Here is a 57,671-nt window from a genome sequence, read left to right as displayed (position 1 = left end):
GCCCGTTCGAGGGCGTGCTGCAACTCGCGGACGTTACCCGGCCAGCGGTATTGCTGCAACTGCCGTAGCAGCGCCGGACTGATGCTGCTCACCTTCCGGTTGTACTGCTTCCGGTAAATCTTCAGAAAATGCTCGGCCAGCGGACCAATATCGTCCGGACGTTCGCGCAGGGCGGGTAGGTGCAGTTCGATGGTGTTGATGCGGTAGAGCAAATCCTGCCGGAACGAACGGTCGGCGACGTGCTGGTAGATCGGCGCGTTGGTGGCGCAGATCAGCCGGACATCGACCGCTTTGGGCTTATTGGAACCCAGCCGCGTGACCTGCCGCTGCTGCAATACCGTCAGCAGACGGGCCTGCTGCGGCAGGGTGATGTTGCCGATTTCGTCCAGAAAAATCGTTCCGCCCCCGGCTTCCTCAAAGCGCCCGGCGCGGTCGTCGCGGGCGTCGGTAAAGGCGCCTTTGACGTGACCGAAAAGCTCACTTTCAAACAGGGTTTCGCTCAGGGCGCCCAGGTCCACGCTGACGAACGGCTTGTCGCGGCGGTGCGAACGTCCGTGCAGCTCGCGGGCAATCAGGTCTTTGCCGGTGCCGTTTTCGCCCAGAATCAGAACGTTGGCGTCCGTTTCGGCCACGCGCTCGATGGTGTCGAACACCTGACGCATGGCGGGGCTGTTGCCGATGATTGAATGATTGGATGACTGAATGACTGGTTGGCTGCCGCGTTTGCCGGTGGCTCCGGCACTGCCGGTCTGGCTCTGCCGGGTCTGGAGAGCGGCCTCGATGGTGGCGAGCAGTTTGTCGTTTTCCCAGGGCTTCAGCACAAAATCGAGCGCCCCGACCTTGATGGCGCGCACGGCCATGCCCACGTCGCCGTAGGCCGTAATCAGAATAACGGCCGCCTGGGGATCAATGTCCAGAATCCGGTCGAGCCAGAGAAATCCCTCGCGTCCGCTGCTGACGTCCCGCTGGAAATTCATATCGAGCAGAATAACGTCGTACTTGCCATTGGTCACCAGAAACGGAATTCGCTCGGGGTTTTTCTCAATATCAACCTGTCCGAAGTGCCGTTTGAGCAGCAGTTTGGCCGCGCTGAGCACGTCGACATCGTCGTCAATAATTAGAATTTTGGACATAAATCGGTGAATAGTCGGCTGCAAATTAGCACATTTTCCGCCGTGTCCGTTTTCGGACGGATTTTTGTCCAGATGCGGACAGAATTTCGACAGGTTTCCGGAGTAAGTATCTGATTCATAGAGCATTGTTCGGGGTGGCACAGCAATTGGCTTAAAGTGTCCGAACGAGCGTCGGCCTTTTGCCCATTCACAAATTCGCTCATTCGCTATTATTCATGGATCGCGTATTACCCAAGAAGTTCTGGACAAGTCAGCGTATTGCGTTCGCCGTAGGAGGGCTGGTTCTGTCGTCGCTGCTGATTTACAGCTTTATTCTGGCGGACCACCGCTCGAAGCTGAACGTTGAGAAAGACAAAATCACGATTTCGACCGTCTCAAGCGGTCCTTTTGAAGAATTTATCGCCGTAACGGGCGTCGTGCAGCCGCTGAAAACGATTCGCCTCGACGCCATCGCCGGAGGGTACGTCACCGAGAAACTGGTAGAAGGCGGGGCGATGGTAAGGGAAGGGGACGTGCTGCTGCGCCTCGAAAACCAGAACCTGCGCCTGAGCTTCCTGCAGTCGGAAACGGAAGCCAACCGGCTCGTCAACGAACTCCAGAATACCCGCCAGCGTCTGCGCGTCGAACGCTACGCCCTGCGCCGGACGCTGAACGACCTCGACTTCCAGATTGCCCAGGCCAAAGATGTCTGGGAGCGTCAGGAAAAGCTTTTTCGCGAAAAAGTGATTCCGCAACAGGACTACATCAAAGCCAAACTGGACTACGAACGGTTGGTGGAACAGCGGAAAATCGAGATTGAATCCCAGAAATATCAGGAAGAAAACGCCCAGACGCAGATCAAGCAACTGGAAAAAACGCTGGCCCAGACCCAGAAGAACGTGGCGCTGTGGCAGCAGACGCTGAACAACCTGGTGGTGAAGGCCCCGGTGTCGGGTCAGCTTTCGACGATGGATGTCGAGGTCGGATCGAACATCAACCAGGGCCAGAACATCGGCCAGATCGACGACCTCGACGGCTTCAAAATGCGGGTGGGCATCGACGAACACTACATCAGCCGCATCTTTGCCGGCCTGCAAGGTTCGTTCGACTTCAACGGCGACCAGCACCGGCTGCAGATCAGCCGCGTGTATCCCGAGGTACGCAACGGCCGGTTTGAAGTGGACATGATTTTTGCCAATGGCGCCCCGAAAGGCATCAAGCGCGGACAGTCGTCGCCGATTCGGCTGGAACTGGGCAAAGCCGCCCAGGCTACCCTTTTGCCGGTCGGCGGATTCTTCTCCGACACGGGCGGCAACTGGGTGTACGTGGTGGAAGAGTCCGGCAAGCGGGCTACCAAACGCAGCATCACGCTGGGCCGTAAAAATCCGGAATTCTTTGAAGTGCTGGAAGGCGTGCGTCCGGGTGAGCAGGTCATTACGAGCAGCTACGAGAACTTTGGGGATAACGAAGTATTGGAGTTTTAAATAATAAAATCAGCATAAATCACTGGTCCATGATACGTACCGTCAATCTACAGAAGATCTTCTCGACCGAGGAAGTCGAAACCACCGCCCTGAATGGCATCAACATGGAAGTCCGGGACGGCGAGTTTGTCGCCATCATGGGCCCGTCCGGCTGCGGTAAATCGACGCTGCTCAACATCATCGGCCTGCTCGACAACCCCTCGGAAGGGCAGTACCATTTTTACGGTACCGAAGTGGCCGGCATGACCGAACGGCAGCGGGCGCAGCTCCGCAAAGGCTCCATCGGGTTTGTGTTCCAGAGCTTCAACCTGATCGACGAACTGACGGTATTTGAAAACGTCGAACTGCCGCTGCTGTACCTGAAAGTCCCCGCCGACGAGCGCAAGCAGCGCGTGGAGCAGACCCTCGAACGGATGAACATCATGCACCGGCGCAACCACTTCCCGCAGCAGCTCTCCGGCGGTCAGCAGCAGCGGACGGCCATCGCCCGCGCCGTGGTCGCCAAGCCCAAACTGATCCTGGCTGACGAACCGACGGGGAACCTCGATTCGGCCAACGGCGAAGAGGTGATGAAGCTCCTGACGCAGCTCAACGAAGAAGGCACCACGATCATCATGGTGACGCACTCGCCCTACGACGCCGGTTTTGCCCACCGGATTGTGAACCTGTTCGACGGAAAAGTGGTGACCGAAAACTTCCACGTATAACGCATGAAGCCGCTGCTCATTCTCCTCCTGTTGTGCGTCAGCCTTTCGGCTTCGGCCATCGGGCACCCGCACAACCTGTTTTCGGCGCACCGCAAGGTCAGCCGTCTGGCCAAGAAACCGCTGCTTTGCCAGCGGGAGGCACCCGTCCTTGTGGTGGCAAAACGCATACTGGGCAGCTAGGCACCTCCTCCTTTACCCAAACAACAAATGCTGACGAACTACCTGAAAATTGCTTTCCGTAACCTGTGGAAGGCCCCCGCTACGACGGCGATCCACCTGCTCGGACTGACGGTTGGGCTGACGACCTGTCTGCTCATCCTGATGGTGGTTCGGTACGAATGGGGCTTCGACCGCTTCCACGCGCAGGGGGAGCGGATTTACCGCGTGAACCTCATCCAGACGACGGGCAGCGAAGTCGAAAAATCGGCCGTCACGCCCTACCCGCTAGGGGCGGCCCTGCGCAACGACTTTCCGGAATGGCCGACCGTGGCCTCGATCCACGCGGAGGAAAATTCGTCGGTGGTCGTTTCTCCGGAGAAAATCTTCCCGGAAAAGCGGGTTCTGTTCGCCGAGCCGCAGCTGTTCGACCTGTTCAGTTTCGGCATGAAAGAAGGCGACGCCCGGGCTATTCTGAGTCGGCCCAACCAGGCCATTCTTTCCGAATCGGCGGCCCGGAAATACTTCGGCAGCCAGTCGCCCCTGGGCAAAACGCTGCGCATCGGCAGCGAAACGGTGGTGCAAGTCGGCGGCATCATGCCCGACATGCCCGCTCAGTCGCACCTGAGCGCCCCGGTGATCGTGTCGTACAAAACCCTGAAGAAGTATTTCGGCTTCCCGCTCGACCAGTGGGGAATGCGCTCGGCGGGCAGCGTCTATGTGCTGCTGCCGAAAGGCGCGTCCCCGGAAGCATACACGGCCCGGCTCGGCAGGATAGACGACAAGTACTACGACAACCGGGACAGGTCGGCGACGCGCGAGTTTCTGCTGCAACCCCTGAACGATATTCACTTCAACCCGACCTTCAACGGTGGGGGTTTTGTGCCTTCGCTGGCCCCGACCTACCTCTGGGTTTTTCTGGCGGTGGGCGGCTTCGTGCTGCTGATCGCCTGCGTCAATTTCGTCAACCTGTCTACGGCCCGGGCCACCACGCGCGCCCGGGAGGTGGGCGTCCGCAAGTGCATCGGGGCCACGGGCAGCCAGCTGGTCGCCCAGTTTCTGAGCGAGGCGCTTTGGCTGACGGCCTTTTCGTCCGTGCTGGCGCTGGCGCTTACGTATAGTCTCCTGCCGGCAGTAAACAGCTTTTTGCAAAAAGAAATCCCTTTCCGCTGGGACGAAGCCCTGGCTTTTCTGACCCTGCTGAGCGTGCTGACCACGCTGGCGGCGGGACTGTATCCGGCCCTGTTCATGGCGCGGCTCCGGCCCATCATGGCGCTGAAAGCGGCCCGCGGTCCGCAGGGACAGGGCATGCTCCGGCAATCGCTGGTCGTCTTTCAGTTTGGCGTATCGCTGGTGCTGGCCGTGGGCGTGATGGTCATTTATCAGCAGATGAAGCTGTTCCGGGAAAAAGACCTCGGTTTCCGCCGCGACGCCATTCTGACCATCAACACGCCGTCGGCCGGACAGAAAGCGGACGTGCTGCGGCAGGCGCTGGGCCGGATTGCGGGCGTGGAGGACGTTTCCTTTGCGCTCGGCGCTCCGACGGCCGCAAACAATTTTACGACGGGCATGATCGCGGACCCGGCGAACCGCGACCGGCGGGTGACCGTAAACGTGAAACTGGCCGACGCTCATTACCTCAGCACGTACGGGCTTAAACTGGTGGCCGGGCGCTTCTTCACCGATGCCGATACCCTCGCTATTTCGGGCCGTCTGCCGCGGGAACAGCGGCGGTACGTCTACGTGGTCAGCGAAAAAACGACCCGCGCGCTGGGCTGCACCCGCCCCGAACAGGCGCTGGGCCGCACGATTGAAATTGGGCTGAACGACATCCGGGCGGAAATCGTCGGGGTCGTTCGCGACTTTCACACCAGTTCCCTGCATGAGGAACTGATGCCGATGGTCATGATGAACTATTCGGGCCTGTACCAGTCTGTTGGGCTGAAGCTCCGGACCGGCAATTACCCGGCGACGCTGGCGGCCATCGAGGAGGTCTGGAAGCGGCACAACCCGAACACCCTGTACGAAGCCGAGTTTCTGGACAAGGCCCTGCAAAAGCTCTACGACGAAGAAATCCGGCAGTTTACGCTGCTGCGCGTATTTGCCGGGCTGGCGCTGGTCATCTGCTGTCTGGGATTGTGGGGTCTGGCGACCTTCACCATCGAGCAGCGGACGAAGGAAATCGGCGTGCGCAAAGTGCTGGGCGCGTCGGTGGCCAGCATCGTGGCCCTGCTTTGCAAGGATTTTCTGAAGCTGGTTCTGGTAGCCCTGGTGCTGGCCTCGCCGCTGGCGTACTACCTGATGGACCGCTGGCTGGCCGAATTTGCCTACAAAATCGACGTTCCCTGGTGGGCTTTCGGACTGGCAGGAGCGCTGGCAGTCACGGTGGCTTTCCTGACGGTGAGCTTCCAGAGCGTGAAAGCGGCTCTGATGAACCCGGTTAAAAGTTTAAGAACGGAGTAAAGGGAAGAAGGGGAGGAGAGAAGGAAAGGGAAGATGCTCCCAACCTCCTCCTCCCTTTTCTCCCCTTCCTCCTTATTTCTTATAACGATGCTAACGAACTACCTCAAAATCGCCTTCCGCAGCCTCTGGCGGCAGAAAGCTTACTCCTCGATCAACATTGTGGGGCTGGCCGTGGGGATTGCGTCCTGCCTGCTGCTGTTTCTGTACCTGTCGCACGAACTCAGCTACGACAATTTCCACGCGAAAGGCGACCGCATCGTCCGAGCGACAATGGAATACAGCATGGACGGACAGGTGGGCAAAGTAGCTCAAACGGGGACTAAACTGCTGCCGGATTTTGTGCGGAATTTCCCGGAAATCGAAACCGGCGTGCGGCTGTTTCGCGGCAGCCATGTGGTCCGTTACGGCGACCGGCAGTTTACCGAAAACCGCTTCGTGTATGCCGATTCGACCTTCTTCTCGATTTTCTCGTTCCGGCTGCTGAAAGGCAATCCGGCGCAGGCGCTGACGGGCGTCAATCAGATCGTGCTGTCGGAATCTACGGCCAGAAAATACTTCGGGGCGGAATCGCCGGTTGGCAAGGTGCTGAACGTCAATACCGGAGGCGGCGTTGAGAATTATACCGTGACGGGCGTCGTGGAAGATGCCCCGTCGAACTCGCAGATCAAGTACGATCTGCTGGCCTCGTTTTCCTCCTTCGGTCCGGCCCGTACGATTCAGTGGTGGTCGGCCAATTATGCCACTTATTTTCTGTTGAAAAATGCCGCTTCGCTGCCGGGGTTACAGGCGAAGATTCCGGCCCACATGCGCAACCAGTCCGCCGAGACGGAAATGACGGGGAAGAATTACCTGACGTTCAACCTCGAACCGCTGCGGCGCGTGCACCTGCATTCGGATGTAGAAGGCATTTTTGAACCCAACGGCGACCTGACGTACATCTACATCTTCGGTTCGATTGCTGTCCTGATTCTGCTGATTGCCTGCGTCAATTACGTCAATCTGGCGACGGCCCGGGCGGTCGAGCGGGCGCAGGAGGTGGGTGTCCGGAAGGTGATGGGCGCGTTGCCGGTTCAGTTGTTCGGCCAGTTTATCGGCGAATCGCTGCTGGTGACGGCCACCGCGCTCCTCATCGGCCTCGGGCTGGGCTACGTTCTTCTGCCGCTTTTCAACGAATTGTCGGACCGCACTTTCAGCTTTGCCGCCTGGTTGAAACCGCAGAATATGCTGGTGCTGCTGGGACTCGGCCTCTTTGTCGCCCTGACGGCGGGCAGCTATCCGGCGCTGGTCCTGACGCGCTTCCAGCCCGTCCGGGTGCTGAAAGGCCATGTGGGGACAAGCGGAGCGGGTTATTTCCGCCGGACGCTGATTGTGGTCCAGTTTTCCATTACGGCCTTTCTGCTCATCAGCACGCTGGTGGTGCAGACGCAATTGTCGTACATCCAGAGCAAGAAACTGGGCTACGACAAAGACCAGATTCTGGTGCTGGAAGCCGACGGCGCGCTCGCCCGGAAGATGAAGGCGGTGAAAAACGAACTGCGCCGCGACGCCGGGATTCAGGCCGTATCGCTGGCCAACGAAACGCCCGCTTTTGTGCAGGGTGGTTTCTCGATGCACCGCGCCGACCAGCCCGACGAACAGTATAAAATGGTCGCCGGACTGCCCATTGATGAGGATTTTGTCAAAACGACCGGCCTGAAAATCATCGCCGGCCGCGACCTGAACGAAAACGACCTGCAACTCGCCACGAAGGATACGCTCCGGTACCTGCATTTCATCCTGAACGAATCGGCGGTGAAAGAAATGGGCTGGCGGAGTCCGCAGGAGGCCATCGGGCAGAAGATGGACATGGGCAAGCAGCGCCCCGGCGAAGTGGTGGCGGTGGTCGAAGACTTTCATTTTGCTTCCCTGCGGCAGACCATCAAACCGCTCGTGCTGCTTCCGGAGGTCGATTTCAACCGGACGGTTCTGGTTCGGCTGGCAGGCGGCGATGTCGCGGCTACGCTCCAATCCATTGAAGCCACGTGGCGGACACTCGCGCCCAACCTGCCTTTCGAATACCAGTTTCTGGACGAACAATTCAACCGGCTCTACCACGCCGAAGCCCGTACGGGCCGGATTTTCACGGTTTTTGCCAGTCTGTCGATTCTTTTGGCCTGTCTTGGTCTCTTTGGTCTGTCGGCCTACACGACCGCCCGCCGTACCCGGGAAATCGGCATCCGAAAGGTCATGGGTGCCTCGGTGGCGAGTCTGGTGGGACTATTGGCAAAGGACTTCCTGCTGCTGGTGCTGGTCGGGCTGCTCATTGCCTCGCCGCTGGCGTGGTGGGCAATGAAAACGTGGCTCCAGGATTTCGCCTACCGCGTGGACATGCCCTGGTGGACCTTCGGGCTGGCAGGCGTGCTGGCCGTGGCTTTCCTGACGGTGAGCTTCCAGAGCGTGAAAGCGGCCTTGATGAATCCCGTGAAATCGCTGCGGACGGAATAATCAGAACCGCGCGGCGGACCGTCGGGATTACACGGATTTATGGATTGACTATGATGAAAAGAGATCAGCAGAGCATCCGGGTAAATCCCTGAATCTGCGTAATCCAGACGGTCCGCCGCGCGGTTCAAGACACAAACAACGATGCTAACGAACTACCTCAAAATCGCCTGGCGGAATCTGGTTCGCAACAAGGCATTCTCGGCGATCAACATCGCCGGACTGTCCCTGGGCATGGCGACCTGCCTGCTCATTCTGCTGTTTGTGCAGCAGGAGCTGAGCTACGACCGCTTTCACCAGAAGGCCGACCGCATCGTGCGGGTGGTTTTCAAAGCGTCCATGAACGGAGGCAAAATCCGGGAGGCGAGCGTCATGCCGCCCGTCGCGCAGACGCTCAAAGCCGATTATCCGGAAGTGCTGGGAGCCACGCGGCTTCGGGAGGCGGGCCTGCCTATCGTGACGTATAAGGACAAATCGTTCAAGGAGACGGGCGTCGCTTTTGCGGATTCCAACGTGTTCGACGTGTTTACGCTGCCCCTGCTGGCGGGCAATGCCCGGACCGCCCTGAGTCAGCCCAACACGGTGGTGATTTCGCGGAAAACGGCAGAAAAATATTTTGGAAAAGAAGACCCGCTGGGCAAAGTGCTGACCCTCCGCGACTGGAAGGCGCCGTTTACGGTGACGGGCGTCATGGAGAACCTGCCCGCCCAGTCGCACTTTCATTTCGACCTCCTGCTGTCGATGGCCGGTGAACGGGATGCGCAGTCCGGCTCGTGGATGACGTCCGGGTACTACACCTATCTGCTACTGCCCGAAGGCTACGATTACCGACAGCTGGAGGTCAAACTGCCGCAGGTGGCCGGGAAATACATCAGTCCGCAGCTGAAGCAGGCGATGGGCATGAGCCTCGCCGAGTTTCGCCAGAAAGGCAATGACCTCGGCCTCTTCCTGCAACCGCTGACGGCCATTCACCTGCACTCCGATGTCCTGTATGATTTTGAACCGGGCGGCGACATCCGTTACCTCTACCTGTTCGGTGCCATCGCGGTCTTTATGCTGCTGATTGCCTGCATCAATTTCATGAACCTGTCCACGGCGGGCGCGTCCAAACGCGGCCGGGAAGTGGGCATCCGGAAAGTGATGGGCTCGCTCAAACAAAGTCTGGTTACCCAGTTTCTGCTCGAATCCCTGCTCCTGAGCGGGCTGGCGCTGGTGCTGTCTCTGGGGCTGGTCTGGCTGATGCTGCCGTATTTCAACCAGCTGGCCGGAAAAGAACTGACAGTGAATGTGATGCAGAACCCCTGGCTGCTGCCGGGCCTGCTTCTGTTTACGGTGCTGGTGAGCGTGCTGGCGGGCAGTTATCCGGCCTTTTTCCTGTCGTCCTTCAAACCCGTATCGGTGCTCAAAGGACCGGGGCCGCTGGCGGGCCGGGCGGGGCGAAAAGGCTTCAGCCTGCGCAGCGGACTGGTGGTGTTCCAGTTTTTCATCTCGTTCACGCTCATTGTCGGCACGGTCGTGGTGTACCGGCAGCTGCAATACATCCAGAACAAAAAACTGGGCTACGACAAGGAGCAGGTGCTGGTGGTGCGCGAAACGTGGCGGCTGGGCCAGCGGGAAACCGGGTTCCGCGAGCGGCTGCTGGAAGATTCCCGCGTGACGAACGCCACCGTGTCGGGTTATCTGCCCGCCGGACCGTCCAACGGCAATAATTTCATGGCGTATGCCGACAACAACGCCTCGCAGCTGGTCAAGACGCTGCGTTACGAAGTGGACCCGTACTACATTCCCACGCTGGGCATGCGGATGAAGCTCGGGCGGAATTTTTCGGCCGCGTTTCCCACCGATTCGAGCGCGGTCATCATCAACGAATCGGCGGCCCGGGCGTTCGGCTGGGGTTCCAGGGCGCTCGGCCACACGCTGAGCCGGTCGGATAACGAAGGCCGCACGGCAACCTACCGCGTGATCGGCATCGTCGAGGATTTTCATTTCAAATCGCTGCACGAGCGCATTGCGCCGCTGGTGATGACGCTGGGCGGCAATTCCGGCTCCGTCATTGTGAAGGTCAAAACCCCGGAGATGGCGGGTTTACTGGCTGATCTGCAGAAGCAATGGGCCGCTTTCGGAATCGACGCGCCGCTGGAATACGCCTTTCTGGACGAAAGCTTCCAGGCTACCTACGTGGCCGAGCAGCAGACCGGAACGATTCTGGGCGTTTTCGCCGGACTGACGATTCTGGTCGCCTGTCTGGGCCTGTTCGGACTGGCAACCTTCACCGCCGAACAGCGGCGGAAAGAGATCGGCGTGCGCAAAGTGCTGGGCGCGTCGGTCACCGGCGTGGTCGCCCTGCTCTCGCGCGACTTCCTGAAACTGGTGCTGGTCGCCATCGTCATCGCCTCGCCGGTGGCCTGGTACGCCATGAACTGGTGGCTGCAGGATTTTGCCTACAAAATCAACATCGAATGGTGGGTCTTCGTCGTCGCCGGATTACTGGCTGTCGCCATCGCCCTGCTGACCGTGAGCTTTCAAAGCATAAAAGCGGCCTTGATGAATCCCGTGAAATCGCTGCGGACGGAATAATCCGAACCGCGCGGCGGACCGTCTGGATTACGCAGATTTAGGGATTGACTATGATGCTTCGCGAGTCTCAATCCATCATAGTCAATCCCTAAATCTGCGTAATCCAGACGGTCCGCCGCGCGGTTCAAGACACAAACAACGATGCTAACGAACTACCTCAAAATCGCCTGGCGGAATTTGCTCCGCAACAAGACCTTTTCGGCCATCAACATCCTTGGGCTGTCGGTGGGGATGACCTGCTGCATGCTGCTGTGGCTGTACATCCGGAGCGAACTGTCGTTCGACAAACACCAGGAGGCCGCTTCCGAACTGTTCATTCTGGGCCAGAAGGTCAGCAATGGCGGGCGCAGCAGCAACAGCGGCGAGGAGGAGAGCAGCCATATTTCGGCCCCCTACGCCTTCGCCCTCAAATCGGAGTTTCCGGAAATCGAGCAGGCCGGGCGGCTGTGGGTGAATCTCATCGACGAGAAAGCCCTGCTGCAGGTCCGGGAGCCGGGCAAACGGGTGCAGTCGTTCTACGAAAATAAAGGCTACCTGGTCGATTCGACGTTTTTTGACCTGTTTACCTACCAGTTTACGGAAGGCAGTCCGCGGTCGGCGCTGACCGATCCGAACTCGGTGGTGCTGTCCGAACAGGTGGCCCGGAAGCTGTTCGGCAGCAAACCCGCCCTCGACCAGATCATCCGCATCGGCGGCACAACGGGCTCGGGGGAAGAGTTTAAAGTGACCGGCGTTTTCCGGGACGAAAGCGCCCGTTCGCACATCGACGCCCGCTTTTTCGTGCCCATTTCGTCGGGCTGGGTGGGCCGGTTCCTGCGCAGCGGTCCGCTTGATTTTGCCAACAACAACATGTTCCACACGTACCTGAAGCTCCGGCCCGGTACGGACCCCCGCCAGCTGGAAAAGAAACTGCCGGCGTTCGTGGAAAAATACGCCCGCAACGACCTCAAGACGTTTGGGGTGGACAAGAAACTGTTTCTGGTCGGCGTACCGGACATTCACCTTTACAACCGTTTTCAGACGGTCATCACGCCGACCAACAGCACGACCTACCTCTACATTCTGGGCTCCATTGCGCTGTTCACGCTGCTGATTGCCTGCGTCAACTTCATGAACCTGTCCACGGCGCAGTCGGCAAAACGGGCGGCGGAAGTGGGCGTTCGGAAGGTAATGGGGGCCGAGCAGAATTCGCTGGTGTGGCAGTTTCTGGGCGAATCCATGCTGCTGACGTTCCTCGCTCTGGCGATTGCCGTGGGGCTGGTCCTTATTTTCCTGCCCATTTTCAACCAGCTGACCAGCCGGTCGCTCTCCGGACTGGCGCTGCTGGAGCCGCAGATTGTCCTGGCGTTTCTGGCGCTGGCGGCGCTGACGGGGCTGGTGGCGGGCAGCTACCCGGCTTTTTACCTTTCCTGGTTCAACCCGGCGCGGGTGCTGAAAGGCAAGATCAGCAATTCGCTCTCGGCCATCGCCCTGCGGCGCGGACTGGTCGTGTTTCAGTTTGTGGTGTCGGTCGGACTGGTGCTGGCGACGTTTGTCATTGAAGAACAGATGGACTACATGCGGAACAAATCGCTGGGCTTCACGCAGGACCAGCAGGTGATTGTTCCGTTCCGCAGTTCGGAGGCACGCGGCACGTACACCGCCTTCCGGAACGAAATCCTGCGCAACAGCCAGGTGGTGTCGGCGGCCGGAACGCAGTATTACCCCGGCATCGCCAACGCCAGCGACTTCATGCTGCACCTGCCGGAACAGACCGTTGAGCAGGGCCAGAGCGTGAAAACCAACTGGGTGGATTTTGAATACCTGCAAACGATGGGCTTTCAGCTGAAGCAGGGACGCGGCTTCTCGCGGCAGTTCCCGGGCGATACCAATAACCGGATGGTGGTCAACGAGGCGACCCTGCGGAAGTTCCAGATTCCGGCCAGCAAGGCGCTCGGGCAAAAGCTGACGTTCGAATGGCAGGGCACGGCCCACCAGTTCGAAATCGTGGGCGTAGTGCGGGATTTTCATTACGAGGACCTGCACAAAACCATCGAGCCGTATGCCTTTATGCTCAACAGTCGCCCGGATTTCAACTACATGGTCGTCCACGTCAACGCCGCCAACATGACCGGCGTGCTGAACTTCCTCGAAGGCAAGTGGAAGGCGCTCAGCCCGGACGAGCCGTTTGAATACACCTTCCTGAACGAGGATTTCCGGAAGAATTTTCAGGCCGAAGCCCGTACCTCGCGCATCGTGACCTATTTCACGATCATTTCCATTCTCATTTCGTGTCTGGGTCTGTTCGGCCTGGCCGCCTTTGCCGCCCAGCAGCGGACGAAGGAAATCGGCGTCCGGAAGGTGCTCGGTGCCTCGGTGGGCGACATCGTCGTGCTGCTGTCGAAGGATTTTCTGAAGCTGGTGGTCATCGCTCTCGTCATCGCCTCGCCGGTGGCCTGGTGGGCCATGAACCGCTGGCTGCAAAGTTTCGCCTACAAGATTGCCATCGAATGGTGGATGTTTGCCGGAGCCGGTCTTCTGGCGGTCGGTATTGCCCTGCTGACGGTCAGCTCGCAAAGTCTGAAAGCGGCGCTGATGAACCCGGTCAAATCCTTACGAACAGAATAATGCGTCATTTACCTTAATCTACAAACCAACATGAAAACACTATTCACGCTGTTGCTGGCGGTATTGAGCTTCGGGGCCGTTGCCCAGCGGGCCTACGTGAGCAAGGAAATTGAAGACAACGGCAAACGCCTGCGCATCCGCGTCGATGCCGAAAAGGAAGGCCGCAAGGTGCACTTCAAACGGGATTTCGACGCCACCGGCCTGAGCCAGGAAGAGAAGGACCAACTGGTGAGCCGCCTCATGGACTCGCTGGGCGTGGCCGAAACGCCCGCTCCGAAACGGGTTGCCGCCGCCAGACCGAAAAGCCGGACTGCCTCCGCGGTAGCTGCCTCGTCGGACTGTGAGCAGGAAGCCCGCGTGGCCGCCCGGACCGAGGCGCGAACGGCCCAGCCGGGCTACGCTTCGTCCAGAGAAGGCATGGAGCAGGTGGCCGGACGGGTGCCTTACCAGAAACTGATCCGCGAAGACCGCGAAAACGGCCGCCTCTGGATGCATTTTGAATACCGGCTCGACGGCGAAGAACACGTCTTCGAACGCACCATCAACACCGAAGGCAAAACCGACCGGGAAAAGAAACGCCTCATCGAAGAAACCGAACGCAGCCTCGGGCTGGGAGTAAATCAATGATTGAATGATTGAATGTTGAATGATTGGCTCCGCTATTCTTAGCACGGCGGAGCCAATCATTCAACATTCAGCATTCAAAATTCAACATTCGTATGTTCCGCAACTACCTCACCGTGGCCCTGCGCAATTTTGCCCGCCACAAGATATATTCAATCATTAACCTCGGGGGGCTGACCATCGCCGTGGCCTGCTGTCTGCTGCTGGGTCTGTTCGTGCGGCACGAGCTGAGCTTCGACCGGTTCAACACCAAAGCGGACCGGCTGTACCGGGCCTGGACGGAGGAAGAATACAAAGGCGACCGGTTTCGGAACGTGACCACGCCGTTCGTGCTCGGCCCGACGCTGAAAGAAACCTTTCCGGAAGTGGAGGCCATGGCCCGCGTGCGGGTGTCGGAACTTAAAGTACGCAAAGGGGCGGAGGTGTTCAACGAAAATGTGCACATGGTCGAGCCGGACCTGTTCCGCATGTTCGACTTCCCGCTGCTGAACAGCGTGGCGGACAATCCGCTGCGGGAACTGTACTCGGTTGTCCTGACCGAAGAGGTGGCCCGAAAGTATTTCGGCGCACAAAATCCGGTGGGAAAGACGCTGACGATGCAACTGGACAGCGTCATGCAGGATTTTACGGTGACCGCCGTGGCCCGCAACCTCCCGACCGCTTCGAGCGTGCGGTTCGGCATGGCCGTTTCGATGGAGCACATCAAAGACCTGCGTTCGGACCGGACGCTGAAAAGCTGGTTTATGGTGGAGCCCGAAACCTACGTCCTGCTGCGCGAAGGAAGTGCCCCGGACCCGCTGGCGGCTAAATTCCCGGCCATGCTCAAAACGGCCCTGGGCGATAAATACAAGGGCGACAATTACGCTGTTCATCTGCAACCGCTGACGGACATTCACCTGAATCCCGAACTGGCGGGCGGCTTCGAGCCGGTCAGCAACCCGATGTATGTCTACATTCTGTCGGCCTTGTCGGTGTTTCTGCTGCTGATCGCCTGCATCAATTTCATGACGCTTTCGCTGGGTCGGTCGGTGAGCCGGGCGCAGGAGGTGGGCGTCCGCAAGGCGATGGGCGCGCTGCGTTCGCAACTGATGAACCAGTTCTGGAGCGAAGCCCTGCTGATGACGGCCGCCGCCGTGCTGCTTGGTCTGGGACTGGCGGTCGTGCTGCTGCCCTGGTTCGGGACGCTGGCCAATCAGCAACTGACGTTTCAGCTGGACGGAACGACCATCGGCCTGCTGGCGGGTCTGGTGCTGGTCATCGGGCTGGTGGCGGGCAGCTACCCGGCGCTGGTACTGTCGGGCTTCCGGCCGGTGGAGGTGCTGAAAGGCCGGATTTCGGTCAAAGGGGACGGAAGCCTGTTCCGGCGGGGGCTGGTGGTGGTGCAGTTCTGCCTGTCGGTGATGCTCATCGGTAGCACCATCGTTCTGAACCAGCAACTGAACTACCTCCAGAGCAAGTCGCTGGGTTATCAGAAAGAACAGACGATTGTGGTGCCGGTGGGACAATCGGGCGAAGAGGGGCGGCAGCTGGTCGAGCGGTTCCGCAACGAAGCGGCCGGGCACAAAGAGATTCTGAGCGTGGCGGCCTCGGCCTTCCCGTTTGCTTCGGGCGAATGGGGCGAAGTCGGGTTTACGGACGACAACAAGGTGTACCGCAACGCCCGCTTCAACATTGTGGACCCGTATTTTCTGCCCGCCTACGGCATCAAGCTGAAGGCCGGACGCAATTTTGACCCGAAAAACACGGCGGACCACTTCGGCGGCATCATCGTCAACGAAGCCTTCCTGAAAACCTTCGGGCTGAAAGACCCGCTCAACCAGCGCGTGTCGCAGCGCTGGCATAACCACCGCATTATCGGCGTGACGGAGGATTTTCATTACGCCTCCCTGCACAGCAAAGTCGAGCCGCTGCTGCTGATGGTTCGCCCCGATTCGGTGTACGAGCACATCGAAAACCTGATGTTCATGTCGTCGCCCAGCCCGGACTTGTCCATCAGGGTAGCCGCCGGGTCGCTGGCCGACCGGACCGCCCTGCTCGGCCGCCTCTGGAAGCGGGTAGCCCCCAACGAGCCGTTCAGCTACACCTTTCTGGACGAAGACCTGCAGCGGCAGTACCGGGCCGAACAGCGCCTGGGCCGTATTGTCACGATTGCTTCGGGCCTGTCCATCCTGATTGCCTGCCTGGGCCTGTTTGGACTGGCGACGCTGGCCGTGGCGCGGCGGACCAAAGAGATTGGGGTCCGGAAAGTGCTCGGCGCCTCCGTACCCAGCCTCGTGCTGCTGCTGGCGAAAGACTTCCTGAAGCTGGTCGGCGTGGCCATCGTGATTGCTTCGCCGCTGGCCTGGTACGCCATGAACCGCTGGCTCCAGGATTTCGAATACCGCGTTGCCATCCAATGGTGGGTTTTTGCCCTCGCCGGCGTTGTGGCCGTGCTGGTAGCCTTCCTGACGGTGTCTTTCCAGAGCGTAAAAGCGGCCTTCATGAATCCGGTGACCTCGCTGCGGGCGGAATAATCCGAACCGCGCGGCGGACCGTCGGGCGTACGCAGATTCAGGGATTGACCCGGATGCTGCGCCGGTCTCGATTCATCCTGGGAAATCTATAAATCTGCGGAATCCAAGTTCAGGACCAACTATGCTAACCAACTACGTCAAAATCGCTCTTCGTAATCTCCGGAAACATACCGGATTTACGTTTATCAACGTCTTCGGGCTGGCGGTGGGCATTGCCTGCTGCCTGCTGATTGCGCTTTACGTGGTGGACGAACGGAGCTTCGACCGCTTCCACGAGAAGGCCGACCGGATTTACCGCATCAATTCGGACATCAAGTTCGGCGGCAACGACATGCACATGGCCGTTTCGCCCGCCCCGATGGGCCCGACGCTGCTGAAAGATTATCCGCAGGTCGAAAACTTCGTTCGGCTGCACCACCGGGGCACCTGGCTCGTGAAGGCCGCCGGGAAGGCCGAAACGACCCGGGAGCCGGACATCATGTTTGCGGATTCCACCCTTTTCGACGTCTTTACGCTACCTCTGCTGAGCGGTGACCCCAAAACGGCCCTGAAAGAGCCGGGCAGCGTTGTCATTAGCGAAGCGGCGGCCCTGCGGCATTTCGGCACCACCGACGCCCTCGGCAAAACGCTGCTGCTGAGCCGCGACAACCTGCCCTTCCGGGTGACGGGCGTGATGCGGAACATTCCGAAAAACTCGCATTTCCGGACGGACATCTTCGTCAGCATGGTGAACGACGAGTACAACTGGGGCGACTGGCTCAGCAACAACCACCATACGTACCTGCTGCTGCGGGAAGGCAGCCGACCGGAGGATTTTCCAAAAGTCTTCGACACGGTGATCGAAAAATACGTGGGTCCGCAGGCGCTGCTGGCCGTCGGGGCAACACTCGACCAGCTGCGGAAGGCGGGCAACCGCATCAGCTATTCCCTTTTTCCGCTGACCGACATTCACCTCCGCTCCAGGCAGACAATTGAGCTGACGCCCAACAGCGACATCCAGTACGTGTACACCTTCTCGGCCGTTGCCCTGTTTATTCTGCTGATTGCCTGCATCAATTTCATGAACCTGGCGACGGCCCGTTCGGCCAACCGGGCGCGGGAGGTGGGCGTCCGGAAGGTACTCGGCTCCCTGAAAGCGCAGCTGGTGGCGCAGTTCATTGCCGAGTCGGTGCTGATGGCGGCGCTGGCCATGATCCTGGCGCTGCTTCTGGTGGTGGTCTGCCTGCCGTTTTTCAACGACATTTCGTCCAAACAACTGACCGCAAACCGGCTGCTGATGCCGGATTTTCTGCCGTTTCTGGTGGCGCTGCCGCTGGGAGTCGGGCTGCTGGCGGGGAGCTACCCGGCCTTTTTCCTGTCGTCTTTCCGCCCGGTCAACGTCCTGAAAGGCCGGATGAGCCTCGGGCTGAAAAGCACCGGGTTGCGGAGCGGGCTGGTGGTGTTTCAGTTCATGATGTCGGTGGTGCTGATTGCGGGCACTTTGGTCGTGTACCGGCAGCTCAATTTCATCCAGACGACCCGGCTCGGTTTCAACCGCGAGCAGGTGCTGGTGGTGGACGGGGCCTACGCGCTGGGCAATCAGGTGCAGACGTTCCGGGACGAGGTGCTGCGCCTGCCGGGGGTGAGCAGCGGGGCCATTTCCGGCTTTCTGCCCGTGCCTTCCAGCCGCAGCGACAGTCCGCTGTTTCCGGAAGGCGAAATCAACCAGAACCGGGCGGTTTCTTCCCAGAACTGGGGCGTTGATTACGACTACCTGAAGACGATGGGCATGGAGCTGGTGCAGGGCCGGAATTTCTCCCGCGAGTTCGGGGCCGATTCTTCGGCCATGATTCTGAACGAAGCGGCCGTCAAGGTTTTCGGCTTCAAAGACCCCATCGGCAAACGGGTATCCCGGATGCTGGATAACGAAGGCAAGCGGTTTAAGACGTTTACGGTCATCGGGGTGGTGAAAAACTTCCATTACGAATCCCTGCGGCGCTCGATCGGGTCGGTGGCCCTGACGCTGGAGCCGGATGCCGGAGCCGTTTCGTTCCGGACCGCCAGCGGAAACGTGACGGCGCTGGCGGCTCAGATTGAGGCCAAATGGAAACAACTGGCACCCGGTCAGCCCTTCGAATACTTCTTTCTGGAAGACAGCTTCAATGCCATGTACCGGGCCGAACAGCGGGTCAGCCAGATCGTGCTCATTTTCTCCGGCCTGTCCATCCTGATCGCCTGCCTGGGTCTGTTTGGCCTGGCGGCGTTCATGGCCGAGCAGCGGACAAAGGAAATCGGCATCCGCAAAGTGATGGGCGCCAGCGTGCCGAGCATCGTAGGGCTGTTGTCCAAAGACTTTCTGAAACTGGTGGGCATCTCGATTGTGATCGCCACGCCGCTGGCCTGGTACGCCATGAGCCGCTGGCTGCAGGATTTTGCCTACAAAAGCGACCTGCCCTGGTGGGTTTTCGCCCTCGCCGGAGTGGTGGCCGTGGCCATCGCCTTCCTCACCGTCTCCTACCAAAGCCTCAAAGCCGCGCTGACCAACCCGGTGACTTCGCTGCGGGCGGAATAGGAGAGTTATGAGTTAAGAATGAATAATGAATCCTTAACGGTAGTGTGCTATGCTGAGGAGACAACTAAGACTAAATCGGGTTGAGTGCGATCCATCGCCGTAGGTCCTTGTGGTCCGCCACCGCGGTTCATCATTCATTATTCATTTGAACGTATGCTTTCCAATCACCTCAAAATCGCCTTCCGGCAGCTCTGGCGCAATCCGTTGTTCAGCCTGATCAACATCGGGGGGCTGGCGATTGGACTGGCGTGCTTTCTGCTCATTGCGCAGTACGTCTGGTTTGAGCGGAGTTTCGACCGGCAAAGTCCGCACGCGCCCTACATCTGGCGGGTGTATACCGAAAACTACGTCAACGGGGCGCTGGAAACCCGCGATGCCAACTCGCACAGCGCCATCGGCCCCACGCTGAAGGCCGAACTGCCCGAAGTGGTCGATTACACCCGCATCTACAGCGCCCGCGACCTGACGGCCTTCCGCGGCCGGAAGCCCCAGCTCCAGCAGCGGGCCTATGCCGTGGACGAAAGTTTTCTGCGGCTGTTCCCGCACCGCGTCCGGCACGGGCAGACCCGCCAGGCGCTCAGCCAGCCGAATACGGTGGTCCTGACGGCCTCGACCGCCCGGCGCTATTTTGGCGACCGAAACCCCGTCGGGCAGACGCTGCGGCTGGTGGGAGGCTGGTTTACGGGGCTGCATACGGTCACGGCCGTGGTGGACGATGTGCCGCCGAACACGCATTTCCGGTTTGAGATGCTGCTGTCCTACCAAACGCTCTACAGCCGGGGGCATGAGGATAACTGGGAGAATTACTGGGATTACAACTACATCCAGCTTCGCCCGGATGCGGACCCTGCACGGGTGTCCGCCCGACTGTCGGACCTCAGCCGCCGCTTTCTCAGCAAAAGCAACCTGCAACTGCGGATGCAGCCGCTGACGGATATTCACCTGAAGTCGGACCTGACCTACGAACACGAACCGAACGGCAGCGCCCGGATCGTCCAGTTTCTGCTGCTGGTCGGGCTGCTGATTCTGGCTATTGCGTGGGTGAACTACAGCAACCTCACCACGGTCCGGTCCCTGACCCGCGCCAAAGAGGTGGGGCTGCGGAAAACCATCGGCGCTGGTCGCCGGCAGCTGGTCGCCCAGTTTCTGGGAGAGGCCATACTGATGAATCTGCTGGCACTGGGGCTGGCGCTGCTGCTGGTCCAGCTGGCGGCTCCGCTGTTCGACACGCTGACGGCCCGCCCGCTCAGCAGCAGCGGTTTCAATCAAAGCACCGCCTTTTACGGAACGCTTTTCGCCCTGTTTCTGACCAGCGTGCTGGGCTCCGGACTGTATCCGGCCCTGGTGCTCTCGGGCTACAAGCCCGCCTGGATGCTGCGCGGCACGTTTGGCCGTTCGCAGAAAGGGCTGGCGCTCCGGAAAACGCTGGTCGTCGGCCAGCTGGTCGGCATGGTGGTGATGCTGGTGGCGACTTTTACGATTTACCGGCAACTGCAATTCATGCAGCACCATGACCTCGGTCTGGCCATCAACCAGATGCTGGTGGTCAAAGCGCCGCTGCACGACTACACTCAGGATTCGCTTTACGGCACCAAAGCGGACGTTTTCCGGACCGAAGCGGGGCGGCTGACCGGGGTGCAGAAAATGACGGCTTCCTCGGTCGTGCCCGGCGACGGCATCAACGCAATCGGCGGCAGCAGCAGCGGCGTTTACTGGAAAAAACGCCTGACGGGTGAGAAAGAGACATTTTATTTCGTCAACGTGGACGAACATTTTCTGGACACCTACGGCGTTCGTCGGCTGGCCGGGCCGGGTTTCCGGACGCAGGAGGCAGACTGGCGGCGCTACTGCCTCATCAACCGGGCGGCCCTGAAGGCACTCGGTTTTCCGTCGGCCGAAGCCGCCGTGAACGAATCGCTGGTGTTTGGCGGCGAAGAGCGGCAGCAGGCGGATCTGCGCATCGTGGGCGTCATCGACGATTTTCACATCGAATCCCTGAAAATGCCGACCCGCCCGACGCTGTACTACTGCGCTCCGGTCAGCCGGATGGCGTATTTCTCCTTTAAACTGGATGCCCGGCGCATTCGAAGCAGTACGGAAGAACTGGGCGCTTTGTGGCAGCGGCTCTACCCCGAAAGTCCGTTCGAGTACTTTTTTCTGGATCAGAAATTCGACGAGCAGTACCGCGCCGAGCGTCGGTTCGGCCAGTTGTTCGGGCTGTTTACGGGGCTGGCCATCGTGGTGGCCTGTCTCGGGCTGTTCGGGCTGGCCGCGTTTTCGGCCGAACAGCGGCGGAAGGAAATCGGCGTGCGCAAAGTCCTCGGGGCTTCGGTGGCCGGGCTGGTGGTGCTGCTGTCCAGAGACTTTTTGAAACTGGTGCTTCTGGCCGTTGTGGTGGCCACGCCGCTGGCAGCGTGGGCCATGAACCGCTGGCTGCAGGATTTTGCCCACAAGATTCAGCTGGAATGGTGGATGTTTGCGCTGGCCGGTCTGCTGACGGTCGGCATTGCCCTGCTGACGGTGAGTTACCAGGCCGTCAGGGCGGCGCTGATGAATCCAGCAAATACGTTACGAACCGATTAACTGATTGATGATGAAAACGATTGTGGCAACTGCTTTCTTGAGTGCTTTGGCGTTGACGGGCTACGCCCAGACGGCTTCTACGGATGAGGTCGCGGGCGTCCGGCAGGCGTGTTTTAATTACATCGATGCTTTTTACAAAGCCGACACCACGCTTGCCTACGCGAGTGTGCATCCGACTTTGCAGAAGCGTGGATTTGCGTTCGACGAAAAGACGAACGCTTATTCCAAACAGCTGGAGATGCCCTTTCCGGCGCTGGTGCGGCTGGCAAAAGTCTGGAACCGGGACGGCAAACGGGCCAACGCCCAGTCGCCGCGGGTTGTGGACGTGTTTGAAGTAGCCGACAAAACCGCTATGGCCAAAGTGACCGCCGTCTGGGGCATTGATTATCTGCACCTGGTCAGGGAAGACGGGAAGTGGATGATTGTCAATGTTCTCTGGCAGTCGCCGCCGAAATCCGTCGTGGCCGTCCGGTAAATTACCGAGCTTTTGTGTCTCCATCCTGGCATATCGTTAACCTAAAACCCAACCCTTATGGCACACATCGCCGTTCCGATTCCGACCCTGCCGGGCAAGCAGGAGATCGAAATTGAAGTTACCATCAACGGGAAAAAACAGGAGCTGCATTACCGCATCGAACTGTTTTACTGGGAAGATTGCCCCGTCCCGAGCATTGACCGCGTGGAGTGCATCCGGCAGATGCTGGCGCACTACGACCAGGACTGGACGCTGTACTACATCGGCACCCCGACGGAGGAATTTGTGCCGATTACGTTTGTGCGCCGGGAGGACCTTGCCAAGCAGCGCAAACTCATGGTCGGTGCCTGAAGCCGGACACCGGTTGTCCGCATACGGACAGTTGGACGACAGGGTTGTGCGTTAATGCGTTGTAAAACAGTCGTTTGCCTTGTGTGGCATGCATTTCGCAACGGGTCAGGCAATCCTATCTTCCAAAACCGTATGCTTCGTAATTACTTCAAAATTGCCTGGCGCAGTTTGCTGAACAACAGAGGTTACTCGGCCATCAACATCGGTGGACTGGCGCTGGCCCTCGGCATCGGCATCCTGCTGCTCTGGTGGGTTCAGGACGAATTAAGCTACGACCGCTTCCACACGCAGGGCGCCCGCATTTACCGGGTCAACGGCGGCTTCGGAACGGGAAGCACCATGTCGATGTCTGCCAACATCGTCGCGCCCGTGGCCGCCTACGCCAAACGGCAGGTGCCGGGTGTGGAGGAAGCGGTGCGGCTGGCGGGCAACTACGACTCGTCGCCGTTCAAGGTCGGCAGCAAAACCCTGATGGAAGACAATGCCGCGTATGTGGACCCGGCCGTATTTACGCTTTTTGATTTTGAATGGGCGCAGGGAAGCCGGACGCGGCCTTTCCCGGACCTCCAGTCGGTGGTGCTGACCGAAAAGGCCGCCCTGCGGTATTTTGGAAGCACCGAGGCGCTCGGCAGGACGCTTTATTCGGTTCCCAAAAAACAGACCTTCGTCGTCAGCGGCGTCCTCCGCGACTTCCCGGACAATTCCAGCATCAAAGCCGAGATGCTTTTCCCGTTCGACATCCTCGTCAAAGGGTACCAGGCGAATGATTACTGGAAAACGATGGAAAGCGACTGGGGCAACTGGCTGGCCGTGACCTTCCTGAAAGTGTCGCCGCAGACGCCGCTGGAACGGATCGAAAAAACGCTGACCGAGCTGCACCACGCCAGCAACCGCTTTGATCAGACCACTTTCTACAAACTGCAACCGCTGCGCGACATTCACCTCTACAACGCCAACGGGCAGCCTTCGGGCCTGCAGGAAATCCGGATGATGGGCATTGTGGCGCTCATTCTGCTGGCTATCGGCTGCATCAATTACGTCAATCTGGCCACGGCCCGGGCGGCCCAGCGGGCAAAAGAGGTGAGCGTGCGCAAGGTCGTAGGGGCGGGGCGGCGGCACCTGATCGCCCAGTTCGTAGCCGAATCGCTTCTGATTTTTCTGGTGGCACTGGTGCTGGCGGTGGGCCTCATCAAGGGCGTCGAACCGTATTACCACGAACTGACGGGCAAGGCCCGGCCTTTCTCGCTGACGGACCCGCAGGTCTGGGCGGTGCTGGGCGGCTCGATTGCCTTCACGCTGCTGGTGGCGGGCCTGTATCCGGCCTTTGTGTTGTCGTCGTTCGAGCCGCTGAAAGTGCTGCGCGGCAAAGGCGTCATCAGCGGGAGCGGGGGCGTGTTCCGCAAGGTGCTGGTGGTGACGCAGTTCGCCTTTTCGACGGCCCTTATCGTCGGCACAATCATCATCGGCAACCAGCTTCGGTTTGTCCGGGAGCGCAACCTCGGCTATGACCGCGAGAACGTCTTTGCTTTCTGGATGACCGACGAAGTGGCCAGGCACTACAAAGCCATCAAGGCCGAACTCCAGCGCGAGCCGGGCGTGCTGGCCGTGACCTCGGCGACCAGCAACCTCATCAGCAACGGCAACTCGACGGGCGATACGGACTGGGACGGCAAGCCCAAAAACAGCCTGTTCATCATTGCGCCGATGGCCGTGGAGGAAGATTTTATCCGAACCTTCCGGCTGAAACTGGCGTCCGGCGCGCCGTTCACCGGCTCCAGAGCCGACTCGACGCATTACATCCTGAACGAAACTGCCGTGAAGCAGGCCGGCATTGTGAACCCGATCGGCAAACGGTTCAAGCTCTGGCAGACGGAGGGAACCATCATCGGGGTCGTGAAAGATTTTCACTTTGCGTCCATGCGGCAGAAAGTGGCTCCGGCTATCTTCTACTACCGGCCCGACCCCGGCTACGGACGCGTGTACGTCAAGACCACGGGCCGCGACGCCTCCAAAGCCATTGCCGCCGCTGAACGGCTCTGGAAACGGTACAGCCCGGACTATCCGTTCGACTACAAGTTTATGGACGAGCAGTACAACAACCTCTACAAGGCCGAGCAGCGGACGGGGCAGCTGTTCAACTTTTTTGCGGGCATTGCCATTCTGGTTTCGTGCCTGGGTCTGTTCGGGCTGGCGACCTTCACGGCCCAGCAGCGGACGAAGGAAATCGGCATCCGCAAGGTGCTCGGCGCGAGTGTAACGGGCATCGTGGCCCTGCTTTCCAAAGATTTCCTGAAACTGGTGGCCATCGCCATCGTGATCGCCTCCCCGCTGGCGTGGTGGGTCATGAGCCGCTGGCTGACCAACTTTGCCTACAAAATCGACATTGAGTGGTGGGTCTTTCTGCTGGCCGGCGTCCTGGCGGTGGGCATCGCCCTGCTGACCGTGAGCTTCCAGAGCATGAAAGCCGCCCTGATGGACCCGGTGAAATCACTGCGGGCGGAGTAATCTGAACCGCGCGGCGGACCGTCGGGATGACGCAGATTCGGGGATTGACCCGGATGCTGCGAGGAGTACTATCCATCATAGTAAATCCCTAAATCTGCGTAATCCAAGTTCAAGACGAAACGACCATGCTGACCAACTACCTCAAAATCGCCCTCCGCACGCTCTGGCGCAGTCCGCTCTACAGCCTGCTGAACATGACGGGGCTGGCGCTGGGCATTGCCTGCTGCCTGCTGATCGCCCTGTACGTGTACGACGAGTGGAGCTACGACCGCTTCCACCGGCATGCCGACCAGATTTACCGGGTGGTGGAAACCCAGCAGCAGGCCGATGGCGAGTACGAGGTAGCCGTGACGCCCGGTCCGCTGGCCCCGACGATCAAAAGCGATTTTCCCGAGGTGGTGGAAGTGGCCCGCTACGGCCGCTGGAGCGGACTGATGAAATACGGCAAACAGGTTTTTGAAGAACCGGCGCTCTATTTTGCCGACAACAGCCTGCTGCGGATGTTCGATTTCCCGCTCGTCAAAGGAAACCTGCGGACGGTCCTGACCCGCCCCGACGAACTGGTGATGACCGAAACCGCCGCCCGGAAGTACTTCGGGGAGGGCTGGCAGCAGAATCCGTCCGTTATCGGCTCGGTGCTACGGATGAACGACCAGCAGAACTTCCGCGTGGTCGGCATTCTCAAAGACGTACCGGCCAACTCGCACCTCCAGTTTGGCATCCTGCTGTCGTTTGAGTACGCCGCCGCCGACCCCTGGAACTACGCCTGGGGCAGCAACAATTTTCACACGTACGTTCAGTTGCGGCCGGGCACCGACGCGGCGGCCTTCCGCGAAAAACTCAAAGGCCAGCTCATTCGCTACAATCCCAAAACCGAAACGAAGCTGGCGCTCCAGCGCATGACGGACATTCACCTGCACTCCCGGTTTGCCTTCAACACGGACAACTGGACGCCGCGGGGCGATATTTTCTACGTCCGGCTTTTTGCCACCGTGGGCCTGATCGTGCTGCTGATCGCCTGCGTCAACTTCATCAACCTCTCGACGGCCCGGTCGGCGCGACGGGCGCGGGAGGTGGGCGTCCGGAAAACCATCGGGGCGTTTCGCTGGCATCTGGTGCTCCAGTTTCTGGGCGAATCGGCCCTGCTGACGGTCGCCGCCGTGGCTGCCGCGGTGCTGCTGGCTTCGGCCCTGCTGCCGCTTTTCAACGAACTGACGGGTAAACAACTGTCGCTGAATTACGTCGGCGGACCGTTCTGGCTGTCACTGGGCGTCCTGACGGTGGCGGTCAGCGTGCTGGCGGGGCTGTACCCGGCCGTATTTCTGTCCGGATACCGGCCTGCGGAAGTCCTGAAAGGCGGCGGGCTGCTGGCTTTGGGTCAGTCCGTGCGGAGCCGGAGGAGCTTCGGGCTGCGGCAGATGCTGGTCGTGGGGCAGTTTGGTCTTTCGCTGGTGCTGATTATCGGAACGGTCTTCATTTTCAATCAGTTGCGGTACATGCAGCAGAAAAGTCTGGGTTTCGAAAAATCCCAGCTGCTGTACGTGCGGATGGGCGGTAACCTCAGACAGCAGGCCGCCCGTTTCAAAGAGGAACTTCTTCGCCAGAGCAGCATCCAGGCGGCCACCACGACGACATCGACGCTGGTGGATGTGGCCAACGAATCGAACATCGCCTGGGAGGGCGGACCGGCGGAGGTCGATTTTCTGGTGACGCAGATGAATGTGGACCCTGATTTTCTGCCGACCGTGGGTATGAAGCTGGCTTCCGGCCGCAACTTCCGGATTCAGGCGGCGGGTGCCGAGCCTTCCTTTCTCGTCAACGAGACCGCCGCCCGCCGGATGGGCTTGACGGCCCGTACGGCCCTCAACAAACGCGTCGAATTCTGGGGAACCAAAGGGCGCATTGTCGGCGTGGTGCGGGATTTCCATTTCCGGCCGCTGAACGTCCCGATTGCTCCGTTCATTTTACGATACGCCCCGGCCGAGCCGTATTTTCAGCTGCTGGTCCGCACCCGCCCGGGACGCACGCCGGAGGCGCTGGCGCAGATTCAGGCCCTGTACGCCCGGTTTGAAAAAGACGCCCCGCTTTCCTACGGCTTTGTCAACGAAGAACTCGACCGGCAGTACCGGGCCGAGGAGCGCACGGGGCAGATCATGAAGTATTTTGCCGGGCTGGCCATCTTTGTTTCGTGCCTGGGTCTGTTCGGGCTGTCGACCTTCACGGCCGAGCAGCGGACGAAAGAAATCGGTATCCGGAAGGTGCTCGGCGCGAGCGTGGCGAGTGTGGTGGCACTGCTGTCGAAGGATTTTCTGAAACTGGTGCTCATTGCCTTTGGGCTGGCCTCGCCGGTGGCCTGGTGGGCCGTGAACCGCTGGCTCCAGAATTTTGCCTACCGGATCGACACCGAATGGTGGGTCTTTGCGCTGGCCGGACTGCTGGCTATTGCCATTGCCCTGCTGACCATCAGTTTTCAAAGCCTCAAAGCGGCGCTGGTGAATCCGGCCAGTTCGTTGCGGAAGGAATAAAACCCGACAACCATGTTTCAGAGCTACCTCAAAATTGCCTGGCGGAATCTGTGGAAGAACCGCGTTTACAGTGGCATCAATGTGCTGGGGCTGGCCGTTGGGCTGGCGGTCTGCGCCTTGATTACCCTCTACGTGGCCGACGAACTCAGCTTCGACCGCCACCACGAACGGTCGGACCGCATCTACCGCGTCGTGCATCACGCATCCTGGAGCGGGCGGGACCTGAATCTGGCCGTTACGTCCGCTCCTTATGCCCCGGCTCTCCAGCAGACGTTTCCGGAGATCGAAAAGACCGTACGCATTCTTACCGAAGGCGGCGGCGTGCTGCAGCACGGTGAAACCAAAGTGGAGTCCGATGACATTGTGTTTGCCGATGCCAGCCTTTTTCAGGTATTCAGTCATCCGTTTCTGTACGGCGACCCGGCGACGGCCCTCGCCAAACCGCAGTCGATTGTGCTGACGAAAAGTTTGGCCACCCGCCTGTTTGCGGATGCAGGCAAAGCCGTGGGCCAGACCGTGCTGTTTGAAAACAACTTTCCGAACCTTGTGACGGGGGTGATCGAAGACGTGCCCCAGAATTCGCATCTGGTTTTCAGCGGCGTCCGCTCCCTGCCGACCGGCTTCACCGACGACTGGCAGAATTTCAGCCTATACACCTACCTGCTGCTCAAACCCGGCGCCGATGCGCCGAAGCTGGCGGCCAGATTTCCGGCGTTCTTCGAGCGTTTCATCAAGCCCGAAATGGGGGACGTCAACTACCGGATGGAATTGCAGCCCCTGACAGCCATTCACCTTCATTCCAACCTTGATTTTGAATACGGCCCGAACGGTAACAGCCAGACGGTAGCTATTTTCAGCCTCATCGGCGCGCTGATCCTGCTGCTGGCGGGCATCAATTACACCAACCTGGCGATGGCTCGCTCGATTATCCGCGTTCGGGAAGTGGGCGTCCGAAAAGCCGTCGGTTCGGCCCGGCGTCAGCTGGCCGAACTGTTCCTGACCGAAACCGGGCTGCTGGTCGTACTGGCCACGGGACTGGGCGTCGTGCTGGCCGAAATGAGCCTGCCCCTGTTCAATGAGCTGACCGGTAAGTCGCTGTCCATCTGGCGGTTTGGGGTTGGCTACAGCCTGCTGGCCTTAACCGGCTTTGCCGTCGTGGCGGGAATCCTCAGCGGAGCCTACCCGGCGCTGTTTCTGTCGGGGGCGCGTCCGGTGATCGCCCTGCGCGGACAGTTGGGAAGTCAGGCCGGTAAGCTGGTGTTTCGGAAAGCGCTGGTGACGTTCCAGTTCGTGATTACCGTTGCGCTCATGGCGGCGTCGGGCATTATTTACCAGCAACTGCGATTTACCCTGACCAAGAACCTCGGCTTCAACAAAGATCAGGTGCTGACGGTCCACCTGAACGAAGAGCGCACCCGGACGCAGATTCCGGCCATCAAGGCGCATCTCCTGGGCAGTTCACTCGTCGAGGGCGTGTCGGTAGCCAGTAATTCGATCGGGAGGAATTTTCTGGGCGGAAACGGTCATTATTTCGAGATTGGCGGCAAAATGAGCGAGTCTACGCGCATTGCCAACGACCTGCAGGTGGACGGCGATTTTCTGAACACGATGGACATCCGGCTGTTGCAGGGCCGCAACCTTTCGGACAAAACCCCGGCTGACCGCCAGAATGCCGTGCTCGTCAACCAGACGCTGGCGAAGGCGATGGGCTGGACAAATCCCATCGGGCGGCGCGTGCGCTCTTTTCGGCAGGATACGCTGATCGAGCGCCGGGTGGTGGGGGTCGTGCAGGATTTTCACCTCAATTCCCTGCAGCACAAAATCGAGCCGCTCCTGCTGCAACTTCCGGCCAGCGATAACGAGCAGGACAACCTGTACATCCGGATTCGGGCGGGGCAGGCCGAGGCGGCTCTGGCCGTCATCGAAAAGACTTACCACCAGTTTGAGCCGGGCGGGGTGTTCAACTATCAGTTCCTGAACCAGAATTTTGCCCGGCAGTATTCGACGGAACAGAAGCAGGGCCGGTTGCTCCAGGTGCTGACGGCCTTGGCCATTTTCATCGCCTGTCTGGGCCTGTTCGGGCTGGCGGCCTTCACGGCCGAGCAGCGGACGAAAGAAATTGGCGTCCGCAAGGTGCTGGGTGCGTCGGTGACCAGCATCGTGGTCATGCTCAGTAAAGACTTTCTCACGCTGGTCGTTATCGCCGTTGTCATTGCCTGCCCCATAGCGTGGTACGGCATGACTCGCTGGCTGCAGGACTTTGCCTACCGGATCGACCTTGCCTGGTGGATGTTTGCGCTGGCGGGTGTGCTGGCTGTCGTTGTCGCGCTGCTGACGGTGAGTTTCCATGCGGTGAAGGCGGCGCTGATGAATCCGGTGAAATCTTTGCGGGCGGAATAACGGACCCATACTTCTATACTGACTATGAATAAGCTTTTAACCCTCATTTGTGCCGCCCTGCTGACCATCGCCGCGACAGCCTGCAGCGCCCTGAAGTCGGACCTGACCGTTCGGCCCGGCAAACAATTCGAACTGGGCGGAAACCGCAACGGAGCCTTTACGGCCCAGGTCCGAAACGTCGGTTCGGTGGCCGTGCAGGTGACGGAGCGGCTGGCCGACGGCCGGCGCGTGTCCCTGGGGACGTTCGGCCCCGGCGATCAGAAAACAATCCGCTTCGCTGCCGGGTCGGCGGCTTTGATCGATAATACGGCTTCCAAACCGGCCCGCCTGCTGCTTGTGGTGACGGGCGACAAGGATCTGAGCATGAGCGAACTCGGCAGGTAAAGGCGTAGTCCTCCTGAAAAGCTTACGGAACAATGCCTTGACTTTAGTTTAAAATCCAAAAGCATTATGCTTTACAACTACCTGAAAATCGCCTTCCGCAACCTGTGGAAAAACCGCGTCTTTACGTTCGTCAACGCGGGCGGACTGGCGCTGGGCATCGCGGCTTTCGTGCTCATTCTCGAATACGTGGCCTTCGAACGGAGCGTCAACCAGTTCCATACCAACCTGCCGACGCTCTACCGCCTGACCGGCCAGAATCCGGAAGGAGAGACCTGGACCGACATGGCTCCGGCCGTGGCGCCGCTGGCCCGGCAGACGTTTCCGGAGGTGCGCGCTTTCTGCCGGATTGCCGAAAGCGCGGCCAAAGGCATCGTTTCGCTGGAGGGCGAACGGGGCCAGCCTTTGCGCTCTTTCCGGGAAACGGATATTGTGTATGCCGACGCCAGCTTCTTTACGCTGTTTTCCTTCCCGCTGCGGCAGGGCGAGGCTTCGGCGGCGCTGGTGCAGCCCAATACGGTGGCCCTCTCCGAATCGCAGGCCCGCAAGTATTTCGGCAACGACCGGGCACTGGGCCGGACGCTCGTTCTGAACAATCAGTTCGGAAAAACGACCTATACGGTCACGGCGGTGTATGCCGATATGCCCGCGGCTTCGGATTACCAGTTCCAGATGGTGCTGTCGCTGCAAACGCTGGCTAACCCTGCCAACCTGAACGGTAACGGCTGGGCCCGCCTCGACGGCTTCGACGGAGCCTACCTGACTACCTTCCTGCAACTGACCGAAACGGCCGACTCCGACGTACTGGCCGGGAAATTCAACGAACTGAAAAAGCAGCGCAATGCCTCTGACGACAGCGTTTTTGGGCTGCAACCCGCCGCTCACATCCACCTGGCGGCTTCGCTCGGTGAGACGTACCCCACCACGGGTAGCCTGGCCTTTGTCTACCTCCTGACGGGCATTGCCGTCCTGATTCTGGTCATTGCCTGGTTCAATTACATCAACCTGTCGACGGCCACGGCCCTGAAACGGGCGCGGGAAGTGGGCGTGCGGAAAGCCATCGGGGCAGAGCGCAGTCAGCTTGTCGTGCAGTTTATGGGCGAATCGCTGCTGCTGAACGGAGTGGGTCTGCTCTTGGGGCTGGCCCTGGTGATTTCGCTTCAGAACGTCTACAACCTTCTGATCGAGAAAGACCTGTCGCTCGCTACGCTCCGGCACGATTCGCTCTGGCTGGCGGGACTGGCGCTGGTGCTGGGCGGGGCGGTGGGTTCCGGCATTTATACGGCTCTGGCCCTGTCGTCGTTCAATCCGGTGCAGACGCTGAAGGGGCTGTACGGCGGAGTGGGGCGCGGGGCGCTGCTGCGAAAATCGCTGGTGGTGTTTCAGTTTGGGATTTCGGTCGCACTCATCATCGGGACGCTGGTGCTTTACCGGCAGTTGCAGTTCATGCAGACGCAGGAGTTGGGCTTCGATCCGAAAAATCGGGTGGTCATCCGGTCGCCGCAGGTTGGGTCGAGCGAAATCCTGAACACCCGCTGGGCGGCGCTCGGGCAACAGCTCGAACAGCGGCCGTTTGTCCGGAGCTACGCCCGGACGGGCATTACCCCCGGCGCCTATTACAACTTCTCGACCAACGGAATCACGCGGCCCAATCCGCGTCCCGGCGACGAGAAGAAAGTGTACTCGATGGGCATCGTGGACAACCGATACCTGCAGACGATGGGCATCGCTCTGGCGGCGGGGCGCAATTTTACGGATGGCGAATGTGAAAAAGAATGGGAAACCAGCGCCAAGGTAGTCATCAACGAAGCCGCCGCCCGGCAGCTGGGCTTTGCCTCGGCCGAAGCGGCGACGGGGCAATTCATCAACTGGGGACAAGCGTACGAAATCGTCGGGGTCATCAAAAACTACCACCACCAGGGCCTGCGGCAACCGATTGAGCCGATGATTCTGCTGCCCCGGACCTATGCCGGAGATCTGATCGTGGAACTGACGACCGACCGGAAGGAAAACCTGGCCCAGCTGGAGCAACTGTACCGGGCGGCTTTTCCGGGCAACCCGTTTGAAGCGTTTTTTCTGGAAGAAAATTACATCCGGCAGTATCGGAGCGAACAGCAGTACAGCATCGTCTTCACGGCCGCATCCGCCCTGGCCATTTTCATCGCCTGTCTGGGCCTGTTCGGGCTGGCGACTTTCATGGCCGAGCAGCGGACGAAGGAAATCGGCATCCGCAAAGTGCTGGGAGCCTCGGGCACAAGCATCGTGACGCTGCTGGCCCGGGATTTCCTGAAACTGGTGCTCATCGCCATCATCATCGCCTCGCCGCTGGCGTGGTGGGCGGCCCAGCGCTGGCTGCAGGACTTCGCCTTCAGGACCGACCTGAACGGCTGGATTTTTGCCGCTGCCGGTGGGCTGGCCGTGCTGATTGCGCTGCTGACGGTGAGCTTCCAGGCGATCAAGGCCGCGCTGGTGAATCCGGTGAAATCCCTGCGGACGGAATGAATTTCCCGGCAGGCTGAGGCGGAACAACGGTTCTGCGCCCCCGGGGTGCAGAACCGTTGTTACTTCCAAACTTTTACACTTCCTTTACATTCTTTTACAATTGGTAGCCAACGGCTTAGGGCCGGGCTTGTACTTTTGTTACATCACTAAACGTTGACTACGATGAAAACACAGGTATGCCTGCTCCTGGTCGCCCTCAGTGCCTGGCTGACGCCGACGGGTGAAGCGAGGGAGGTGACGGAGTCCAGCCCGACGACCGTGCTGCTGGACGGGAGACCGCTGAACGATGCGTCTTTTTCCATCAGAAGCCGGGGTCGGCTGAGTATTATCTCCGGCAGTTCCGGCTCGTCCGAAATCAGCCGGATTCCGTTCCGAATCTACCTTCAGCGGCAGGGTTCGGTCATTGCCTCGGGGGCTTCGAACCCGACCCAACCGGTGACTGATGTCGAGGTATCGACGGTGCTCCAGCTGGCGGTACCGGGAGACCAGCTCACCATCGAACCCGTGGGACAAAACCACCTCCGGGCCAAACGGGTCCTCAACGTGATTTATTACTACGACTGGCTTTCGCTGCCTTTCAAAAAGCGCTCTCAGACGTTCAGAAATAACGATGGCTGTTAAGTTGAAAAGACGAATGAACACACGCCTGACACTCCTTTTGCTGGGAACGCTGCTGAGCACGGTTTCGCTCGCTCAGTCATCGTTCCAGCATTGTTCTGCGGCCTTTGTGAGCGGGCGGATGCTGGTTGACCAGTACTCGCCCAAAGGGACCTGCCGGTTGAACACGAAAGCCAACGGCGAACTGAGCGTCTGGACGATCAACGCCACCGACAAAGAGACCAAAGCCGTGAGCCGAATTCCGTTCAAGGTGGCCATCCGCGACAAGGACACCCAAACGCTGCTGCTGTTTTCGAACGACAGTTTCCGGCAGGTGAATATCCGCAACGTGCTGACCAAATGCCGGAAAGGCGACCGCATTGTGCTTCTGACGCTGGACCGGCAATACGCTCTGCCGCATAACGAAATTCTGGTCGAATAGCCTTTGAGAATCTATGAGCAGATTACTGACTTTTTCGGTATTGGGGATTATCAGCCTGCTGGCGGTCGGAAACACCTGGCAGACGCCGGAAGCCGACGTTCGTTTTGCCGAAAAAGTCAATCTGGCCCTGCGGCGCACCGCGCATCACCTGCTGGTGGCCGCAGGCGACTCCACTTCCCGGATTCCGCCGGTTCAGGAGCCCGAACCCCGGACGTTTACCATCCGGATAGACCGTTCCCTGGACTACAACCGCCTGCCAAACCTGCTCCAGGAATCGCTGAAACGCCACGACATCCGGCAGAAATACGATGTGTCCTTGCTTGACTGCGGGCGGAATCAGCTGCAACTGGGCTATAGTTCGCTGGACCTGCTGAGTGGAAAGCCGGTGCCCTGCGTCGACCGCTACCACCAACCGGGCTGTTATGTGCTCAAAATAAGCTTTGAACCTGCCGGTTCGCCGGTCCGGTCCGCCGGTTTGTGGTGGGGGCTGGCCGGTGTTTTTCTGCTGGGCGTGGGCGTTTACAGCCTCCGGAACCGTTCGGGAGGCCAGGTGAATAAAGAGAAAACAGCCCCGGCCGGGGAGGCGAAGAAGTCCGTTCAGTTCGGCCAGTCCAGTTTTGATGCCACCACCCAGACGCTGTATGTCGGCGCGCAGGCGCACACCCTGACGTACCGCGAAGCCAAGCTGCTCGGGTTCTTTCTCGATCATCCCAACCAGGTAGTGGGGCGGGAAGCGATTCTGAAGGCCGTCTGGGAGGACGAAGGCGTGACCGTAGGCCGCAGCGTGGACGTGTTTGTGTCGCGCCTGCGCAAACTGATGCAGCACGATTCGTCCCTGCAAATCAAGGCCGTACACGGAGTCGGTTACCGGTTCGAGGTGGCCGCCTCGTAAAGGCGCAGAATTTTTACGTTTCTTCCTCCGGACGCGCCCGCGTCCCTACTTACCGGCCTACATAATTCCTTGATTTTGTGGATTTTTGTTTTAAACCTAATCCACAACGTTATGAAAGCGGTACTTGGTCTGGTGGTAGGAATCGGGTGGCTGGCGAGAACGGCCCTGGCGCAGACTCCGGCCCCCAAAGTCAGCGGCGACGGCCTGAAAGCGGAGTATTTCGCCGGGCCCAACTTTGAACGGAAGGTCCTGACCCGGACCGACCCCTCCGTCAATTTCAACTGGAACTGGCAAAGCCCCGGCCCCGGCGTGCCCCGGGAGTACTTCTCGGTGCGCTGGACGGGCAAACTCTACGCCCCAACGACCGGCGCCTACCGCTTCAGCGCCCTTGTGGACGACGGCATCCGCGTCTGGGTCGGCGGCCGGAAGGTCATCGATGAATGGCGCAAACAGGACGATACCGAATTCGTGGGCGAAATAGTTCTCACCGCCGGAAAAGCGTACGATTTGCGGGTGGAATATTACAACGACTGGAAAGGCAGCGTAATTTACCTATTCTGGGAAACGCCCGAGGACCGCAAGGCCCGTTCGTTTTTCAGCAACAGCCGACCCGACAAGCCCATCCCCTCGCAATACCTGTTCAGTTCGGCCGCGCGGCTCCCGGTCAAGGCCGCGCCCAGACCGGCCAGAAAAGCGGTAGCCGCCGCCGCTCCGGCTCCCAAACCTCCGACGATAGCGGGCGCCCCGGCTGTTGCGGGCCGCGAATCCCGTTCTCCGATCCGGGCGGCGCAGCCGGTGGTGGCAAAAGCGGTCGCCAACACCCCGGCGATGGCCCCGCCCAAAGCACCGGACGTTTTTACCAGCCTCAATCCCGGCAGTACGCTGGTTCTTAAAAGCGTCCTGTTCGACCAGAGCAGCTACCGGCTGCTGTCGGGTTCGTACGAGGAACTGGATAAGCTGGTCCGGACGCTGGCGAAAAATCCGGATCTCAGCATCCGCATCACCGGGCATACGGATAACATCGGCGACGCCCGCCTGAACCGGGCACTTTCGGAGAATCGGGCCAAAGTGGTCATGAATTACCTCGTTCAGCACGGCATCGCGGCGGACCGGCTGGAGGCGGCGGGCCTCGGCGGGGCGCAGCCGGTCGCGGATAACGGGACCGAAAGCGGGCGGGCGCAGAATCGCCGGGTGGAATTTACGGTTAAATAAAGCCGGGCATTCCAACCCAAACGCCCGGAAAGGTGTCCAGCAGAAAAAGACATCAGAACCATGAAAAAGTTTTCGTACCGCGTGCTGATGGGCCTCTTTGCCCTCATCGGATGCCAGCAGCCGGAGGCGGGTGAGCCCGAATCCCAGGCGGCCGGCGAATACACCGCCACCGTGATCTACCAACTTCCGGCCGACGGCTGTTCGTGGCACCTCCGGATTCAGGAGGGCGAGCAGTCCCGCCTGTTTGCCGCCACAGAAGCGTCGGAAAAGAAGCTTGTTGATTTTGTCGAGAAAAATGGCCTGGGACCGGACGGGACCAGCCGCACCCCGGTCGTGGTGAATCTGCAGCCGACCAGCCGCAAGCGCGACATCATCTGCGGATGGGGCTCAAAACAGACCCTGGACGAGGCCGAAGTGCTGTCCATCCGGGCGAAGTGAACAGTCCGGTGATGAGGGGTTTGTTCGGGCGTTTTGGGAGGGTGGCGATGGAGGAGGAACATTTTTTTTACGGTAAGCAACATCCAGGTTACTTTCCGCATCTTTCCACCAACTAACAGCCAAATACAATGAAACACTTCCAAACCACGCTCGTTGCCCTTCTGTTCTCCTCGACCGTCTTCGCCCAGAACGACCGCGACCAACCCTACAGGACCCAGAATTTCTCGGGAAACATCAACACCGTGCGCGTCCAGACTTCCGGCGGCAGCATTACCGTCGAAGGGGGCCAGGGCAGCGGGGCCAAAGTCGAAATGTTTGTGCGGGCCAACAACTGGAACGACAAACTCGACAAGGCCGAAATCGAGGACCGGCTGAAAGATTACGAAGTGACGATCGCCACCGAAGGCAACACGGTGGTGGCCTCGGCCAAACGGGTTCGCGACCAGAACGACTGGAAGCGCAGCCTGAGCATTTCGTTCAAGGTCTACAGCCCGAAAGCCGTCACGACCGACCTCAAAACGAGCGGCGGCAGCATCCACATTGCCCACCTGAACGGCCAGCAGAACTTCTCCACCAGCGGCGGCAGCCTCCACCTGACGGATGTCGAGGGCACGGTAAAAGGCCGCACCAGCGGCGGCAGCATCACCGCCGAAGACTGCCGCAAAAACATCGAACTGACCACCAGCGGCGGCAGCATCACGGCCCGCAACTCCAGCGGCGACCTGCGGCTGCGGACTTCGGGCGGCAGCATCAAACTGGATGACCTGAAAGGGCAGATTGAAGCCCGGACGAGCGGCGGCAGCATCACGGCCGAAAACATCAACGGCACGCTGAATACGGGTACCAGCGGCGGCAGCATCCGCCTGCGAGACATTGCGGGCAGCATCCGGGCCGAAACCAGCGGCGGCGGCATCGAGGCCGACATTACCCAACTGGGCGAATACGTCCGGCTCTCGACCTCGGCGGGCAGCGTCCGCGTCCGGATGCCGATGAACAAAGGCATGAATCTCGACCTCAGCGGCAACCGGGTGTCCACCGGCTCGCTGTCGAAATTTGACGGCTCGATGGAACGCGACCGGGTCAAAGGCCAATTGAACGGCGGCGGCATCCCGGTCCAGATTTCGGCCAACAGCGGCAGCGTGTATCTGAATCAGAATTAAGTTCGCCCGTTTTCATTTACTCAAAGATTATAAATGCTAACAGCCCCCCGTTGAAACGGGGGGCTGTTTTGTTCGCCCCGATGGGTCTGTGTGGGCGCTAGGTCCGTTCCCAGACCACAAAATCGAACGGTACGGCGTGCCGGGCATCGGCTTCGTGCGGCCTGCGGCTGACTTCCTGCCACTCCGATTGATTGACTTCCGGAAAAAACGTATCGCCCTCGAAGGTTCCTTTGACTTCCGTCAGGTACAGGCGGTCGGCCAGGGGCAGGGCTTGCCGGTAAATTTCCGCGCCGCCGATCACAAACGCTTCCCCGTCGCCGGTTTTTCGGGCTTCGTCGAGGGCTTTTTCCAGTGAATCGACGATAATGCATTCCGCCGGTGCTTCAAAATCCGGCTGGCGGGTGATGATAATGTGCAGGCGGTTGGGCAGCGGCCTGCCCAGCGATTCCCACGTCTTCCGCCCCATCAGAATCGGGTGGCCGGACGTGGTTTGCTTGAAATACCTGAAATCGTCGGGCAGACTCCAGACCAGGTCGTTGTCCTTGCCGATGACTTTATTTTCCGAGATAGCGGCAATAAGGCTGATAATCACAGGTTACAGTTTATTTCCCCTAAAATATTCCTCTACCGTCATTTTTCGCTTGCCTTCGGCCTGAAGTTCCTCCACCACCAGCCAGCCGTCCTGCGTCTTGATGTGCAGAAACCGCTTGTTGTCGGTATGGGCCTCGCCGGGTTCGGCCCGGAAGTCGGAGGCGTCGGCGTGCGAGACGGCGTAAATCTTGAACGTTTTGCCGTTGATTTTCGTCCAGGCGGCCGGATAGGGCGACAGGCCCCGCACGAAGTTCCGGACGGTTTCGGCGGGCTGGTACCAATCGATTTCGCAGGTTTCGCGGTGAATCTTCGGCGCCATTTTCAGGTCCTCCACCGGCGGCTGCGGAATGCGCGGGTACTCGCCCGCTTCGATGGCCCGGACCGTTCTGACCACCAGATTCGCGCCGCGCACCATCAGCCGGTCGTGCAGGCTGCCCGCGGTATCGCCGGGGTGTATCGGTTCGGTTTCCTGGAAAATCATCTGGCCGGTATCGATCTCTTTTTCGATGAAAAACGTCGTCACGCCGGTTTCGCGTTCGCCGTTGATGATGGCCCAGTTGATGGGGGCGGCCCCCCGGTATTGCGGCAGCAGCGAGCCGTGCAGGTTGAAGGTCCCGATGGTGGGCATGGCCCAGACGACTTCGGGCAGCATCCGGAAGGCGACGACGACCTGCAGATCGGCCCGGTAGCCCTGGAGTTCTTCCAGAAAGGCCGGGTCGCGGAGCTTTTCCGGTTGTAAAACGGGTATCCCAGCCGCTTCAGCGGCTTTTTTCACTGGCGAGGGCGTCAGCTGGAGGCCCCGACCCGAAGGCCGGTCCGGCGCCGTGACGACCGCCACCACATTCCGCCCGTCGTTCAGCAGTGTCTGAAGGCTGGCCACGGCGAAATCGGGCGTACCCATGAAGATAAGGCGTAAATCCATTTTTTCAGTTTTCAGTTTTGTGTTTCCAGTTTTCAGTTGTCTTACCTTAACACAAAATGCTGGTTTCGGCGAAGCAACGGAAAACAGAAAACGGAAAACAGCAAACAGTAAATGCGTTTGGTGCCGCTTGCTATAATCAGCCCCGTTGCGTTGCCGGATTTGCGGGGAATTGTTACTTTTGCTCACCCGAATCACACAATGAGCAAACGGCTTTTCCATACATTTCCGCTCACAGGGCCCTGACGCTTCGCTGCAAAGAAACCAATTTTTGTACGGAGAACGGTCGGTGCACCGTTCTTTTCTTTTTACAGGGTAGCTCTCCCTGGCGGGAACGTTTGGCGTTTCGGGAAGCAAAACTTTGAAGTACAGAATTTAAGCAATTAGACCAATATGGGAAAAATCTCGTATTACACGGAAGAAGGGCTCAACCGGCTGAAAGCTGAGCTGAATGACCTGAAAACTAAAGGACGGGCCGACATTGCCCGCCAGATTGCCGAGGCCCGCGACAAAGGTGACCTGAGCGAAAACGCCGAATACGACGCCGCTAAAGACGCGCAGGGCCTGCTGGAAATGAAAATCTCCAAGCTCGAAGAAATCGTTTCCAATGCCCGCCTCCTGGACGAGTCATCCATCGATACGTCCCAGGTCTCGGTGCTGTCGACGGTCAAGATCAAGAACCGGAAAAACGGCATGGAAGTGACCTATACGCTGGTGTCGGAAGAAGAAGCCGATCTGAAGCAGGGAAAAATCTCCGTCGGTTCGCCCATCGGCAAAGGACTGCTGGGTAAAAAAGTAGGCGACACCACCGAAATCCGCGTCCCCGCCGGCCTGCTGGAATTTGAAGTACTGGAAATCGGACGATAATCAATGAAGAATTAAAAGTTAAAAATTAAAAGTAAAGCGCTGCTGGCCACGCTCTCGCTGCATTTTGACTATTTTTAATTTTTAACTTTTAATTTTTAACTGCCTTATGGCTTCTATCTTCTCCCGCATCGTCAACGGCGAAATTCCGGCTCACAAGATTGCCGAAACCGATCAATACCTCGCTTTCCTGGACGTTTTCCCCTGCGCCAAAGGGCATACGCTGGTTATTCCGAAGCAGGAAATCGACTACCTGTTCGACCTTGACGATGAACTGTACACCGGGCTGATGCAGTTTGCCAAAAGCCTCGCCCCGGCCCTGAAAGCTGCCGTGCCCTGCAAGCGGATCGGCGTGGCCGTGATCGGTCTCGAAGTGCCGCACGCCCACGTTCACCTGATTCCGATGAACAGCATGTCGGACATGAATTTTAACAATAAGCTGAAAATGAGTCCGGAGGAGCTGGCCGAAACGGCCGAGGCCATCCGGTCGCACTTGTCTTGAACCGGGATTACGCAGATGGAAGGATTTACCCTGATATAATTAGGAAGACGAACCATCAAGGTAAATCCTTCCATCTGCGTAATCCAAGTTCAGGATAATTTTCCTTTTAGCGCATTGGCCTCGCTCACCGGCGAGGCTTTTTCGTACAGCACGTTGTACACCATGTCCGTAATCGGCATCACCACGCCGTATTTTCGGTTGACGGCATGGATACTTTTCACGGCATAGTAGCCTTCTGCGATCATTTTCATTTCGGTCTGCGCTGCCTGGATGGAGTAGCCGCGGCCAATCAGGCTGCCGAAGGTCCGGTTGCGGCTGAACGGCGAATAGGCCGTTACGAGCAAATCGCCGAGGTAGGCTGAGCCGCTCAGGTCGCGGTGCTTGGGATAAATAGCGTCTACAAAGCGCCTGATCTCCTGCATGGCGTTCGAGACCAGCACGGCCTGGAAGTTGTCGCCGTAACCCAGTCCATGCGTGATGCCGCAGGCCAGAGCGATAATGTTCTTCATGACGGAGCAGTATTCGACCCCGTAAATGTCGTCGATGGGGGAGGCCATCACGAAGCGGCAGCTCAGAAGTTCGGCAACCCGGGCGGCGCACTCGATGTCCTGCCCGGCGATGGTCAGGTACGACTGTTTCTCCAGCGCCACCTCCTCGGCATGGCACGGCCCCGCGATAACGGCCAGATTCCTCGCCGGAACGCCGAATTTCTGTTCCATCCAGTCGGTCACGAGGCAGTTATCGCCCGGAATCATGCCTTTAATGGCCGAAATAACGCATTTGCCGGTAAAACTGTCGGCTTGCAGACCTTGCAGGGCATCGCTCACAAACGCCGCCGGAACGGCCAGAATCACGTATTCGCTGTCGCGCAGGGCGTCTTTTATTCGGGTGCAAACCCGGACTTTGCGCGGACTGATCTGCACGTCGCTGAGATAGCTCGGATTATGGTGATATTTCTTGATGTGGTCGGCGTCGGTTTTGCTGCGCATCCACCAGCGGATGTGCGCGTTACCTTCGGAAAGCATTTTAATGATTGCCGTGGCCCAGCTGCCACCGCCGACAACGGTAATTCGTGCGGGTTGATTCATAAAGGTGTACCAACGGACTTCAGCCCGTTTTGCCCCGCGAAATAGCAAAAATTTTCGCTCAAAGCCGCGGCGGGCCAGTCGCCAGTCGGGTCCTAACGGTCTACTCCATATGCCAGGCCCAGTGCTGCTCTGCCCGCTTCCGAAGGGCCGGAAGGTCCTGCGGCAGCAGGTAACCGCCGCTGACGAGCGTTTGGGCCGCTTTTTCCACCTGACGTACGTAATCTTCCTGGTTTTTGTACCGTGCGGAAATTGGGCGTCGCGGGTCGTTCGCGGCTTTTTGGTCGGCTTCGGTTTTGGCAAAAGGGAAATAGGAGCCGAAAAAATCGACCAGCTGGTCGGGGGCGCCGGTGGCGGGGTTCCGCGGATTCCAGCCGGTGTAGGTGCCCAGGGGAACGGCAATTTCCGGCATCCGCAGGCCGTCCTGTTCGTTGCCATCGGCGTCCACCTGCGGCACTTTTGCCACGTAGGGCCTGCCCACTTTCGGCGGCTGAAAGCTGATGATTTTCTTCGCCGCGTAGTCCGGACCGTACTCCACGCGGTATGTCTGCCGCATGCTCGTCGGGTGCTTCACGCCCGGAATAGCCGGAAATTTTACGCTTTCGGCGGCCACCAGCGTTCCCTTGTCGATGCGCGGATAACGGCTGGCGGGGGGATTCGCGCCGGTCGTTATCCAGTTGTTCAGCGCCAGAAGCAACGCCCGCATCCCGTAGCGAAGGTCGTTGGGCGTCGGCTGGTGCGTCAGGGCAGGGTTGGTCACCCGCGCTTTTTTGTCCGGCAGATTGGGCGTCGGAAAGTGCTGGCTTCCGGCGAAGAAATAAATCCGTACAGGGTCGGGAAGCGCCGCGTCCCGGCTGCCATCGGGCGACGTATGCAGCAGCGAGGCCACCCGGCCATAATACTCGTAAGAAGTGTAGGTATGGAACAGCTTCGGCTCGACCCCTTCCGCCCGGGCACGCTTCAGCAAACCGTCCGTTTTGCCGGTTTCCGCGTCTGTTTGGTCATTATCGGTAAAAGGAAAGACGTCCACCGGAAAAAACAGCGTGTAGAACGGCGTACCGTCGCGGGAAGGCTCGGCAAAGCGGTGGTTAAAGGTGCCCATCCCGGCCCCGCCGACGTGGTTGTTGACCCCGTCGAAGACTTTTCGGCCCTGCTCGTCGGCATTAAAGCCTTCGTAGAGAAAATGCCGAAGAAACCGTCCCGACTGCGAAATGCCGAAGCCGATGGCCCGGGCTACCTTCGGGTCGGAGGTTTCGTATTTCAGATACGACACAAAATCCCGGACGGCGGCCAGCCCTAATCCCGCCACGACCGGATTGGCCACGCGCCAGACAACTTCGTAAAGTTTGCCCGGTTCGTAGCCCGACTTGAGGTAAACGGAGGTCGGGTCGGGTTTCACCGTGCCGGCCTCCAGTTGACCAAAACCCCATTCACTGCGCGGAATCACGGTGCGTTCCCCCAGCACAGAAGACCGGACGGTCATGACGTTGTCGGGGCTGTCGGGTTCGGCGACGGGCTGCGCTTTCTGGCCGCGGTGGCCCAGCGAGGTGAAAAACGTCCGTTCGGTCACGTTGAAGTCGGTGCGGGCCAGCCCGGTGATCGTCTTTCCGGCGTCGGTGGCAACGGGGGCCAGGAGCTTCAGATTGAATTCTGCGTCGGGCACGTCGTACTGCCAGCCGATCCAGACCAGCGTAAAGCCCTGCTGCATCAGAAAACCGTCGCCAAAGTCGGCTTCGGCTTCCGGATTGCGGAAACCGGCGGCCCTATTGAAAAAGGAAACCATGCCTTTTCCGCCCCGGTTTGAGATTTCGACCAGCGCCGTGCCGTTGCCCCGCCCGGTGGAAACGGGCCTCAGCAGGTACACATCCGACGAAAATTCGACTTCTCCATTGGCGTTGCGGGGAGCTTTGTCGAGGTCGGCGATCAGGCGGTTGTGGTTGTTTTCGGGCTTTACGGCAAAATACACCTTCCCGATCAGTCGTTCGTAAGGCCCGGCCGCTCCGAACGCTTTGCCGTTGAGGACGGGCGTTCGCGACTGAATGTCCACGCGGATGACGCGGGCGTTGGTTGTCAGGATACTACAGAAAAAAGGGAGGGTCCAGAGCAGGAAGCGGATGAGCATAAAAAGCGGATTTGTGGTAAAATTACAGCTTGGCCGGGAATTTCCTGTTTTAGTGTCCCAACACTCCCGGCTGATTCGGGTTATTCGGAATAAGCAGTCTTCAACTTCAACCTCCGTATGGAATTTTCCTCGATCAGCCCGGAAGCCCTTTTTTTTGATGCCGCCCGCAAAGGTGATACCGCTTACGTACAGCAATGCCTCCAGCAGGGAATGTCCGTCAACGTACAGGATGCCCGGGGCTTTACGCCGCTCATCATCGCCGCCTACGACGGTCACCTCGAAACAGCCAGGGCCCTGCTTTCGGCCGGAGCGGTCGTGAACCACCAGGATTTTGCCGGGAACACGGCCCTGATGGGGGTCTGCTTCAAAGGGTATCCGGAGATTGCGCAGCTGCTGATCGACCAGGGGGCCGACCTGAATATCCAGAACGGCAGCGGCGGCACGGCCCTGATGTTTGCCACCATGTTCGGCCGCCATGAACTGGTCAAGGTGATGCTGAAGGCCGGTGCCGACACCACCATCCGGGACGCCAGAGGCCAGACGGCGCTGGAAATGGCCGCCAGGATTGGCAACGACGAAGCGTATCGGCTGATTTCGGAGCACCTCGCGGTATGACAGGCCCGGCTACTGGGATGTTCAGGACGTGAACACAACTTCGGTCCACCGCTCCGGCAGGTGCGTGTCGTAAATGCCGTGCGGACTGAGCACCATCGCCGGATGCGGCTGCACCTCTTTTCCGGAAACGACCAGCTTCTGAAATCGGCCCAGGAACATCCGCCAGCGGTCTCCCGGCTGCGGCGGCAGCGACCGTCCGTTGGCCAGATGCGTCAGACTCGCCCAGGGAATCCCGATTTCAAGCGTCCAGCCGAGGTCGATGTCGCGGTTGTCATTGAGCGTTCCGTCGATTTGGACGGCGGTTTGCAGACCCGGCAGGTCGTAGTTCAGAAAAGCCCAGCGGAGGCCACGCGGATGCGTTCCGTACCAGAACGAAGCGCCGCTGCGGTCATAATCGCCGCCGAAGGTGACGGCCTGCGGGTGAAAAACGTCGAACTCCGGCACATCGAAGCGGCCGCCGCGCTGGTAGGCGTCTTTCCAGATGAAAAAGACTTCGTAGACGGTATTTCGGGCGTTTACTTCCAGTTCGTAATAGCAGTCGCCGCCGTCGATAAACAGTTCGAGGTCGTTTTCGAGAAAGATAATCGAATCCCGCTCGGTCTGATGCGCTTCCACAAATGGCTCTTCGGCCCGGAAGGCGACGTACAGATGGGTTTGGTTCCAGAGAATGGCCGACTGGGTGTTGTACAGGCCGGGCGCGCCCGTGACCATATCCACAAACCGGGGACTCCAGGCCGCCTGCTGCCAGACGGGCTTGTCCAAATCCCCGTTTATCGGCAGACTTTCGTCAATTTTCCGGGCAGAATAAGGCTGTTTCATACGTCAGGTTGCCTGATAGGTTCCGGCGGATTGGTAAATTGACTCTACCACCTGCATCAGTCGCGCGCCCTGTTCGCCGGTGCAGACGTTGGAAGGCTTGCCGTCGCAGGCATCCAGAAAAGCGGCGGTGTTTTTCAACTGGATATCCACATTTTCCAGAAAGGGAAAGTGAATGTCGGCCAGTTCTCCGGCCACCTCGGTATGCAGCACAAACGGAAAAAGCACGCCGCCGCCCTGGGTGCCGAAGATTTCCAGATTCCGGTCGATGTTGGCTCCGGTGTTGAGCGCAAACGAGGAGGAAAGCATCACGGAGCCCCTGTCGGCGTATTGAAGATAGGCCATTGCGGCATCCTCCACCTCAAAAGTTTCGGGATTCCAGCCGCCCATCAGGCCCTTGCCACCCGCCCGGCCAATGTGGTCGAAGGTGTTGCCCAGCACGGCGGTAGGCAGGTCATAATCCAGCGCCAGCAGGGCCAGATCGAGTACGTGTACGCCTAAATCCATCAGTGCTCCGCCGCCCTGCATGTCTTTGCTGGTGAAATAGCCCCAGCCCGGAATGCCCCGTCGCCGTAGAAAACGGGCTTTAATGTGGTAAATTTCGCCGAGGCGGCCTTCCGACCGGCATCGTTCGAACAACTGCCATTCGGACGTTTGCCGAAGCTGGAAATTATAGCCGAGGGCCAGCCCTTTCCGGTCGGCCAGTTCGGCCATCTCGCGGGCTTGTCCGGCGGTAATGGCCGGTGGCTTTTCGCAAAAAACATGACAGCCGTTCTCCAGCGCCTGCATCGCGAAAGGAAAGTGGAGCTTGTTGGGCGTGCAGATGACGACGACGTTCGGCTGGCACTCCCGAAACAGGGCGTCGGCCTGGTCGAAGGCGTGCGGGATACCGTGGCTATCGGCCAGGGTGCGGGCTTTGGCGGCATCCCGGCTGACGACCGCCACCACCTCGACGCGGTCGGACAGGGCTTTGAGGGCCGGAATGTGGTTTTTGTCGGCGATGCTGCCGCCGCCGATAATGGCGGCTCGGTAGGTGGGCATAGGTCGTGCGGGCCTGCGGTTGGTTGGTATCCAACAAAGCAAAACCCCGGACGATTCTCACCGCCCGGGGCTTTGTCAATAGCTGGTTGAGGCGGGTTAGCCTATTCCTCTTCCTTCTTTTCTTTCTTCTCCTTGTTCGGGTCCCGTTTGACGATCACATCGCCGTTTTTGAGCCGCTTCGAAACGGCCACGAACGGCCCGGAGATGATCTGGTCGCCTTCTTTCAGGCCCGATTTGATTTCGATGTTTTCGAAATCGCTGATACCGGTCTTCACTTCTCGCTGCACCGCTTTTCCGGCCTGGTTCACAAAGACGATTTCCTTGATCTCGTCTTTTTTGGCCGGATTGGCCTTGGCCGCTTCGTCCTTTTTGTCGTCCTCGTCGTCTTCCGCGTTCGGGTCGCGGTTCATGGCTTCCTGAGCGGCCCCGCGAGTTGTGACGGCGGCGATGGGAATGGCCATAACACCAGTTTTCTTGTCCGTAATGACCTCGACGGAAGCGGTCATACCGGGCTTGAGCGGGTAGCTTTTGCGGCCCTTCTGGGCGATCAGGTCCCGGAACGAACTGTTCAGAACCTTGATGCGAACTTCAAATTCGGTTACGGCGTCGGTCGAGGCAGCGGCGGCGGCGCCGGATGCGCTCGTGAGGCCGTTGGCCGTGTTGGCAATTTCGGTCACCAGACCTTTGAACTTACGGCCGGTGGTGGTGTAGGCGTCCACGTCGATTTCGACCGAGTCGCCGAGGTTGACGCGCACGATGTCGTTTTCGTTGACATTCACCCGAACCTCCATGTTGTTGAGGTTGGCAATCCGCATGATTTCTGTACCGGCCATCTGCGAGGTACCGACCACGCGTTCGCCCAGTTCTACGTTCAGTTTGGAAACGGTGCCGCTGACGGGGGCGTAGATGGTCGTTTTCCGGAGGTTTTCGTTGGCGTCGCGCAGACCGGCTTCGGCTCCCTGCACGTTGAACTGAGCGGCCCTTACGTTGGCCTGGGCCGACTCTACGTCCTGCCGGGCTACGTTGTAATTGGCCTCAATCTGTTCAAAATCAGCGGTGGAGATAACCTTGTCGGCCAGCAGTTTTTTCTGGCGGTCGTAATCCGCTTTGGCCCGGATAAGACGGGCTTCGGCCTGGGCCACGACGGCTTTCGACTGTTCGTACTGGGCCCGGCTCGAATTGACCGTGGCCCGGGCGCGGGCCAGCAGCGACTCGTAGTTGTCGGGGCGGATTTTAACCAGCAGCTGGCCCTGTTTCACGGAATCGCCTTCCGCAACGTAGAGGCCGATGATTTCTCCCGAAACGTCCGGGCTGATTTTTACTTCTACTTCGGGCTGCACACGTCCGGAGGCGCTGACGCGTTCGACGATGTCCAGACGTTTTACGGCGGTAAAATCAACTTCGGTAGGTTTGGTTTGTCCGATCAGGCCGGTCTGTTTGGCAGCTACCAGACCACCGATCAGCAGGACGACCACGCCGCCCAGAATCCACCAGATTCGATTTGACTTCTTTTTCATGACAAAATAGTGAATAGCGAATAGTGAATAGTGAATGGTGAATGAGAGGGCAACGCTATTCGCTATTCGCTATTCACAAATCCACTATTGGAAACTTAGGGGTTTATTCTGATAAAAGTCTAAAATCTTTGTCCGGAAAATATAATCGTACTTCGCCTGTACCAGATTGGCCCGGGCGCGGTCGAGGTTATTTTTGGCAATGTTGTAATCGACCGTGTTGATGGCTCCGGCGTTCAGTCGGCTTTCGGCGGCCCGGAAGGCCAGTTCCAGCGACTGCACCTGCACCTGGGTGGCTTTGAAGCGGTTGTTGGCCGCTACCATGTTGGTGTACGCCTGTTCGATATTCTGCCGGAGCGTCAATCGGACGTTGTCTGCCGCAATTTCGGAAGTTTTCTGAGTAATGGTAGCGCTCGTGATTCTATTTCTGCCCTGCAAACGGTTAAAGATAGGAATTTGCAGATTCAGCGACACCGAACGGTTCAGGTTATTGCGCAGCTGTTCGCCGTAGCCGTAATCTTCATAGCGGAAGGTCGGTTGTTCGATAAAGACCTCCTGCGGAATTCCCTGGATGAAGATGGTCTGGCCGACCCGCTCCGTACCGTTTTCAAATTGCTTCTGGGCACCCACACTGGAATACAGCGTGTTGACGGCACCACTCAGGGACAGGACCGGCATCAGAGCGGCCTTGGCAACGTTGACGCCCAGGGCATCACTTTTCACCCGGAGTTCGGCCGCCCGGACTTCGGGCATATTCTGCTGGGCTATCTCATAAATCTGCTGCACCGAGGCGCTGTAGGGTTCCAGCGTGGGGTCGGGCAGGTCGAAGCGCTCCACGTCAAACGTGCTGGTGTTGCCCAGACCCGACACGTTCATGGTCTGCAGCAGGGCCAGTTTGGCCAGATCAACGTTGTTGAGGGCGTTCACAACGGCCAGTTCGTCGTTGGCCAGCTGCGCCCGGATGTCGTACAGATTGGCCTCCGGTAAGGTCCCGGCGTTGACCAGTCGCTGCGTCCGATCCACCTGCGTCCGGCTCGTTTCTACCTGCCGCCGGGCAATGTCGAGCTGTTCGGTATTGGTAAGAACGTTCAGGTAGTTCTGCACCACGGTCAGCGCTACGTTATTCTGGGTGGCCCGCAGGCTTTGTTCGCTTGATTGCAGAAACAGGTCGTTCTGTTTGATCGTGTTTTGCAGCGCAAAGCCGTTGAACAGGGTGGCGTTGGCCGAAAGCTGGTAGTTGTTTGAGCTGATCGAACGCGTAACGAACGAGTTACTGAAGGGATTGATCGTCCGGCCCGAGCTTAAATTCTGGTTGGCAAAGCCGGTAACTGACGGATAGCGGTTGAACTTGGCCTGCCGCAGTTGCAGATCGGCTCCCTGAACGTCGAGTTGCCCCTGCTTAATGGTCAGGTTGTTCTGCAATGCCACATCGATACACTGCCGCAGGGAGTAGCGCGTTGCGGCCGGAGCCTGGACCGTCGTTTGTGCAAACGCAACATTTACGGTCAGCAGCGCCGCTACCAGCCCTTTTCCCAGATGTGTCCGTAAATGATTGGTCATAATTGTGTTCGCCTTCATTTTGTGTTTAATGTTACGCAGTATCTTGCAGTTCTGGCACTAATTTTTGGATAAACGGTGAATATTCAAACCAGCGCGGTTTTTAACGGGGATGTCATCCCGCAGAATGGGGGGCTTTTCACCGCCGACAACCGGGTGTTTCAGTACGGCGACGGCCTGTTTGAAACGATCCGGTACGAAAAGGGACAGTTGTGGTTCTTTTCCGATCATGTTGAGCGCCTTCGGGCTGGCATGATGGCCTTAAAAATGCTTCCAAATCCTGTTTTTACCAAACAGGAGCTACAAATACAGGTCCTCGACCTGATTGCCCGCAACCAGCTGTCGGCCGAGCCGGTCCGGGTGAAAATTCAGGTCTGGCGCCGTCCCGGTGGGCTTTATACGCCCGCTACCAACGAGGTCGATTACCTGATTACCGTCAAACCCGGCCAGCCGTTTGCCGTTACCGAAAAAACAAACCTGGGCATTTATCCGGATTTCCGGCTGTCGCCCTCGCCGGTTTCGGCCTACAAAACCTGCAACGCACTGCCCTACGTGCTGGCGGGACTTTACCGGCAGGAACACGGCTTTGACGACGTGATGCTGCTCGACACGCACGGGCACCTGGCCGAATGCATGGCCTCCAACCTGTTCTGGTTCGTCGGCGAAACGCTGTTCACCCCTTCGCTCGAAACGGGCTGTCTGGGCGGCGTTCTGCGGCGTCAGCTGCTCCGCCACTTCCCCGCGCAGGAAGGGCTCTTTTTTCCGGATACTCTGGAAAAAGCCGATTGCCTCTTTTGCGGCAATGTGGCCGGGATTCAGGTGTACCGGGGCCTGAACAGCCCGTGGGTGACGGGACTGGAGCGGATTTTCGCAGCTTGAATCCGTGTCAATCCGCTCCGGCCGCGTTATCCGCGGGTCGTTGCCGTTTCGGCCGGTTCCAGCCAGCCGTCCTTCAGATGCAGCACCCGGTTGCCGTAGGCGGCGTTGATGTCCGAGTGCGTCACCTGCACGATGGTGACGCCGTCTTCCTGGTTCAAGCGTTTGAACAGCTCCATGATTTCGCGGGCCTGGTCGGAGTGCAGGTTGCCGGTGGGTTCATCGGCGAAGATGACCCGTGGACTGGCCGCAACGGCGCGGGCGATCCCGACCAGCTGCTGCTGCCCGCCGGAAAGCTGGTTCGGAAACAGGTCTTTCTTGCCGACGATATTGAAGCGGTCGAGCAGGTCAGCCACGCGGCTTTTGCGCTCCGACGACGACATGCCTTTGTACAGCAGCGGCGTTTCGATGTTTTCGTACACCGTCAGTTCGTCGATGAGGTGGTACGCCTGGAAAACGAACCCGATGTGGTTGCGGTGCAGGTCCGTCCGCCGCTTTTCGGACAGCTTCTGCACGGGCTGTTCCAGAAACAGGTATTCGCCCTCCGACGGCTCTTCCAGCAGCCCGAGGATGTGCAGCAGCGTGGACTTGCCCGACCCGCTGGGGCCCATGATGCTGACGAACTCGCCCTGGCCGATTTCCAGACTTACATTGCGCAGCACATAGGTCTTGCCGAACCCGGCGGGATAGTACTTGGAGACGTTATTAAGTTGAATCATAATGCTTTATAGTTGATAAGGTAAGTAAGCTCATTCATTCCGCAAGCTGTCTGTCGGGTTGGCGATGGCCGCCCGGTAGGTTTGAAAACCGATGGTCAGGCCGCCGACGAGCAGCATGGCACCCAGACAAAGCCCCGGGACACCGATACCCACGCCCACGTTGTAGGCAAAGTTCATCAGGAACAGGCTCCCCGTCAGATACCCCAGCGGAATGGCGATGGCTCCCGCCATCAGGAGCAATTTGACAAAATCCCACGACAGCAGGAAGATGACCTGCCCCACGCCGGCTCCCATGACTTTGCGGATGCCCACTTCCTTCGTCCGCGTTTGGGTCGAGTAGGTGACGATTCCGAGCAGCCCGAGGGTCGCAATGGAAAAGGCCAGCGCCGCCAGCAGGCCCATAAATTCGAGGTCGTCCTGGTGGCTGTGGCGCTGGTAAAGGTAATCGTCGTACCATTGTCCGTCAAAGGATTGGTACGGAAACAGTTTCTTCCATACCTGTTGGATGTCTGCAACTGTCGTCGTTTCCCGGCCATCTGTTATCTGTATGTTCAGATACCGAAATTGAGCGGGCTGATAACGCATTACCAGCGGCTTTACGGACCAGGCAAAAGTGGTAAACCGGAAATCCTTCAGAACGCCCGAAATCTGAACCTCCGTGCTGTCGTTAAGCCAGAGCGTTTTTCCGACCGCCTCGCGGGCGTTGCCGAGCCGGAACACCCGGGCAGCTTCTTCGTTTATCAGTATTCTGTGCCCCGTTGAGTCCGATGAAGCGGCCGGTAAGCCTTCTCCCGCCAGCATCGTTAAGCCCAGCGTACGGACAAACGAATAATCGACCGACCACATAAAAGCCATCGCCGAATCTTTAGCGAAGCGTTCACGCCGTAACACCTGACTTTCGCCAAATGAACCGAACAGTTCGGAGGTAGCCGCAAGCTGTTCGACACCTGCCAGTTTGCTTAACTCTTGGGTGAGAGGTGTATAAGACCGCTGCGTTACCGGAATCGTGAGGATATTTTCTTTGCGAAAGCCGTAATCGCCCGTCGCCATGTACTCCTGCTGCCGGGCCATCACCAGAAGCGTAATCATGGCGACGAGCGAAATGGCAAATTGGGCGACAATCAGGGACTTGCGCAGGCTGATTCCCCGGATGACCCGTAGCCCCGTCCGGCTCCGGAGCACCTGCGCCGCCTCGAAGCCCGAAAGCACCCGCGCCGGAATGAGTCCCGCCAGCAGACCGGCCAGCAGACTAAAGCCGATGAACAGCAGCCAGAGCAGGCCGTCTTTTTCCACGCCTTCATTCAGCCATTGCTGCACAAAGGCCATGGGTTCTACCAGGGTGTAAAAGGCGTAGGCCACCACCAGCGAAATAAGGGAAAGCACCACCGATTCGGCCATAAACTGGCCCATTACCTGCCAGCGCAGCGCCCCGACCACCTTCCGGATGCCCACCTCCCGGGCGCGGCTCAGCGAACGGGCCAGCGTCAGATTGATGTAATTGAACGTCGCCAGCAGCAGCGTCAGCAGGCCGACGCCCATTTCGACCAGCAGCCCGCCCACCTGCTTTTCGTAGGTGCCAAAAGCCAGTTCCTGCCGGGCGGGCGAAATGGCCGTGAGGGGTTGCACACGCAGGCGGTAGCCCTTCTCCCCCTCGTCGAACCGCAGACCGCGGAGGGCGCGGGTGCCGATGGTCGGGAGGGCTTTTTCGAGGGCGTCAGGAGCCGCTTTCGGTTTCAGCAGGACGTAGGTGTAGCCGTTGTGGTAGTATTTCCAGTTTTGAAAGATAACGGCTTCGGCCGATTGGACGGGCGTTCGCAGGGAAAACAACAGGTCAAAGCGGAGGTGCGAGCGGGAAGGCATATCGGCCAGAACACCCGTCACGGTCATGGGTCCGAAATCCTTGTGCGTCAGAACCTGGCCCAGCGGGCTGGCCGTACCGAAGAAGCGCTCGGCCGTTTTCCGCGTCAGCACCACCGTGCCCGGCTCGGTGGCGGGGCGGCCTTTTTCGAGTGGATATCCAAAAACAGAGAAGAAACCGGGGTCCACGGCAAACGAAAGCACGTCAAGCTGTTTTTCGCCGAACGAAAACGCGCCGTAGGCTCGCACCACCCGGGCGGTTTCTTCCACAAACTCATAGTCTTTTTTCAGGGTCTCGGCCAGCGGCATCGGCGAGGTGGCATAGGGCCTCACGTCGTTGTTCCGGCCCGTTACATCGGTCAGGACCCGGTAAATGCGCTCCCGGTTGGGATGAAAGTTATCCACCTCAAACGTCCCCTTGATGTGGGTTATGGCCAGCAGACAGACCATCATGCCCGACGCCAGGCCGACCACGTTGATGACCGAAAACAGCTTGTGTTTCCAGAGGTTGCGAAGGGCGATTTTGAGGTAGTTGGATAGCATCGTTGTAGGGGGAAAGGGAGGAAGAGGAAAGGAGGAAGGGGAGGACGGGTAGATGAATCGCTTCCCTTTTCTCCTTTCTTCCCTTCCTCCTCTCACTCCGTTTTAAGACTTTTGACCGGATTCATCAGCGCTGCCCGGATGCTGTGGTAACTGACGGTCAGGAACGCAATCAGAACCGCCACCAGACCGGCCAGGGCAAATACAGCCCAGGGAGTCGGAATGCGGTAGGCGAAGTCCTGCAGCCACTTCTGCATGGCGTACCAGGCGAGCGGGGTGGCAATCAGGATAGCCAGAAAAACCAGCTTCAGGAAATCTTTGGACAGCAGGGCCACCAGTCCGCCGACCGACGCGCCCAGCACCTTCCGGATGCCGATTTCCTTGGTCCGCTGCTCGATGGTCATCAGCGCCACGGCAAACAGACCCATGCAGGAAAGCACCACGGTAATGATGGCCGCCGCCGTCAGGATGGTCGAAAGTTTCTGTTCCTTGCGATACCAGCGGTCCGTGTTCTCGTCCATGAACGACCCTTTGAATTCGGTCTGCGGAGCGATTTCTTTCCAGGCCGCCTTCACCATGTCCATCGAGCCCGCCACATTTTGCGGCTGTACCCGCACAAAGATGTAATTGATGGGATAGGTCTGGCTCATTTGAAGGGTAATTGCTGAGACATCTTCCCGAAGCGAATACAGGTTAAAGTCCGACACGACGCCCACAATCTGGTATTTCTGGCCCGCCGAATCGGGCTGGAGAAACTTCCCGACGGGGGTTTTCTCCCCGAGCTGCCGGGCAAATTTTTCGGTAATCATGACCGAGGAAACCGAGTCCTGGCTGTATTCCGGTGAGAAGTCTCGGCCCTGCAAAAGTTTAATATTCAAGGTCTTGAGGTAGTCGAAGTCAACCCGGAGCCAGTCGGTCGTCACGTCTTTTTTATTGTACTGAAAACCCATCCGGCTGCGGGACGAGCTGCCGTCCAGTCCGTAACCGATGTTGACGTTGGTGCCCGTAACGGCCACCACCCGGCTTTCGGAGCCGAGTCGCTGGCGCAGGCGCTGCAGGGCAACTTTGCCGTCCAGCTCGCCGCCGACGGGCACGCTGATGACCTGCTCCTGCGTCAGGCCCAGCGGCCGTTCGCGGAGGTAATTGATCTGCTGCAGCATGACGAGCGTGCAGCCAATGAGCAGACAGGCAATGGAAAACTGCGTTACGATCAGCGAATTACGGAGCATGCCGGGGCGCTTCATCGTGATTCGGCCCTTCAGCACCTGAACCGTGTTGAACCGGCTGATGATCCAGGACGGATACCCGCCCGCTACGAACGTCACCAGCAGGAAGCCCGCCACCGTAAGCCCCGCGGCCATCGGCGTCAGCAGTTGCATCAGGCTCAGCCGGGCGTTGAAAAGCTGGTTGAACTGCGGCATCACCACGTTGGCGAGCAGCACGCCCAATCCCAGCGCAACCAGACAGATCAGCACCGTTTCGCCCCAGATCTGCGTGAACAGCTGCCAGCGTTTGGCCCCCAGCGACTTCCGGACGCCCACCTCGCGGGCACGGGTCAGGGCGCGGGCGATGGTCAGGTTGATGAAGTTGATGCAGGCAATGACCAGAATGAAAATACCGATGGCGATGATGGTGTAAATCGCTTCCCGGCTGATGTCGTCGAAGTGGACTTCGTTGAGCGGCTGGAGCATCAGGCTGTAGTATTCGCCCATCTCGTTTTTGCCCCGGCCCTGACGAATCTGATAATCGATGACGTCCTTCATGTACTTCTGCATGAGGCCGGAAAAGCGTTTCTGCGTAGCCATCTGCTGGGCGTTGGCGGCCAGCTTGACGTAGACTTCGTGCGTCTGGTTGTCCCAGCGGTCCTTGTTGGCGCTGTAGTCCGGGACGTTTTCAATCCGGATAAAGGCGTCGTATTCGATGGTCGAGTTGCCGGGCGCATCGCTGATAACGGCGCTGACGACAAAATTCCGCCAGTCTCGGCCCGTCTTCACCTGCAGCGACTTTCCAACGGGGTTGATGCCCGCTCCGAAAACGTCCTTCGCCATGTTTTCGCTGATGACGATGCTGCTCAGGTCGGCCAGCGCCGTTTGGGTCTCGCCTTTGAGGAGCGGGAACGTGAAAATTTCGAGAAAATCCGCGTCGCAGGCGCGCACCTGTTTGTTGAATACCTTATCGCCGTAGCGAACGCCGCCCCCGCCCCAGATGATCCGGGTGGCTTTTTCCACCTCCGGATATTCAGCCTTCAGCGCAGGCACCAGCGGAAAGGGCATCGTTGGATTGGGGTCCGGCGAACCGTCCGGGTACAGCGAAAGGAAGTAAGTCCGGTAAATCCGGCCGGAATCTTTATGGAAACTGTCGAACGAAAGCTGAAATGCCGCGGCCAGAAACAGTAGGAGGCAGGTCCCGAACGCAACCGACAGCCCGACGATGTTGATCAGGCTCTGCGTCTTGTTTTTCCAGAGCGAACGAAAAGCAATCTTGAGGTAGTTCTTGAACATAACCGGTTGGCTTTGTGCCTTATGCTGTTCAAGCTATGTGCCAGTGTAACTATCTAGTTGATTGTCAGGAATTAAGTTTGGGGCTGAAAAAGGAAATGTCCGGTTGCGGACAACTTTTCGTACACAACCGGACAGCGATGGAGGCGTAGGTTTCTCGCAGATGCTCGCAGATTTCAAACGCAGATTCCCGCAGAAAAATCTGTAAAATCTGCGCTTAAAATCCGCGAACATCTGCGAGAAACTCCGCTACCCCCTCATAAACCGAATCACGCCGATTTCCGCCAGCAGAAAGCCCAGCGCGGCGAGGATGAAGTATTTCCACAGGTTGGTGCCGAGGTTCTGTTCGCGGATTTCGTCCACAAAATCACCGTCGCGGATGCTGTCGAAGACCTGCACGTTGGATTGTCCGGCAAAGGCGCGGCGCAGTTCGTCGGGCGTGTAGTAATCCATCGCCGATTCCCGGTTGCCGTGGTTGAGCGCCAGCAGCTTTTCTGTTTGCGCCGGCCCGACCGTGCTGTTTTTCTGTAATTCATAATACCCCGATTCCAGCTCCTGTCCGGCGCTGAGCTGGTTGCTTTTGGGCATTTCGAGCAACAACTGGTTGCCGTTCAGCCGCTGCACCGGAATCAGTTCCACGTCGCCGCGTTTGAGTTTGTAAACCGTGTTCGGCGTAGCGTCGTTGACGGTCATTTCAATGGTGTTTTCGTCAAAAGAGTACGCCATGCGCTGCGGCCGGGCGCTGAGCGCCGCTATCTGATACATCACCGGCACAAACAGGGCGTGCATCGGTAGCGTCCCGTAATCGGCCTGAAGCGGGCTGGCAAAGACATACACCTGCCCCGTACCTACCCGCGACTGGGTGAGCAGGGGAGTGCCGTTGCGGAGGCTGAGAAGGCGTTCGCCGACCGCCCGCCACTGCCAGACGGGCGTTGCATCGGGCAGATTGAGCAGTTCCTGCCGGTCGCTCTGTTCGAAAATATCCCGGAAAAACGGACTTTGCCGAGCCGGGGCCGCCAGCGGCTGGGGCGGAACCGGGGTGCTGCCGGGGGCCGCCGTTACCTGCAGACCGTTGATGCCCAGGCCGCCCAGAAAACCCGCCCAGGCCGCCGCGCTGGGAGCCGTTGCCGGGAAAATGGCCACACTGCCGCCCTGCCGGACAAAGCGCTGGAGGTCCGCCTGCAGGGTGCCGCCGATGGTCGGAATGCCTTCCAGCACCACCAGGTCCGCGCTCCGAAGCTGCCCGACATCCACGTTCTGGGCGCTGAAACTGCGGGTGATAAACAGGCTGTCGTTGCCGTACACATTTTCGATGTAACCCGGCCCGCTTTTCTGGTCGTACAGGTGCAGCACCCGGATCGCCGGCGAAGCCTGAAGGGTAAAGAAATATTCGTTATCGAACGTAATCGGGTAGTCTTCAAAGGCAATGCGTCCGCGGCGGAAGCCTTTCTGGGTCACGTTGAAATTCAGCACCGCCGTCGCCGCGCCCTGGCCGGGCAGCGACACTGCCGCGGTGGAGACCTGCGCCTGGTCGATAAAGAGCCGCAGCGGCAGGTTCCGGACCGATTCCGTGCCACTGTTGCGGACCCGTACATTCAGCGTGTTGTTCTGCAGTTCCCGGACAAACGGTGTGCTCAGCCAGACCGAATCCACGTACACATTGCGGGTCGGCCGGGCTTCCATCGGAACCAGAAAAACCCGCTGGGCCGTATCGATTTTCAGCCGCGACAGGTCGCCGACGGTGCTTTTCTGAAAGTCGGAAAACCAGAAAAACTGGCTGCCTCCGGCCGGGTTCTGGGTCGCCAGCAGGTTTTTCT

Annotated in this window: 41 protein-coding genes (2 of these 41 cut by a window edge); 28 read left to right on the top strand and 13 right to left on the bottom strand. The window is 59.1% G+C overall.

The genetic code is table 11. The annotated features are described in order from the left end of the window. Positions 1-1,133, bottom strand: partial view of a sigma-54-dependent transcriptional regulator gene (locus tag ORG26_RS08250; protein ID WP_266368361.1) — the 5' portion only. 247 nt of this gene lie to the left of the window's left edge; only the first 1,133 of its 1,380 coding nucleotides appear in the window; it begins with the start codon at positions 1,131-1,133; its stop codon lies off the left edge, out of view. Between the two features lie 215 nt (positions 1,134-1,348). Between ORG26_RS08250 and ORG26_RS08245 the strand changes: the two genes are divergently transcribed. From ORG26_RS08245 to ORG26_RS08130, 24 genes are all read left to right on the top strand, one after another. Continuing rightward, on the top strand, positions 1,349-2,596 hold the full coding sequence (locus ORG26_RS08245) for an efflux RND transporter periplasmic adaptor subunit (RefSeq protein WP_266368360.1): 1,248 nt from the start codon (positions 1,349-1,351) through the stop codon (positions 2,594-2,596). Between the two features lie 29 nt (positions 2,597-2,625). After that, complete coding sequence (locus ORG26_RS08240) at positions 2,626-3,303, top strand: ABC transporter ATP-binding protein (protein WP_266368358.1); 678 nt, start codon at positions 2,626-2,628, stop codon at positions 3,301-3,303. Between the two features lie 3 nt (positions 3,304-3,306). Continuing rightward, positions 3,307-3,483, top strand: coding sequence for a hypothetical protein (locus tag ORG26_RS08235; RefSeq protein ID WP_266368356.1), 177 nt, complete (start codon positions 3,307-3,309; stop codon positions 3,481-3,483). Between the two features lie 27 nt (positions 3,484-3,510). Then, entirely contained in the window at positions 3,511-5,922 is a 2,412-nt protein-coding gene (locus ORG26_RS08230; protein ID WP_266368354.1) for an ABC transporter permease, read from the top strand. A gap of 87 nt (positions 5,923-6,009) precedes the next feature. Beyond that, positions 6,010-8,406 (top strand): ABC transporter permease, encoded by a 2,397-nt coding sequence (locus ORG26_RS08225; RefSeq protein ID WP_266368352.1) that lies wholly within the window; start codon positions 6,010-6,012, stop codon positions 8,404-8,406. A 141-nt stretch (positions 8,407-8,547) separates the two neighbouring features. Next, the gene (locus ORG26_RS08220; RefSeq protein WP_266368351.1) at positions 8,548-10,980 is read left to right on the top strand and encodes an ABC transporter permease; all 2,433 of its coding nucleotides are present in this window, start codon (positions 8,548-8,550) and stop codon (positions 10,978-10,980) included. 141 nt (positions 10,981-11,121) lie between these two features. Next, positions 11,122-13,587: an ABC transporter permease gene (locus tag ORG26_RS08215; protein WP_266368349.1), complete on the top strand. Its 2,466-nt coding sequence runs from the start codon at positions 11,122-11,124 to the stop codon at positions 13,585-13,587. A gap of 30 nt (positions 13,588-13,617) precedes the next feature. Beyond that, on the top strand, positions 13,618-14,214 hold the full coding sequence (locus ORG26_RS08210) for a hypothetical protein (protein ID WP_266368347.1): 597 nt from the start codon (positions 13,618-13,620) through the stop codon (positions 14,212-14,214). 92 nt (positions 14,215-14,306) lie between these two features. Beyond that, a complete protein-coding gene (locus ORG26_RS08205) occupies positions 14,307-16,724 on the top strand; it encodes an ABC transporter permease (protein WP_266368345.1) in 2,418 nt (805 codons plus the stop codon). Between the two features lie 121 nt (positions 16,725-16,845). Continuing rightward, complete coding sequence (locus ORG26_RS08200) at positions 16,846-19,275, top strand: ABC transporter permease (RefSeq protein WP_266368344.1); 2,430 nt, start codon at positions 16,846-16,848, stop codon at positions 19,273-19,275. A 153-nt stretch (positions 19,276-19,428) separates the two neighbouring features. Beyond that, the gene (locus ORG26_RS08195) at positions 19,429-21,858 is read left to right on the top strand and encodes an ABC transporter permease (RefSeq protein ID WP_266368343.1); all 2,430 of its coding nucleotides are present in this window, start codon (positions 19,429-19,431) and stop codon (positions 21,856-21,858) included. 7 nt (positions 21,859-21,865) lie between these two features. Then, positions 21,866-22,333 carry a nuclear transport factor 2 family protein gene (locus ORG26_RS08190; RefSeq protein WP_266368342.1) on the top strand — a complete coding sequence of 156 codons (468 nt, stop codon included), beginning with the start codon at positions 21,866-21,868 and terminating at the stop codon, positions 22,331-22,333. Between the two features lie 57 nt (positions 22,334-22,390). Beyond that, positions 22,391-22,684, top strand: a complete 294-nt coding sequence (locus ORG26_RS08185) for a hypothetical protein (protein WP_266368339.1) — start codon at positions 22,391-22,393, stop codon at positions 22,682-22,684. Between the two features lie 132 nt (positions 22,685-22,816). Next, a complete protein-coding gene (locus tag ORG26_RS08180) occupies positions 22,817-25,189 on the top strand; it encodes an ABC transporter permease (RefSeq protein WP_266368337.1) in 2,373 nt (790 codons plus the stop codon). A 125-nt stretch (positions 25,190-25,314) separates the two neighbouring features. Beyond that, entirely contained in the window at positions 25,315-27,714 is a 2,400-nt protein-coding gene (locus ORG26_RS08175) for an ABC transporter permease (RefSeq protein WP_266368335.1), read from the top strand. A 12-nt stretch (positions 27,715-27,726) separates the two neighbouring features. Next, positions 27,727-30,114: an ABC transporter permease gene (locus ORG26_RS08170; RefSeq protein ID WP_266368333.1), complete on the top strand. Its 2,388-nt coding sequence runs from the start codon at positions 27,727-27,729 to the stop codon at positions 30,112-30,114. Positions 30,115-30,138: 24 nt separating this feature from the next. After that, positions 30,139-30,498: a hypothetical protein gene (locus ORG26_RS08165; RefSeq protein WP_266368331.1), complete on the top strand. Its 360-nt coding sequence runs from the start codon at positions 30,139-30,141 to the stop codon at positions 30,496-30,498. Positions 30,499-30,564: 66 nt separating this feature from the next. Then, entirely contained in the window at positions 30,565-32,997 is a 2,433-nt protein-coding gene (locus tag ORG26_RS08160) for an ABC transporter permease (protein ID WP_266368329.1), read from the top strand. Between the two features lie 162 nt (positions 32,998-33,159). After that, on the top strand, positions 33,160-33,618 hold the full coding sequence (locus ORG26_RS08155; RefSeq protein WP_266368328.1) for a hypothetical protein: 459 nt from the start codon (positions 33,160-33,162) through the stop codon (positions 33,616-33,618). Positions 33,619-33,631: 13 nt separating this feature from the next. Then, the gene (locus ORG26_RS08150) at positions 33,632-34,036 is read left to right on the top strand and encodes a hypothetical protein (protein ID WP_266368327.1); all 405 of its coding nucleotides are present in this window, start codon (positions 33,632-33,634) and stop codon (positions 34,034-34,036) included. A gap of 13 nt (positions 34,037-34,049) precedes the next feature. Next, on the top strand, positions 34,050-34,928 hold the full coding sequence (locus ORG26_RS08145; RefSeq protein WP_266368326.1) for a winged helix-turn-helix domain-containing protein: 879 nt from the start codon (positions 34,050-34,052) through the stop codon (positions 34,926-34,928). Between the two features lie 111 nt (positions 34,929-35,039). Further along, positions 35,040-36,140 carry an OmpA family protein gene (locus tag ORG26_RS08140; RefSeq protein WP_266368325.1) on the top strand — a complete coding sequence of 367 codons (1,101 nt, stop codon included), beginning with the start codon at positions 35,040-35,042 and terminating at the stop codon, positions 36,138-36,140. A 60-nt stretch (positions 36,141-36,200) separates the two neighbouring features. After that, entirely contained in the window at positions 36,201-36,578 is a 378-nt protein-coding gene (locus tag ORG26_RS08135; protein ID WP_266368324.1) for an SH2 domain-containing protein, read from the top strand. A gap of 128 nt (positions 36,579-36,706) precedes the next feature. Next, complete coding sequence (locus tag ORG26_RS08130) at positions 36,707-37,738, top strand: DUF4097 family beta strand repeat-containing protein (protein ID WP_266368323.1); 1,032 nt, start codon at positions 36,707-36,709, stop codon at positions 37,736-37,738. Positions 37,739-37,835: 97 nt separating this feature from the next. Here the strand turns inward: ORG26_RS08130 and ORG26_RS08125 are convergent, their stop codons facing one another. Together ORG26_RS08125 and fmt are read right to left on the bottom strand one after the other, a co-directional pair. After that, positions 37,836-38,330, bottom strand: coding sequence for a dihydrofolate reductase (locus tag ORG26_RS08125; RefSeq protein WP_323134388.1), 495 nt, complete (start codon positions 38,328-38,330; stop codon positions 37,836-37,838). Positions 38,331-38,333: 3 nt separating this feature from the next. Further along, positions 38,334-39,230, bottom strand: coding sequence for a methionyl-tRNA formyltransferase (fmt, locus tag ORG26_RS08120; RefSeq protein ID WP_266369345.1), 897 nt, complete (start codon positions 39,228-39,230; stop codon positions 38,334-38,336). A 411-nt stretch (positions 39,231-39,641) separates the two neighbouring features. Here fmt and greA point away from each other — a divergent pair, with 411 nt between their 5' ends. Both greA and ORG26_RS08110 read left to right on the top strand, forming a co-directional pair. Continuing rightward, positions 39,642-40,115, top strand: coding sequence for a transcription elongation factor GreA (greA, locus tag ORG26_RS08115; RefSeq protein WP_266368322.1), 474 nt, complete (start codon positions 39,642-39,644; stop codon positions 40,113-40,115). 106 nt (positions 40,116-40,221) lie between these two features. Continuing rightward, the gene (locus ORG26_RS08110) at positions 40,222-40,614 is read left to right on the top strand and encodes an HIT family protein (RefSeq protein WP_266368321.1); all 393 of its coding nucleotides are present in this window, start codon (positions 40,222-40,224) and stop codon (positions 40,612-40,614) included. 89 nt (positions 40,615-40,703) lie between these two features. Here ORG26_RS08110 and ORG26_RS08105 read toward each other — a convergent pair whose 3' ends face one another. Continuing rightward, positions 40,704-41,702 (bottom strand): NAD(P)H-dependent glycerol-3-phosphate dehydrogenase, encoded by a 999-nt coding sequence (locus tag ORG26_RS08105; protein ID WP_266368320.1) that lies wholly within the window; start codon positions 41,700-41,702, stop codon positions 40,704-40,706. Positions 41,703-41,802: 100 nt separating this feature from the next. Further along, positions 41,803-43,821: an alpha/beta hydrolase domain-containing protein gene (locus ORG26_RS08100; RefSeq protein WP_266368318.1), complete on the bottom strand. Its 2,019-nt coding sequence runs from the start codon at positions 43,819-43,821 to the stop codon at positions 41,803-41,805. Positions 43,822-43,938: 117 nt separating this feature from the next. Here ORG26_RS08100 and ORG26_RS08095 point away from each other — a divergent pair, with 117 nt between their 5' ends. Continuing rightward, the gene (locus tag ORG26_RS08095) at positions 43,939-44,436 is read left to right on the top strand and encodes an ankyrin repeat domain-containing protein (protein WP_266368316.1); all 498 of its coding nucleotides are present in this window, start codon (positions 43,939-43,941) and stop codon (positions 44,434-44,436) included. 21 nt (positions 44,437-44,457) lie between these two features. Here ORG26_RS08095 and ORG26_RS08090 read toward each other — a convergent pair whose 3' ends face one another. The 4 genes from ORG26_RS08090 to ORG26_RS08075 all read right to left on the bottom strand — a co-directional run bounded on the left by ORG26_RS08090 (position 44,458) and on the right by ORG26_RS08075 (position 49,367). Next, on the bottom strand, positions 44,458-45,255 hold the full coding sequence (locus tag ORG26_RS08090; RefSeq protein WP_266368314.1) for a carbohydrate-binding family 9-like protein: 798 nt from the start codon (positions 45,253-45,255) through the stop codon (positions 44,458-44,460). 3 nt (positions 45,256-45,258) lie between these two features. Then, positions 45,259-46,293: a Gfo/Idh/MocA family protein gene (locus tag ORG26_RS08085; RefSeq protein WP_266368313.1), complete on the bottom strand. Its 1,035-nt coding sequence runs from the start codon at positions 46,291-46,293 to the stop codon at positions 45,259-45,261. A gap of 101 nt (positions 46,294-46,394) precedes the next feature. Beyond that, positions 46,395-47,810, bottom strand: a complete 1,416-nt coding sequence (locus ORG26_RS08080) for an efflux RND transporter periplasmic adaptor subunit (RefSeq protein WP_266368311.1) — start codon at positions 47,808-47,810, stop codon at positions 46,395-46,397. Between the two features lie 84 nt (positions 47,811-47,894). Further along, complete coding sequence (locus tag ORG26_RS08075) at positions 47,895-49,367, bottom strand: TolC family protein (RefSeq protein WP_266368310.1); 1,473 nt, start codon at positions 49,365-49,367, stop codon at positions 47,895-47,897. Between the two features lie 75 nt (positions 49,368-49,442). Here ORG26_RS08075 and ORG26_RS08070 point away from each other — a divergent pair, with 75 nt between their 5' ends. Then, positions 49,443-50,243 (top strand): aminotransferase class IV, encoded by an 801-nt coding sequence (locus tag ORG26_RS08070; protein WP_266368308.1) that lies wholly within the window; start codon positions 49,443-49,445, stop codon positions 50,241-50,243. Between the two features lie 26 nt (positions 50,244-50,269). On the opposite strand, the gene ORG26_RS08065 is transcribed toward ORG26_RS08070, so the two are convergent. The 4 genes from ORG26_RS08065 to ORG26_RS08050 form a co-directional block, all read right to left on the bottom strand. Beyond that, positions 50,270-50,959: an ABC transporter ATP-binding protein gene (locus ORG26_RS08065; protein WP_266368306.1), complete on the bottom strand. Its 690-nt coding sequence runs from the start codon at positions 50,957-50,959 to the stop codon at positions 50,270-50,272. Between the two features lie 30 nt (positions 50,960-50,989). Next, entirely contained in the window at positions 50,990-53,359 is a 2,370-nt protein-coding gene (locus tag ORG26_RS08060; protein WP_266368304.1) for an ABC transporter permease, read from the bottom strand. Between the two features lie 92 nt (positions 53,360-53,451). Continuing rightward, on the bottom strand, positions 53,452-55,857 hold the full coding sequence (locus tag ORG26_RS08055) for an ABC transporter permease (RefSeq protein ID WP_266368302.1): 2,406 nt from the start codon (positions 55,855-55,857) through the stop codon (positions 53,452-53,454). A gap of 246 nt (positions 55,858-56,103) precedes the next feature. Then, positions 56,104-57,671, bottom strand: partial view of a BatA domain-containing protein gene (locus tag ORG26_RS08050; RefSeq protein WP_266368301.1) — the 3' portion only. 523 nt of this gene lie beyond the right edge of the window; 1,568 of the gene's 2,091 nt are visible here — the last part of the coding sequence; the start codon falls outside the window, past its right edge; it ends in the stop codon at positions 56,104-56,106.

It is taken from the genome of Tellurirhabdus rosea (genome assembly GCF_026278345.1).
Classification (GTDB): domain Bacteria; phylum Bacteroidota; class Bacteroidia; order Cytophagales; family Spirosomataceae; genus Tellurirhabdus; species Tellurirhabdus rosea.
The sequence above is the reverse complement of the archived record's forward strand: the minus strand, read 5'-3'. Positions and strand labels throughout refer to the sequence as shown.

Excerpts from the sequence above, each read along its gene's own strand:
- ORG26_RS08245 (WP_266368360.1), top strand. The coding sequence starts at position 1,349 with ATGGATCGCGTATTACCCAAGAAGTTCTGGACAAGTCAGCGTATTGCG.
- ORG26_RS08240 (WP_266368358.1), top strand. The coding sequence starts at position 2,626 with ATGATACGTACCGTCAATCTACAGAAGATCTTCTCGACCGAGGAAGTC.
- ORG26_RS08235 (WP_266368356.1), top strand. The coding sequence starts at position 3,307 with ATGAAGCCGCTGCTCATTCTCCTCCTGTTGTGCGTCAGCCTTTCGGCT.
- ORG26_RS08230 (WP_266368354.1), top strand. The coding sequence starts at position 3,511 with ATGCTGACGAACTACCTGAAAATTGCTTTCCGTAACCTGTGGAAGGCC.
- ORG26_RS08225 (WP_266368352.1), top strand. The coding sequence starts at position 6,010 with ATGCTAACGAACTACCTCAAAATCGCCTTCCGCAGCCTCTGGCGGCAG.
- ORG26_RS08220 (WP_266368351.1), top strand. The coding sequence starts at position 8,548 with ATGCTAACGAACTACCTCAAAATCGCCTGGCGGAATCTGGTTCGCAAC.
- ORG26_RS08215 (WP_266368349.1), top strand. The coding sequence starts at position 11,122 with ATGCTAACGAACTACCTCAAAATCGCCTGGCGGAATTTGCTCCGCAAC.
- ORG26_RS08210 (WP_266368347.1), top strand. The coding sequence starts at position 13,618 with ATGAAAACACTATTCACGCTGTTGCTGGCGGTATTGAGCTTCGGGGCC.
- ORG26_RS08205 (WP_266368345.1), top strand. The coding sequence starts at position 14,307 with ATGTTCCGCAACTACCTCACCGTGGCCCTGCGCAATTTTGCCCGCCAC.
- ORG26_RS08200 (WP_266368344.1), top strand. The coding sequence starts at position 16,846 with ATGCTAACCAACTACGTCAAAATCGCTCTTCGTAATCTCCGGAAACAT.
- ORG26_RS08195 (WP_266368343.1), top strand. The coding sequence starts at position 19,429 with ATGCTTTCCAATCACCTCAAAATCGCCTTCCGGCAGCTCTGGCGCAAT.
- ORG26_RS08190 (WP_266368342.1), top strand. The coding sequence starts at position 21,866 with ATGATGAAAACGATTGTGGCAACTGCTTTCTTGAGTGCTTTGGCGTTG.
- ORG26_RS08185 (WP_266368339.1), top strand. The coding sequence starts at position 22,391 with ATGGCACACATCGCCGTTCCGATTCCGACCCTGCCGGGCAAGCAGGAG.
- ORG26_RS08180 (WP_266368337.1), top strand. The coding sequence starts at position 22,817 with ATGCTTCGTAATTACTTCAAAATTGCCTGGCGCAGTTTGCTGAACAAC.
- ORG26_RS08175 (WP_266368335.1), top strand. The coding sequence starts at position 25,315 with ATGCTGACCAACTACCTCAAAATCGCCCTCCGCACGCTCTGGCGCAGT.
- ORG26_RS08170 (WP_266368333.1), top strand. The coding sequence starts at position 27,727 with ATGTTTCAGAGCTACCTCAAAATTGCCTGGCGGAATCTGTGGAAGAAC.
- ORG26_RS08165 (WP_266368331.1), top strand. The coding sequence starts at position 30,139 with ATGAATAAGCTTTTAACCCTCATTTGTGCCGCCCTGCTGACCATCGCC.
- ORG26_RS08160 (WP_266368329.1), top strand. The coding sequence starts at position 30,565 with ATGCTTTACAACTACCTGAAAATCGCCTTCCGCAACCTGTGGAAAAAC.
- ORG26_RS08155 (WP_266368328.1), top strand. The coding sequence starts at position 33,160 with ATGAAAACACAGGTATGCCTGCTCCTGGTCGCCCTCAGTGCCTGGCTG.
- ORG26_RS08150 (WP_266368327.1), top strand. The coding sequence starts at position 33,632 with ATGAACACACGCCTGACACTCCTTTTGCTGGGAACGCTGCTGAGCACG.
- ORG26_RS08145 (WP_266368326.1), top strand. The coding sequence starts at position 34,050 with ATGAGCAGATTACTGACTTTTTCGGTATTGGGGATTATCAGCCTGCTG.
- ORG26_RS08140 (WP_266368325.1), top strand. The coding sequence starts at position 35,040 with ATGAAAGCGGTACTTGGTCTGGTGGTAGGAATCGGGTGGCTGGCGAGA.
- ORG26_RS08135 (WP_266368324.1), top strand. The coding sequence starts at position 36,201 with ATGAAAAAGTTTTCGTACCGCGTGCTGATGGGCCTCTTTGCCCTCATC.
- ORG26_RS08130 (WP_266368323.1), top strand. The coding sequence starts at position 36,707 with ATGAAACACTTCCAAACCACGCTCGTTGCCCTTCTGTTCTCCTCGACC.
- fmt (WP_266369345.1), bottom strand. The coding sequence starts at position 39,230 with ATGGGTACGCCCGATTTCGCCGTGGCCAGCCTTCAGACACTGCTGAAC.
- greA (WP_266368322.1), top strand. The coding sequence starts at position 39,642 with ATGGGAAAAATCTCGTATTACACGGAAGAAGGGCTCAACCGGCTGAAA.
- ORG26_RS08110 (WP_266368321.1), top strand. The coding sequence starts at position 40,222 with ATGGCTTCTATCTTCTCCCGCATCGTCAACGGCGAAATTCCGGCTCAC.
- ORG26_RS08105 (WP_266368320.1), bottom strand. The coding sequence starts at position 41,702 with ATGAATCAACCCGCACGAATTACCGTTGTCGGCGGTGGCAGCTGGGCC.
- ORG26_RS08100 (WP_266368318.1), bottom strand. The coding sequence starts at position 43,821 with ATGCTCATCCGCTTCCTGCTCTGGACCCTCCCTTTTTTCTGTAGTATC.
- ORG26_RS08095 (WP_266368316.1), top strand. The coding sequence starts at position 43,939 with ATGGAATTTTCCTCGATCAGCCCGGAAGCCCTTTTTTTTGATGCCGCC.
- ORG26_RS08090 (WP_266368314.1), bottom strand. The coding sequence starts at position 45,255 with ATGAAACAGCCTTATTCTGCCCGGAAAATTGACGAAAGTCTGCCGATA.
- ORG26_RS08085 (WP_266368313.1), bottom strand. The coding sequence starts at position 46,293 with ATGCCCACCTACCGAGCCGCCATTATCGGCGGCGGCAGCATCGCCGAC.
- ORG26_RS08080 (WP_266368311.1), bottom strand. The coding sequence starts at position 47,810 with ATGAAAAAGAAGTCAAATCGAATCTGGTGGATTCTGGGCGGCGTGGTC.
- ORG26_RS08075 (WP_266368310.1), bottom strand. The coding sequence starts at position 49,367 with ATGACCAATCATTTACGGACACATCTGGGAAAAGGGCTGGTAGCGGCG.
- ORG26_RS08065 (WP_266368306.1), bottom strand. The coding sequence starts at position 50,959 with ATGATTCAACTTAATAACGTCTCCAAGTACTATCCCGCCGGGTTCGGC.
- ORG26_RS08060 (WP_266368304.1), bottom strand. The coding sequence starts at position 53,359 with ATGCTATCCAACTACCTCAAAATCGCCCTTCGCAACCTCTGGAAACAC.
- ORG26_RS08055 (WP_266368302.1), bottom strand. The coding sequence starts at position 55,857 with ATGTTCAAGAACTACCTCAAGATTGCTTTTCGTTCGCTCTGGAAAAAC.